Raw genomic sequence first — 57,151 nt, 5'->3', positions numbered from 1 at the left:
ATCACCTCAACGAACGAAGCACGGGTAAAGCGTGCCATGACGGCCGCCACGGCGGCTCCCAGGGTGATGGAGGGTAAAATGTAGTGCTGCCAGCTATCGGCTCCCACCGTCGGCAGCCAGCCCAGTTCAACGGAGAAAATCTGCATCAGCAGAATACCCAGCGCAAATGCCGGGAACGAAATCCCCGATACGGCCAGCGTCATACCCAGCCGGTCGGGCCAGCGGTTACGCCACACGGCAGAGGCAATACCAATCGCCATACCAAAAATAACCGACCACACCATGCTGGTCAGCGTCAGCCACAGGGTGGGCAGAAAACGCTGGGCGATCTCCTCAGCGACCGGTCGTTTTGACACCATGGAGATACCAAAATCGCCGCGCACAACGTGGGTAATGTAGTGCCAGAACTGCTGCGGTAATGGCAGATCCAGGCCCAGTTGCTGGCGGACCATTGCCACTACCTCGGCATCGGCTTCGCGTCCGGCAATCAGCCGTGCCGGATCGCCCGGCAGCAGGTGGACAAAGAGGAAGACCAGCACCGCGACAATCAGCAGCGTGGGGATCAGGCCCAGTAAACGTTTTAAAAAGTAATTAAGCATCTTGCACCCTGCGCCCCCCTTTTCGGGAGGCGCGCCAGTCGGTTACTTCAGGTCGGCATCGTCAAAGCTGAACGAGGTATCCGGCATCACATAAAATCCGGTCAGATTTTTGGTATTGGCTGACACCAGCTTTTCCACCACCAGCGGAGCCCAGGGCTGATCTTTCCAGATACGATCCTGAGCGTCTTTGTACAACGCGGCTTTTTTCTCGCCGTCGGTAGTATTCAGCGCATCAGCCAGGTCTTTATCAACCTGCGGATTACTGTAAAAGGCCGTGTTAAAGATGGTCGGTGGCCAGGACTGCGTGGCAAACAGCGGCGTCAGCGCCCAGTTGGCTTCCCCAGTCGACGCAGACCAGCCGGTGTAAAACATTCTGACACCGCTCTCTTTCTGGCCTTTATCTTCCACCTGCGCCGCGCGCTGGCCGGCATCCATTGCCGTCAGTTCGACTTTAATACCCACCTGCGCCAGCTGTTGCTGGGTGAACTGCAACACTTTTTGTGCGGTGCTGTGGTTGTGAGAAGACCACAACGTCGTGGTAAAGCCGTTGGGATAGCCTGCTTCTTTCAGCAGCTCACGTGCTTTCGCCGGGTTGTATTCCGGGGCCGGGTAACTTTGTGAATACTGGATCGACGGCGGCACGATACCCGTTGCCGGGGTGGCATAACCGGCAAACGCCACTTTCGCCAGAGCCTGTCGGTTAATCGCGTAGTTAATCGCTTCGCGCACTTTCGGATTATCAAACGGCTTTTGCGTCACGTTAAAGCTGATGTAGCGCTGCATAATGGATGGTGAGGTGACCAGATCCAGTTTGCTGTTTTTTTCCAGCAGCCTGGCCTGCTCAAACGGGATCGGGAAAGCAAAGTTCGCCTCGCCGGTTTGCAGCATCGCGGAACGGGTATTGTTATCCACCACCGGACGCCAGGTGATGCTGTCCAGTTTTGGATAACCCGTTTTCCAGTAGCCGGCGAACTTTTTCACCTTCACAAACTCGGTCTGGTTCCAGGTCACAAACTCATAGGGACCGGTGCCCACCGGGTGGAAGCCGATGTCCTTACCGTATTTTTTCAGTGCGGCCGGCGAGATCATCGCCGCTGCCGGGCTGGCCAGGGTGTTAATAAAGGCTGAGAATGGCTGCTTCAGCGTAATTTTTACCGTGCTGTCATCGACCACTTCCGTTGTCGCGATGGTTTTGAACAGGTTATAACGTTTGAGATGATTATCCGGGTTACTGGCGCGGTCGAGGTTAGCCTTGACCGCCGCGGCGTTAAATGGCGTACCGTCCTGGAACTTCACGCCGCCTTTGAGCTTGATGGTGTAAATCAATCCGTCCGGGCTGGCCTGATAGCTATCCGCCAGCACATTTTCCAGCTTCATGGCTTTATCAAAGCCAAACAGCCCCTGATAGAAGGACTTTGCCACCGCCTGCGACAGCGTATCGTTAGCGTCGTACGGATCGAGCGTGGTGAAATTTGAGGCAACGGCGATGGTTACGTCTTTCGCCGCCCAGGCGGGCAGTGCAACGGCGCTACCGAGCAGGCCAGCGGTTAACAGCAGCTTACGTGTGTAGTGATTCATCATCTTACGTCATCCCTTGTTGTCGTTATGCAAAATTCAGGTGCGGTGAATGGTATGGCGCGCCACGTAGTGCCCGGCGCTCACCTCCACCAGAGGGGCCACGTCCGGCTCGTCACCAACAGCACGTATCGGACTGGGTATTTCATCAACTAACAGTGCCCGTTCACGTCGGCGGTGTGCCGGGTTGGCCACGGGCACAGCGGCCATCAGCTTACGGGTATAAGGATGCTGGGGATGTTCGAATACCGCCTGCCGGGGTCCGATCTCCACAATCTGCCCGAGGAACATCACTGCCACGCGATGGCTGATACGCTCCACCACCGCCATATCGTGGGAAATAAACAGAAACGCAATGCCGAACTCGCGCTGCAGATCGAGCATCAGATTGATAATCTGCGCCTGAACAGACACATCCAGCGCTGAGACCGCCTCATCTGCAATCACCACTTTCGGATTGAGCGCCAGCGCCCGGGCAATGCAGATGCGCTGACGCTGACCACCGGAGAACTCATGCGGATAGCGCTGAGCATGTTCCGGCAACAGACCGACGCGCTCCAGCAGAGTGGCCACGCGCTGCGCGGCGTCCTCACCGCGGGCAATCCCATGCACCAGCAGCGGTTCCATAATGGAAAAACCCACCGTCAGGCGCGGGTCGAGCGAGGCATACGGATCCTGAAAGATAAACTGGATATCCCGCCGCAGGTGCGACAATGCGCTGCCGGCCAGCGTCTCAATGCGCTGACCGTCAAAGGTAATACTGCCTCCCTGGCTCTCGACCAGTCTCAGCAAAGAGCGGCCGGTGGTCGACTTACCGCAGCCGGATTCTCCCACCAGCGCCAGCGTTTCGCCGGGCCGGAGATCGAAGCTCACTTTCTCCACGGCATGCACCCGCCGGTGTACACGGTTCAGCAAACCGCTACGGATATCAAACCGGGTGACCAAATCGCGTACCTGCAAAATGGGTTCCGCCTGCGGGTCTACCGTATCCTGGGGCTGTTCATCCACCGGCTCGCCGTCACGCAGCAGCGGGAATTTCGCCGGCCAGTGTCGTCCGGTCATCGCGCCCAGTTTGGGCACCGCGGCCAGCAGTGCACGGGTATAGGGCTGTACGGGGGTGGAAAAAATGGCATCAACGCTGCCCGTCTCCACCACGTCACCGCGATACATAACCTGCACACGATCGGCCATTTCGGCCACGACCCCCATATCGTGAGTGATAAAAATCACCCCCATCTGCATCTCTTTTTGCAGCACGCGGATCAGCTGCAGGATCTGCGCCTGAATAGTGACATCGAGCGCCGTCGTCGGCTCATCGGCAATCAGCAGGGCAGGACGGCAGGAGAGCGCCATGGCAATCATCACCCGCTGACGCATTCCGCCGGACAGCTGATGCGGGTAGCGTCCCAGCACATTTTTAGCCTCCGGTATCCGCACCAGATCGAGCATCCGCTGCGCTTCGGCCAGCGCCCCGGCATGGCTTTTCCCCTGATGCAGACGAATGGATTCGGCAATCTGCTCCCCGACCGGAAACACCGGGTTAAGCGAGGTCATCGGCTCCTGAAAGATCATCGCCATATCGGCACCGCGAATGCGGCGCAGCTGTGACGGTGACAGCGTGGCGAGGTTGACCTGCTGCTGATTACGGCGACGCAGCCACATCTCACCGCTGTCAATAACCCCGCCGCCCTGCTCCACCAGTCGCATCAGCGCCAGCGAGGTAACAGACTTCCCGGAACCGGATTCTCCGACAATCGCCAGGGTTTCCCCCCGGCGGACATCCAGCGACAGCTTGTTCACCGCCTGAATGTGCTGGCCTTCATGCTGAAAACTGACGCTGAGATTGCGAACTGACAGCACCACGTCATCCTGATGGGGCAATACACTCATCAGGGCTCCTCCCGATAGATGGCAACGACCGGCAGCTCACCGGCCACCGCGTAACCGCGATACATCCCTTCGCTGTTAAAGGGCAGAGCCAGATTGCCATCGGTATCAATGGCGATCAGCCCCCCACTGCCGCCGAGTGCAGGAATTTTTTCATGGATCAGCTTATCGCTGGCCTGTTGTAACGACAGCCCACCATATTCCATCATGGCGGCGATGTCATAGGCGGCCAGCGTGCGCATAAAGACCTCTCCGGTGCCCGTGCAGGAGATCGCCACACGTTCGCTGGCATAACAGCCTGCTCCGGGCAGCGGCGAATCGCCCACGCGCCCGACCTGTTTATTGGTCATTCCACCGGTTGACGTGGCAGCGGCGAGGTTGCCTGCGCTATCTAACGCGACGGCCCCCACGGTGCCAAATTTTCGATCAGGGGGCAGGCCCCCATCGTGATCCAGCAGGGTCTGCTGTGTATTCAGCGCATGTTCGAGCTGGGTGCGGCGCTCCGGCGTGGAAAAAAAATCATTGCTGACCATTTCCAGCCCCTGTTTTTCCGCAAACGATTCCGCACCCTGGCCAATAAACAGCACATGAGGGCTATTTTCCAGGACTGAACGGGCAGCCAGCACCGGATGGCGTACACGGCGGACTCCCGCGACAGCCCCGGCTTCGCGCGTGCGGCCATCCATCACGCTGGCATCCAGTTCGTGCGTACCTTCATGGGTGAAAACCGCCCCGACGCCCGCGTTAAACAGCGGACACGCCTCCAGCTGACGCACCGCCTCGGTAACCACATCCAGCGCGCTGCTTCCCGCTGCCAGCAGTGCCTGCGCGCTGGCCACAATCTGCAGCAACGCCTGTCGGTAAAGCAGCTCTTTATCTGCATCCATGCTGGCACGCGCGATAGCTCCTGCACCACCGTGAATTGCAATCGTCGCTCTGGCCATCATTCATTTTTCCTGTGTACCAAATCAGCATGAAAAACACTGAGTTAGGGTATATTTTTCGAAAAATAGCAGTTTTTGACTATAGGCAGGCAATATAGGGATGTAAAGCAGAAAGTTCGCACCCTGATAATAACGAATGATTCTAAGATAGAGCGTTAAGTAAGGTTAGGACGCCGGTACACGGGCAAACGTGACCCTGGGAAGGATTCGCGCCATAATAGGCTCATCAGATTTTGCACGTATCGTGGAGGACATAAGAAAGATGGATGCTTTTAATTCGGGATTAATCTCGCTTGATGACGCACTGCACACCCTGCTGGCGCGCATTACCCCGGTGCAGGAGCAGGAGTCTGTGGCTCTGCCTGATGCCGCCGGGCGGATCACCGCCTGCGCGGTCACCTCCCCAATCGATGTCCCCTCCTTTGATAACTCCGCGATGGATGGCTATGCCCTGCGTCTGGCCGACCTCGCGTCCGGTGAGGCGCTGTCCGTGGCGGGAAAATCCTTCGCCGGAGCCCCTTTCACCGGCAACTGGCCTGCCGGGAGCTGTATCCGGATCATGACCGGTGCCGCACTCCCTGCGGGGTGTGAAGCGGTGGTGATGCAGGAGCAGACCGAACCGGACGGCGACGCCATCCGCGTGACGGCCCGCATCAGCGCCAGGCAGAATATTCGCCGGGTCGGCGAAGATATTCGTCAGGGCAGTCAGGTGCTTGACGCCGGATGCCTGCTGGGCACGGCAGAACTGCCGCTGCTGGCATCACTGGGTATTGCAGAGGTCAGCGTGCTGCGCAGGCTGCGCGTCGCCCTGTTCTCCACCGGCGACGAATTACAGCCGGTCGGTCAGCCGCTGGCCCCGGGCCAGATTTACGACACGAACCGCTTTGCCGTCAGCCTGATGCTGAAGAAACTGGGTTGTGAGGTGATTGACCTCGGCATTATCCGTGATGATCCTGACGCCCTGCGGTCGGCCTTTATTCAGGCCGACCGCCTTGCCGATGTGGTGATCAGCAGCGGCGGGGTGTCGGTCGGTGAAGCCGACTACACACGCACCATGCTGGAAGAACTGGGCGAAGTCGGCTTCTGGAAACTGGCCATCAAGCCCGGCAAACCTTTCGCTTTCGGCCGCCTGCCGGATAGCTGGTTCTGCGGCCTGCCCGGTAACCCGGTGTCGGCGGTCGTGACCTTCTATCAGTTAGTTCAGCCGCTGCTGGCCAGACTGTCCGGAAAGCCGGGCCCCTCCCTGCCGCCCCGCCAGCGGGTGCGCTGTGTCAGCGCGCTGAAAAAATCGCCCGGTCGTCTCGACTTTCAGCGTGGGCGGGTACAACGCAGTGCGCAGGGGGAGCTGGAAGTCAGCACCACCGGCCACCAGGGATCGCACATCTTCAGTTCATTCCATCAGGCTAACTGCTTTATTGTTCTCGAACAGGATCGTGGAAACGTTGCAGCGGGTGAATGGGTAGAGATCGAACCGTTTAATGCGCTGCTGGCAGACTGATATGTTACCGGAACTGAGCGATGAAGAGATGCTGCGTTACAACCGGCAAATTGTACTGCGTGGCTTCGATTTTGAGGGTCAGGAAAGGCTGAAAGCGTCCCGCGTGCTGATCGTTGGCCTTGGTGGTCTGGGTTGTGCCGCCGGCCAGTACCTTGCCTCATCCGGGGTGGGGCATCTGACGCTGCTCGATTTTGACCACGTTTCCACGTCTAACCTCCAACGCCAGGTGCTGCACGGCGAAGCCCAGGTCGGCATGGCCAAAGTCGACTCCGCACGTGCGCGCCTCGCCGCCATCAACTCACTGATCGCCCTTGAGACGATCAACGCCCGGTTGACGGACGCGCAGCTGGATGACGTCATCGCGTCACATCATCTGGTGGTCGACTGCTGTGATAACGTGGAGACACGCGAACAGCTCAACCGCCTGTGTCACGCCCGCAAAGTGCCGCTGGTATCCGGTGCGGCCATCCGCATGGAGGGCCAGATCAGCGTCTTTACCTGGAAAGAGGATGAACCCTGTTATCGCTGCATCAGCCGCCTGTTTGGTGCCGCCACCCTGAGTTGCGTAGAGGCGGGCGTAATGGCGCCACTGGTTGGCGTTATCGGCTCGCTCCAGGCGATGGAAGCCATTCGCGTCCTGGCCCACTACGGTTGCCCGCCGGTGGGTAAGCTCCTGCTGTACGATGCCATGACCTTACAATTCCGGACGATGACATTGCCCAAAGATCCTGGCTGTGAAGTGTGCGGCATTACCAGCTAGCGCTATAGTTAAGCTAATGCGTGGATGCGTAAAGGACTGATAAGCCGATGATTGATGAGCAAAATGCGATAGCCACGAGCGAAAAATCGTCTCTACGACAGCTGATGATCATCTTTCTGTTGGTGATTGTCGCGGCGGTCATTGCTATCAATGGCTGGGTCATCTGGACCTCATGGAACCGCATGATTTCCACCTCTCAGCTTGATGCGCGTAACCTTTCCCAGTCACTCTCCCGGCAGGCGGAGGACACTTTTTTACAGGTAGACCTCACCCTACAGGACCTTCGCGATCGTATCTCTCTGATCGGGCTCAGGGATGAACAGACCGACTACCTGCGCGAAATACTGACCAATCGTAAAGCCAGTCTTCCGCAGCTGCACGGCCTGTTTGTCTATGATGCCGAAGGCAACTGGCTGGTAACCTCTGACGGAAATATGCCGAAACGTGCCAATAATGGCGACCGCGAATATTTTCACTACCATCAGCAAAACAGCAGTAAAGCGATCCATATTGGAAAAGTGATCCGTAGCAGGACGACTGGCGATCTAATTATCCCGGTATCGATGCGTCTCGATAACTACGACGGTTCCTTCCGGGGCGTACTGCTGGCCTCCGTGCGGCTTGATTTTTTCAAGCAAATATACAATTACTACAATCTGAACGAACATGATGTGCTGGCACTGATGCTGAAAGATGGCACGATCCTGTACATCCGTCCTTTCAGCAATGAGGCGATCAACCGCAATATTTCCCAAAGTCCGCTATTTACCAACCTGCTGAAAACGGCCTCCAGCGGCACGGCCATCTATAAATCCGCGTTTGACGGTATCGAACGGGTGTTTGGTTACTCCAGCCTCAAACGCTACCCGCTGGTCGTGGCAGCCGGTTATGATAAAGAGTTACTCCTTGAAGCCTGGTTCTCAGACATCAGTATTTATGCCCTGCTCTGCACCATTCTGTTGCTGGTGATCTTCCTGCTGGGCTTTCTGGTCATGCGCCATATTTCGCTGAACCTCAAAAATCAGCTGGAACTGACACTCGTGCGCGATCGGCTAACGTCAATGAACCGCACCTTACAGACCCTGGCGCTGGTTGATGGCCTGACAGGGCTGGCTAACCGCAGGCAGTTTGACCTCTATCTGCAGCGCAGTGCTGCACGATCGGCAAAACTGCACTCGCCGCTGGCGCTGCTGATGATCGACGTGGATTCGTTCAAGCTGTTTAACGATACCTACGGCCATCTGGCCGGCGATGAGTGCCTTAAGCTAATCGGTGACACGCTGGCACATCTGCCCCGACGCCCGGAAGATTTGGTTGCCCGCTACGGCGGAGAAGAGTTTTCGGTCATAATGCCGGGGGCCGATCGTGAGGCCGCGCTACGTTTTTCCCGCCAGGCCTTGGCGGCAATTGCAGCACTGAGGATCCCTCACGGCCAGACAGGTACCGACAGCAAAGTGGTGACCATCAGTATCGGGATGCATGTAATGAATGCTGAACGTAATGTTGATGCGGGGCAGGCCCTGATTGCAGAGGCCGATAAAGCCCTGTATGCGGCGAAAAAAGCGGGGAAAAACCGGGTAGCGGAAAATTGGTAAGGGAAAGGGGCGACCGGCGAACCGATCACCCTGCGGGATAACTTCCCCCGTGTCGTGACGATCCACAACACGGACAGATATCCCAACCGGCAGAACGTTAAACGATACCCTGGCTGCGCAGGTAATCTTCGTAGTCACCGGTGAAGTCGTTAATTTTGCCCGGCGTCATTTCAATCACGCGGGTCGCCAGTGAGCTGACGAACTCGCGGTCGTGAGAAACGAAGATCAGCGTCCCTTCGTACATTTCCAGCGCCATGTTCAGCGCTTCGATAGATTCCATATCGAGGTGGTTAGTTGGCTCATCCATGATCAGCACGTTAGGCTTTTGCATCATCAGCTTACCGAACAGCATGCGGCCCTTCTCGCCGCCGGACAGTACCTTAGCCGGCTTCTTGATGTCGTCCTGGCTGAACAGCAGACGACCCAGAATACCGCGTACTGCCTGCTCGTCATCGCCTTCCTGCTTCCACTGGCTCATCCAGTCAAACACGGTCAGATCGTCTGCGAAGTCATGCGCGTGATCCTGCGCGTAGTAACCGACCTGCGCATTTTCAGACCATTTTACCGTACCGTTATCCGGCAGCAGTTCACCAATCAGCGTTTTCAGCAGCGTGGTTTTACCAATACCGTTAGGGCCTAAAATTGCCAGTTTCTCGCCCACTTCCAGCAGCATGTTGACGTTTTTAAACAGTGGACCGTTATCGAAACCTTTGGTGACGGCTTCCAGCGTCAGCGCATTACGGAACAGCTTCTTATCCTGCTCAAAACGGATAAACGGGTTCTGGCGGCTGGAGGCTTTCACTTCGTCGAGCTTGATTTTATCAATCTGCTTGGCGCGAGAGGTGGCCTGACGGGATTTCGAGGCGTTGGCGCTGAAGCGGCTGACGAAGGACTGCAGTTCGTTGATCTGCGCTTTTTTCTTCGCGTTATCGGACAGCAGGCGTTCGCGGGCCTGGGTGGCCGCCGTCATATATTCGTCGTAGTTACCCGGATACACGCGCAGTTCGCCGTAATCCAGATCCGCCATGTGCGTGCACACCATGTTCAGGAAGTGACGGTCATGCGAAATAATGATCATGGTGCTGTTACGTTCGTTCAGCACCTGCTCCAGCCAGCGAATCGTATCGATGTCCAGGTTGTTCGTCGGTTCGTCAAGCAGCAGAATTTCCGGGTTAGAGAACAGCGCCTGTGCCAGCAGCACACGCAGTTTCCAGCCGGGCGCGACTTCACTCATCGGGCCGTAATGCTGTTCCAGCGGGATCCCCACGCCCAGCAGCAGCTCTCCGGCACGCGCTTCTGCGGTGTAGCCGTCCATCTCACCATATTTCTCTTCGAGATCGGCCACTTTATAGCCGTCCTCTTCGCTCATTTCAGGCAGCGCATAAATGGCATCACGCTGTTCTTTCACCGCCCACAGCTCGCCGTGGCCCATGATCACCGTATCCAGTACCGAGTACTTTTCAAAGGCGAACTGATCCTGGCGCAGCTTACCGAGACGCTCGTTAGGATCGAGGGCGACGTTGCCGCCAGACGGCACCAGATCGCCACCCAGAATTTTCATAAAGGTGGATTTACCGCTGCCATTGGCACCGATCAGACCGTAGCGGTTGCCGCCGCCAAATTTGACAGAAATGTTTTCGAACAGCGGCTTACTGCCAAACTGCATGGTGACGTTGCTGGAAACTAGCACAGAGATAGCCTTTAATTTGCGATGTGAGTATGTGAGTCAGCGCGCATTATGCCAAAAAAAAGGCGCGCGGCATACAGTGGTCTGGCAGGAGGGAGAGTCAGGAAGCACATTGCGGCCGGGGTGCCCCCCGGCCAGTAGAGTAGTGATCAGATTAGTGACTTGTTGCTTTACGCTTCGATGCGTTCAGCGCTTTACTCTCTTCTTCGTTGCTCAGCCAGTCATGCAGATAATGTTCGATCTGCTCCAGGCTGCGGTTGCGGGTTTCCGGGATGCACTTAATCACGAATATCGCCCCGACAATGCCGATTAAGCCAAAGATAAAGAACGCACCTGACAGCCCCACGCTGGCCAGCAGCATCGGAAACGCCAGGGAGATGAGGAAGTTGGCAATCCACATAGCAAAGACGGCTCCGCCCATAAAGATGCCGCGCAGCCGCGTCGGGAAGATTTCCGACAGCAGCAGCCAGGTCACCGGCGACAGCGCCCCCTGCTGGAAGCTCAGGAACATCAGCATTCCCAGCAGTACCATATAGCTACGTAATACATCCACCTGTCCGTTAATGGTTTCCGGCATGAAGTAGCTGACAGCGCCGATAAAGAACAGGCAGGCAGTACAGCCAAACTGGCCGATTTTCACCATCGTTCGCCGGCCGATTTTGCCCAGTAACCAAATCCCGACAAAGGTCATGATCACGGAGATGGCACCATTGGCGATAGTGGCAAACAGCGCAGCATCGGTACTCATACCCACCGCTTTCAACATCGTCGGGGCGTAATACATGATGGTGTTAACACCGGAGGTTTGCTGGATCACCGCCACACCAATGCCGATCAGAAACAGCTTAAACAGCCAGGGCTTTCTCAGTTCGCGGAGGCTGGTCCTTGTCTGCTGCTTGTCTTCCTCTTCCAGCGTTTCGGTGATCTCTTCAAGCTCCCACTCGACATCCTCTTTGGCGCGGGTACGTTCCAGCACCTGACGCGCTTCAGCCAGACGCCCTTTCATCGCATACCAGCGCGGCGAGTCCGGCATAAACATCATGCCAAACCACAGCAGAACCGCAGGAATGGTGGCGACGGCCAGCATCCAGCGCCAGGTTTCATGCCCGCCCCACGCGGCGTTAAAGCCGGCGTTAGAAATGTAAGCCAGCATCTGCCCGGAGACAATCATCAACTCCTGGATGGTCACCAGCTGACCGCGCTTATTCGCCGGGGCAATTTCAGCAATGTAGATCGGCACGGTAGCCGAAGCGCCGCCGACGGCCACGCCTAATACCAGTCGGAAGAAGATCATCCATTCCACATTCGGTGCCAGGGCGGTACCCATAGCGCCAACAGCGAAGATAATCGCCAAAATGATAATGATCTTTTTACGGCCGGCAGACGCGGCGAAATGCCCGGAGAACAGCGCGCCAAATGCGGCACCAAACAACAGTGAACTGGTTACCAGTCCGGTGGTGAAGGGAGTAAGGTGTAATTCGTCGCCCATAAACAGCAGCGCGCCAGAAATAACGCCGGTGTCGTAACCGAAAAGTAATCCGCCGAGGGTAGCAACCAACGCAATGACCTTAACAAAGGGTTCTGTTTTGGTATCGCTGTTGGGCCCTGATGCCCGGTTCGGGGTGATATATTGTTCTTTTGCCATGGTGACTACAGTGACCTCTCATCGACCTGGTTAGTGGGGTACAGAGTGGTGAATCATTATGTGGTGGATCGTTCACCGCCTCTGCGAACCAATTTAGATCATTTTTTTCATTTTAATTAACAATGAAAATTAAATTTTGAGGCTTACATCCCACTATTTCATTATATTTGCGATACAAGTCACAGATACGCGCCATTTACGTTGTAATGGTGTGATCCAAATGCAGCAAATATAATTTGAGAACATTTCATCTCATCATAAATAATCCTCTCTCGTTTCATTTTTAAGTCTGTCAGGATAGAAACACATCAACTTCATGACAGTAAAACATCATCAATAAACAAAATAAGCTATTTATATCAATGAATTAAATCCATGATAGAGAGTTTTCATATAAACGACTTTATCTATCACCCTGCAATCTATCGCTCTCATGTCGGCTGGCAGAGCATGGGATAAGAGGTTTACGTGGACAGGCACTGATAAAAAAGCCTCAAAGGCATGAAAGCAGGGCAACTAATGTGGGTATGTTTGTCAGGAGGTGGTGGAGGAAAAAAAGCGTGGCTGTCAGGCGACAGCCACGCGGGATGAACAACAGAACCGGATTACTGCGGATTTTCTGCCGGGCCGAATACCGAATAATTCGGCAACGCCACATTTTGATACGCTTCCCAGCCACCGCCGAGCGCTTTATACAGCGCCACCAGATCGAGCGTGCTTTGCACCCGCGCCTGTTCGGCCTGCTGCTGCGCCTGTGCCAGCTGGCGCTGTGCGTCCAGCGCCTCAATAAAGGTGGAGATCCCCTGACGATAACTGTCGCTGGCGAGGTTGAAGGTACTCTGCAACGCTGCCACGGTATCGTCCAGCCCGTCCACCTGCTGCTGATCGCTGCGGTAGCTAACCAGCGCATTCTCCACATCCTGCAGTGCGGTCAGCACCGTCTGACGGTAGCCCAGCGCCGCGCTGGCCTGCTGCGCGCGGGCCAGTTTCACGCCGGAGACCAGCCTGCCGCCCTGGAAGATGGGAATGGTCACCGAGGGGCCATAACTGTAAAAATTACTGCTCCAGTTATCCAGGTAGCTGGCATCGCTGTTGCGCATGCCAAACTGCCCGGTCAGGGAGAAACTGGGAAAGAGCTGTGCGACGGAAACGCCGATATTCGCCGTGGCAGCATGAAGCCTGGCTTCAGCCTGCCGCACATCGGGGCGGCGACGCGCCAGTTCCGACGGCACGCCGACCGGGATTGCTTTGGGCAGAACGGGCAGCGGTTTCACCGTCATCAGTTCGGCATCCAGCGCCCCCGGGATTTTGCCCGTTAATACAGCCAGGCCATTCATCGCCTGATGGATCTGCGCCTGATACTGCGGCATCTGGGCCCGCAGCGAGTTAACCTGTGCGCGGGCATTTTCCACATTCGTCTGCGGAGCCAGCCCGTTACGCTGCTGGCTCTGCGTCAGCTCCAGCGTCTGCTGCGCCACATCGAGCTGAGTCTGCAGAGTTTGCGTGATGGCCTGTGCCCCGCGCAGTTGCAGATAGGCCCGGGCCACTTCCGCTTCTAATGACACCAGTGCGTCATTACGCTCTTCCACCGACTGCTGCTGCTGCGCGTCAGCCATCTCCACCTGACGGCGAACTTTACCCCACAGATCCAGCTCCCACGAGGCGTCAAAGCTCCCCTGATACAGGCCAACGGGCTTCGACAGGCTGTCGAGCGCCGGGCGAAGCTCCGTCTCACTGTTCGCCTGATCTATCTGGTCATAGACACCTTCAGACTCCAGCTCGCCTTTAATCCCTAACTGCTGACGGGTAAAGCGAGCGTTACCGTTCACCGAGGGTGCCCAGGCACCGCGCGCCTGATTAAGCTGCTGTCGCGCGCCGGCAATGCGCAATACCGCTTGCTGCAGGGATAAGTTCCCTTTCACCGCCCGTTCAATCAGACTGTCCAGCTGCGGATCGTTGAACGTTTTCCACCAGTTTGGGTTCGCCGACGCCGCCAGCGGCGCAGACCCCCCGTCAGACTGCATACTGTTAAAACGTGACGGCGTAGTGGGCTTCGGTGACTGATAGTCGGGGCCCACAGCGCAGCCACTCAGCGTCAGCGCCACGGCCACCAGTACACAACTGCGCGAACGCAAATAAGAAGAAGGAACGTTCATGTCAGTGTGCTCCCGCACTGCCCTGGCTTTTAATCGGGGCCAGCAGCAGACAAAATGGAATAAGGACAAGGGCAACAATACTCAGGCCCATAAAGACATCAATGTAGGCGAGGAAACGCGCCTGGACGATCATCTGCTTGTAGAGTTGCCCGGTGGCAATCGTGACCGGATCGCCCGCCATATGCACAAAATCTCTCACTCCCTGAGCCCAGCGCTCCACCGCCAGATTAAAGGGCTCATTGAGTGGGGTCATATTATCCACCAGTTGCGCGCTACGCGCCTGTGAACGCTCGGTAATCATCGCCGTAGAGAGCGAGATGCCAATCGAACCAGCTACGTTACGGAACATGGTAAACAGCGCTGAAGCGTCCGCATTCAGCCGCTGCGGGATGGTGACAAAGGCAATGGTCGTCAGCGGCACAAACAGGAAGCCCAGACCGATGGTCTGGAAGCTGCGCATAATCACCAGCGAAGTAAAATCGATATCCGGGGTCAGCGTTGACGAGTAGATAAACGACACGCCGAGCAGCAAAAAGCCGAAGGCGATCAGTATTCGCGTCTGGATGATCGGCATCAGCTTCAGCACCAGCGGGATAGACAGTACGATCAGCACGGCTCCGGGCGACAGCACAAGCCCGGACAGGGTGGCGGTATAGCCCAGATCCTGCTGCGCCAGCTGCGGGATGACCACCGAGCTGCCATACAGAATGGCGGCCATGCCGGCCATCAGCAGACAGGCCACCGCAAAGTTGCGATCCTTCAGCACATGCAGGTCAACCACCGGCCTTTTAGCGTACATCAGCCAGTAAATTGCCCCGACAATGCCGGTCAGCGCCAGCAGCGCGAAAGTAACAATAAAGCTGGACTGGAACCAGTCTTCATCTTCCCCGCGATCCATCATCACCTGCAGGCAACCCAGGCCCAGGGTGATCAGGCTGATACCGATATAGTCGACGCGCAGCTTGCCCTTCGCCCATTTACGCTCCCACGGCGGATCTTCCAGCAACTGGTAAATGGCCAGCACGCTGAGAATACCCACCGGAATATTGATGAAGAAGACCCACCGCCAGCTGTAGTTATCGGTGATCCAGCCCCCCAGCGTCGGGCCCAGCACCGGGGCCACGATAATGGCAATCGAAGACAAACCAAAGGCCTTGCCGCGATCCTCAGGCTTAAAATAGTCCAGCAGTACCGACTGCTGCACCGGCTGCAGTCCACCGCCAAAAAAGCCCTGTAAAATGCGGAACAGGATAATCTGCCACAGCTCGGTGGCGATACCGCAGAGAAAAGAACAGACCGTAAACATCACAATGCAGATCAGGAAAAACTGTTTTCTCCCCAGCAGGCGGCTGAGGAAAGCAGAAATGGGCAGGACGATGCCGTTGGCGACCAGATAAGAGGTCAGTACCCAGGTGGATTCGTCGTAGCTGGCAGACAGTGACCCCGCCACGTGCGGCAGGGCAACATTGACGATGGTGGTGTCCAGGATCTCCATAAACACCGCCAGCGTCACCGTCATCGCCACCAGCCACGGGTTACTGGCGGGCTTCCAGCTCTGCGCGGAATTCATTCCAGCGTGACCTTCGGTTCAACCGACAGACCAATCGGCAGCGGACGGTTCGGGTCAAGCCCTTTATCAATGACGATTTTCACCGGTACGCGCTGAACGATTTTCACGTAGTTGCCGGTGGCATTCTCAGACGGGAAAGCCGAGAAACGCGAGCCACTACCCATCTGCACACTGTCGACGTGCCCTTCCAGCTTCATGTCCGGCCAGGCGTCGACGCCAATTTCAACTTTGTCGCCCGGCTTCATTCGGGCCAGCTGTGACTCTTTAAAGTTAGCCACAATCCACACGTCCGGAGACACCAGAGAAAATAAGGACGAGCCTGCCTGTGCCAGCGTCCCGACCTGCACATTACGCTTAGTCACAAAACCATCGTAAGGGGCACGAACCTCGGTGTAGGAAAGATTGAGGTTGGCGGTATTAAGCTGTGCCTGGGCCTGTTCAACCTGGCTCTGACGTGCCTCAACATTGGTTTCCTGCTGACGGATTTGCAGTGCGACCTGAGAAGCTACCTCAACCTGAGCCTGGGCATTCGCCAGTTCCGCTCTGGCACTGCGTAACTGGGCGTTCGCCGTATCAATATTCCGCTGTGACGTCGCCCGGGGGTCGACGCCGCGCTGACGTTTATCATCCGCCTGGGCGTTCATATAATTTGCCTGGGCGCGCGCTAACTGTGCCAGCGCCTGGTCTTTCTGTGCCGGATACTGCACTTTAGCCAGCGCCAGCTGTGCCTGCGCCTGATGCAGTTGTGCCTGAGCCAGCCCCAGCTGTGCCTGCGCCTGTTCGCGCTGGGCAGTGGTATCCCTGGGGTCAATCACCACCAGCAGATCGCCCTTCTTCACCCGCTGGTTGTCCTTTACCCTCAGCTCGGTGACATAGCCGGACGCTTTAGGCGCAATAGTGACAGCATCGGCTTCGGTAAAGGCATCGTCAGTAGTTTCAATATTACGGGTGGTCAACCAGAACCACAGCGCCACCACCAGCATCAGGAGGATCACTATCGCCAGAATAATCAGCGGCTTTTTGCCGGGACGTTTGCGCTGAACCTCTTCATCTTCATGTGAAGAGCCATTTTGATGCTGGTTTTCATCATCGGGTACGGAAGGTGTTTGATTAGCCATAGTATCCATCAGTAAAAAGTCCCCTGTTCAGGGGACGCAATTTTTTCAGTCTGGTATAACCATAGGGCTAAAATTGACAAATGCCAGGGTTTCCTGACAAAAGCAGAATTGCCTGACGTCAGGAAGCATGAATAAACAAAAACAATCCCCACCCGGTGAGCAGCGCCCAAAGCAACATAGGCACCGAATAGAGATGAAAGTGCCACCAGATGGCGCGATCTTTCGCCATCCGCAACGCGATCAGATTCGCCAGCGATCCCGGCAGCAGGCCAAAGCCACCAATGTTCACCGCCCAGGCCAGCAGCACAGACGGAGGGAGGCTGCTCAACAGAAGGATCGTTGCCGGGACATTACTGATCACCTGCGACAGCCCCGCCGCCATCAGAAACTGCCCACCCTGTGATAATTGCCCCGTCGTCTGTAACAACGACTGGATGGCTGGCAGCCGGGTAAGTAAAAAGACATCGATAAACATCACGATAAACACCACCAGCAGACTCCAGTCGATCCCCAGCAGGATACGACGGGCCATCACCAGGAAAATCGCAAATACCAGCAGCAGCCCCCAGACAGCGAAATCAAGCTCCAGCGCGACGATAAACAGCAGATACAGTACCGCACTGGTATACAACAGAGAGCGCTGCCACGTTGCCGCGTCCTGTTCCTGATGGCGCTCAATTTTCTTTGCACGAAAACAGAAGACCGTCAGCAACAGCAGGCTGGCGACCAGCCATCCGGCCAGCGGCAGCATCTGAACAATAAATCCGGCAAACCCGGCATCACCATGACGCCACAGCAGGATATTTTGCGGGTTACCGATCGGCGTCAGTAGCGAACCGGCATTCACCGCCAGCGCTTCGAAGATAATCAGCCGGGCAACCGGCAGCGCAGAGTATTTACGCAGAGACAGGGTGAGCGGCACCAGAATAAACAGCGCCACATCGTTCGTCAGGAAGGTTGAAAGCAGCGCCGCTGCCGCGACCAGGAACAATGCCAGCTGGCGCTGATGGCTGAACCCCTGCACCAGGCGTCGACCCAGCACATCAAAATAGCCGCTGGCTTCGATGCCCTTGGTCAGCATCAGCAGGCCGGAAAGCGTGATAATGGTCGGCCAGTCAACAGCAGCCGGCAGTTCAGCCAGCTGGAAGGGAACAAAACAGGCCAGTATCAGCCCCAGGACTACCAACAGATGCAGAAAATGATCGTGCAAAAAAGGTCTTAGCAATGAGGTCATGCTGGCGCGCCATGTTATGTCCCGACATTCTGACGCTGTATTACAGGGAATCCGGCCTGCGGGTGCGCTCCTCAGGCGGTTGCAGACAGCGTCAGTGATCGGGGATAAATAAAGGGGGGTTAACGACTTTCGCTAAATTTTTTGAAGATTGCCAGTGTTTCATCACTGACATGATGTTCAATACCTTCGGCATCACGGCGGGCGGTGTCGGGGCTGATCCCCAGCGCCAGCAGAAAGGTTTCAACAATATGATGGCGTTCGCGACTCTCTTCTGCCAGTTTTTCTCCTTCCGGCGTCAGGAACACGCCCCGGTAAGGCACCTGCTCAACCAGTCCCCCGGTCGCCAGGCGTTTCAGCATTTTGGCCACCGTCGGCTGCGACACGCCCAGACGGGCGGCCATATCGACCTGGCGGGCCTCTCCAAATTCTCGGATCAGATCGGAGATCAACTCGACATAGTCATCGATCAATTCACGGCGGTGCGCTTCCCGCACCTGGCGGAAGCCTTCGACATGCTCTTCAATATCTTTCAGTGGCGCGGGCACTGCAATTTTTGCGCGACGACTCATTAAGCTTCCTCTTCTTATCAACCGACGCATTATATACCGAAAAGCCGCACCAGTCTGTTGTGGCACACAGTGTAAACGAACCGCGGGCCAGCACAAAATTTAGCATCTTAGCTATGGCTATAGGGTATAGCCTGTGCTATACCTGATGATAATTCGTTCATATCCTGACTGCCCGGAGGGACATCAGATGAAAGTACCGCTGTTATTAAGATTATTTTGCCGTTCGCCGTTTACACTGCGACTGATGCTGCTGGAAATGCTGGTCAATTCGAAGCCTGCCGGTCAGGCTTCTTAACCCGCCAGCGCCGTAACTGACTATTTTGTCAGCGACTTCACAGAACTTATTGATATTGCTGGTTGCCTTTCAGTAAAACAGCGATTATCGTGCCAGCCTTTCGTTAAGAGTGCAGGCCGATTGGGCACCACCCCACCCCATCCCCCCTTATCTGACGAGTAGTATCAGGCAGTCAGCCACTTCAGCGTCGAACTGAGCGGCCGCTATAGATCTCCCTAATAAGAACCAATAATGAATCTGACATTAATTAAAACTGCGTCCGCAGGCCGTTATCGTGCCTGGATTAGCCCGTATGTTGGGCTGTATTTGCTGTTGTCCGCCCTGATTAACCTGGCCTTTGGCTACCCGATAAGCGGTTTATACACGCTGGCGTTTACCGCGCTACTGGTATTGCTGGCGGCCGTCGCGCTAACGTCACAGAAAATATTGATCGCCGCCTGTGCGACCATTGCCGGCTTTTACTATCCCTTTGGTCAGGTCTATGGCCCACCTAATTTTAATACCCTGCTGGCACTGCACGCGACAAACGTGGAGGAAGCCAGTGAAATCCTGCTGATCTTCCCACTGCACGACTATGTTATCGGGCTGGCCATCCTTATCGTGGGCGCGGTAGCCCTGATGCGTAAACCCCGGGTAAAACAGCCCTGGGGACACCCGGAAAGCGCCTGTCTTGCCTTCGTGCTGGTTGCCTTGATAACCCAGCCCGTGATCAATCAGCTGACAGGGGGGGTATTTAACCTGAAAGATACCGGCTTCCCGATGGCACGCTTTGTAAAAGATACGATTGAAAGCAAGCTTTCAGTCGATAAAGAGATTGACCGCATGAACCAGCTGGCCACGCTGAAAGATGACTGGCATGTGACCAGCGTTAAGCCACAGCAGCAAATTTATGTGGTGGTCATTGGTGAAAGTGCCAGGCGGGATGCGCTTGGGGCATTTGGCGGGCGCTGGGATAACACCCCCTTTGCCAGCCAGCTGAACGGACAATTTTTTACCCACTACACTTCAGCGGCCTCCTCAACGCAAAAATCCCTGGGCCTGACCCTGACCCAGGTGGTGGACGGTAAACCTGAATATCAGAACAATATTATTACGCTGGCCAACCGTGCTGGTTTTGATACCTGGTGGTTGTCCAATCAGGGGCAGATTGGTCAGTTTGATACACCGATAGCCAGCATTGCCCGCCGGGCGAAAAACGTGCATTTTCTTAAAAACGGCGACTTTGAAGCCGATAAAGCGACTCGCGATGAAGACCTGCTGAATTTTACTCCGGCGGCGCTGACCCATCCGGTCGATCGCCCTCGTCTGCTGGTGTATCACCTGGTCGGTTCTCACCCGAAAGCCTGCGACCGGACGCGGGGGCGCTACGTGGAGCGCCTGCACTCACTGGAGACTTCCTGTTACCTCTACAGCGTGACCCAGACCGACGGTTTCCTGCAGCAGCTCTGGCAGCAGTTGCACAGCAGCGGACTGACTTTTTCGATGATCTATTTTTCCGATCACGGGCTGGCTTTTAAAGAAAAAGGCACCCGCAACGAATACCTGACCCACGATGATAAATACCGGCAGAATTTTGAGGTGCCTATGTTTATCAGCTCAGGCAATGATCGTCGCCATCAGAAAATTGCCACACCCCGTTCGGCCAATGATTTTATGATGCTGTTTTCACAGTGGACCGGGATCCAGAGTCAGGAAATCGTGCCGCGCTATCGCTTTATTTCAGAAGATAAAGGCCCGGCTATTGAGGTGACCAACTTTGCTCTCAAGCGTCTGCCGTTTAGCCAGCTACAGCAGGATCCCTTTGCGAAATAAGCAGTAAAAGGCTGGCCTTCAGACAAAAAAAATCCGCCCCGGGGGGCGGATTCTTCAACGTCAGTCCGGATAACGGACTTGCGGTTAGCAACTTAGAAGCTGTAACCTACGCCAGCAGTCCAGGTGCCAACGTCAACGTTGCGGATACGGCTCTGCTCGTAACCCACGTCCAGAGCGATGTCCTGGATTGGGTTGAACTGCAGGCCAGCACCGTAGGAGAAACCTACGTCGCTTGAATTATAACGCTCACGGTTTGGTTCGTTGTACTGGTATTTGCCATAGCCGATACCAACAACACCGTAGATGCTTGCCCAGTCATTCAGACGGTAAGCTGGACCACCAGTGATGCCATAGTACTGGCCCTTGATGTAGTCGCCTGCATCAGTACGATCTTTCTCAGTGTAAGTGAAAGAACCGATCCAACCCAGTGCATCGCTGCCGTTTTCGTAGCGGTACTTCAGGTTGAAACCGTTAGCTTTGTTTGCCACGCCCTGGTAATCGCTCTGAGCGTAACCACCGGTAACGGTGCTCTGTGCCATTGCTGAACCAGCAGATACTGCCAGAACGCAAGCTAATGCTGAAAGACATGCAATTTTTTTCATAACCACCTCAAATGTGAAAGTACTTCTCTCCTGACAACGCTGAAAATATAACAAAAATCAGCAAGAAACTCTGCCCTGATTTTGTTGTCTAAGAGAATGTTTGGTGTAACAGAAAGTTAATGATCGCATCTATGTCATTCTTTTTTCTTATAATTCCCGCATTTTAACGCCTGATCATTTCGTGTGTAAAAAAACCGTCATTGAGATAAATCCTAATCATTTCTGACAATTCTTTACTGAACTGGTACTGAATTTTAAGAAAACCGAACTTTTCGCACGGAATATTCTTCGCCAATACTGAGATTACCCGAGCCTTTCAGTACACTGTCAACGCAAACTCTCCTCATAAACGGAACATTAAGGCGGGAACACCGGATGTCCTCTTCACGCGTTATCAATTCAGTCTGGCTACCTGTCATGGTGCTTGTGATTGCCATGATCTCTATTCAGGGCGGTGCCGCGCTGGCTAAAACCCTCTTCCCAACCGTTGGTGCGCCAGGTATTACCGCCCTGAGGCTGGGGCTGGGCACGCTGATACTATGTGCCATCTTTAAGCCATGGCGGCTGCGTTTTGCGCGGCAGCAAATTGTCCCGCTGGTGATATATGGTCTGGCTCTGGGGGGCATGAACTACACCTTCTATTTATCGATACAAACCGTCCCCCTGGGTATTGCTGTGGCGCTGGAATTTACGGGTCCACTGGTGCTGGCACTTGCCGGCTCGCGCCGCCCGCTCGATTTTCTCTGGGTGGCACTGGCCGTCACCGGGCTGATTTTCCTGCTTCCGATCGGACACAATATCAACAGTATTGATCCCATCGGCGCGCTGTACGCGCTGACCGCCGGTGCCCTGTGGGCAGTTTATATCCTGTCGGGCAAACGGGCAGGCAGCCAGCACGGCCCGGCTACCGTCGCGGCCGGTTCACTGATCGGTGCGCTGGTCTTCGTCCCGCTGGGGCTGGTATATGCCAACCCCGGAATATGGACGCTGTCACTGATCCCGATTGGCCTGGCGATCGCCGTCCTGTCCAGCGCCCTGCCCTACTCGCTGGAGATGGTAGCCCTGACCCGTCTGCCTGCACGTACTTTCGGGACGCTGATGAGTCTGGAGCCCGCGATGGCCGCGATGTCCGGCATGCTGTTTCTTGGCGAACAGCTGACGCTGGTACAGTGGCTGGCCCTGCTGGCGATTATTACCGCCTCTGCAGGTTCGACCCTGACCATGCGCCCGCCCAAGCGTGACATTGACCCGGTAGGGGAAATCAGGGAATAAAATTAACAGCAGCAGCGAAAATACATTCACGGTGGGTGACTGCCCGCCATCGTTATTTTTTAGCAAATTTCGCCATTCATTGGTTAATTTAAGCGCAATGAAACACTTTGTTATTAATATAATCAACCTGAATTAAAAAATTTTAAAAAAATCAAATAAAACAAGGTGATAAATAAAAATAACAAATGAAAATCATTCGCATTTTTATTCTGTATACCGATTAACGGCCTCTGTTTACTCAACCGGGGCCTGCTATTCCAGCAATAGGCAGTATCTTTCCTGCAAGGTTAAAAATGAGTGCTATACTTATTCCCGTATTCAATTAGGACAACCTGACTTCAAGAGGATATTAATGATGAGTACCGCTAAACTGGTTAAAGCAAAATCTTCTGATCTGATTTACACCCGTAACGACGTGGCCGAAGACGACAAAAAAGCCACCATTGAGGTGCTTAATCGTCTGGTTATTGAATTTATCGATCTGTCCCTGATCACCAAGCAGGCCCACTGGAATATGCGTGGCGCTAACTTCATCGGCGTGCATGAGATGCTGGACGGCTTCCGCACGGCGATCACGGAACATCAGGACACCATCGCGGAACGCGTTGTGCAACTGGGCGGTGTGGCGCTGGGGACTACGCAGATTGTGGCGGACAGAACCCCTCTGAAAAGCTACCCGCTGAACATCCACAGCGTGCAGGATCATCTTAAAGCACTGGCTGACCGCTACGGCATCGTGGCTAATGATGTCCGTAAAGCGATTGGTGAAGTCGCTGATGAAGACACTGCGGACATCTTTACCGCCGCTTCCCGCGATCTGGATAAGTTCCTGTGGTTTATCGAATCTAACATCGAATAACGTCACTCCTGTCCGTGACATTATGGGGTGATATTGCTCACCCTTTTAGAAACAGAGGAATATATCCTCTGTTTTTTTTTGCTTTTCTTGTTCAAAAGTAAGACGTCAGCGACATTTAATTGCTACCCCCCGCCACTATCTGTTGTTTTTATCCCGCAATTTGCTAAAACTGCTGCTGCACCACAATAAACATAACGCACCATAACGGGGCACCAAAAAAGTGCACCACAGTGAACCCTGCCAACAGCATGAAGAAAAACTGCATCCAACACCCTGTTTTTCAACAAATTTTACAAGTTGGCACGAATATTTCATAGGGCTGCGGGCATTTAATCGGAAAAGACCTTTCCCGAGAAGCGATAAGGATAAAATGATGAAGTCAATTTTTAAGGTTTCTCTTGCTGCGCTGACATTAGCGTTTGCCATGTCTTCCACGGCTGCTGACAAAAAACTGGTTGTTGCTACCGATACCGCTTTCGTGCCTTTCGAATTCAAACAGGGCGATAAATATGTCGGTTTCGACATTGACCTGTGGGACGCGATCGCGAAACAGCTGAACATGGAATATACCCTGAAACCTATGGATTTCAGCGGCATCATCCCCGCACTGCAAACCCGTAACGTTGACCTGGCTCTGGCCGGGATCACCATTACCCCAGAGCGCCAGAAAGCCATTGATTTCTCAGACGGCTACTACAAAAGCGGCCTGTTAGTGATGGTGAAAGCCGGCAATGATGCCATTAAAAGCATCAATGATCTGAACGGCAAAGTCGTGGCAGTCAAGAGCGGCACCGGGTCGGTTGACTACGCTAAACAACACATCAAATTTAAAGATCTGCGTCAGTTCCCGAACATCGATAATGCCTACATGGAATTAGGTACAAACCGTGCCGATGCGGTTCTGCACGATACGCCAAATATTCTTTACTTCATCCATACCGCAGGCAAAGGCCAGTTCAAAGCCGTCGGTGACTCTATTGAAGCCCAGCAGTACGGCATTGCCTTCCCGAAAGGCAGCGATGAATTGCGCGAAAAAGTTAACGGCGCACTGAAAACGCTGCGCGATAACGGCACCTATAACACTCTCTACAAAAAATGGTTCGGCAGCGAACCTAAATAATAAGAATAATACCGCCGTACTTAAACGCAGGAGTGTGATGCCCCTGCGTTTTTTCCACATCAACAAAATGGTTTAGATCCGGAGAATAAACATGCAGTTTGACTGGAGCGCCATCTGGCCTGCAATTCCAATCCTGCTTGAAGGCGCCAAAATGACCCTGTGGATTTCGGTCCTCGGTCTGCTTGGTGGTGTCATCATCGGTCTGGCTGCGGGCTTTGCCCGTGCCTACGGTGGCTGGCTTTCACGCAACATCGCGCTGGTTTTCATTGAACTGATCCGTGGCACGCCGATTGTGGTGCAGGTGATGTTTATCTATTTCGCCCTGCCTATGGCCCTGCCGGACTTCAGGATTGACCCGTTCACCGCTGCTGTGGTGACCATCATGATCAACTCCGGTGCTTATATCGCTGAAATCACCCGTGGCGCAGTTCTGTCCATTAACCGTGGCTTTCGTGAAGCCGGTCTGGCACTGGGCCTCTCCAGCCGTGAGACGCTGCGCTACGTGATTATGCCGCTGGCGCTGCGCCGCATGCTGCCCCCGCTGGGTAACCAGTGGATCGTCAGCATTAAGGACACTTCGCTGTTTATCGTCATTGGCGTGGCAGAACTGACCCGTCAGGGGCAGGAAATTATTGCCGGTAACTTCCGCGCGCTGGAAATCTGGAGCGCCGTCGCTGTTATCTATCTGATTATCACGCTGGTGCTGAGTTTTGTTCTGCGTCGCCTTGAGAGAAGGATGAAAATCCTGTGATTGAATTTAAAAATGTATCCAAGCACTTTGGTGCTACCCAGGTTCTGCATGATATCGACCTGAAAATTAATCAGGGTGAAGTGGTGGTGATTATCGGCCCTTCCGGCTCAGGTAAGTCAACGCTGCTGCGCTGTATCAATAAGCTGGAAGAGATCACCAGCGGTGAGCTGATTGTCGATGGCAAGAAAGTGAATGATCCGAAAGTGGACGATCGGCTAATCCGCCAGGAAGCCGGCATGGTGTTTCAGCAGTTCCATCTGTTCCCACAGATGAGTGCGCTGGACAACGTGGCTTTCGGGCCGATCCGCGTGCGCGGCGCGAAGAAAGAAGAAGCGCAGCGTCTGGCACGTGAACTGCTGGGCAAAGTCGGCCTGGCTGAACGGGCTAACCACTTCCCTTCCGAGCTGTCCGGTGGCCAGCAGCAGCGCGTGGCGATTGCCCGTGCACTGGCAGTGAAGCCCAAGATGATGCTGTTTGATGAGCCGACCTCTGCCCTTGACCCGGAACTGCGCCACGAAGTACTGAAAGTGATGCAGGATCTGGCCGAAGAGGGGATGACGATGGTGATCGTGACCCATGAAGTCGGCTTCGCGAAGAAAGTGGCCTCACGCCTGATCTTCATCGATAAAGGCCGTATTGCCGAAGATGGTAACCCTGACGAGTTGATCTCCAACCCGCCAAGTGCTCGTCTGCGAGAGTTCCTGCAGCACGTGTCGTAATCCCTTCAGGGGCGAACCCGCGTTCGCCCCTGCTTTCGCCTTTGTCTTAAAAAATTTGCTTTTCTCCCTGCCCCGCCTGAGGGACTATACTTTTCTGCTGCGCGCCACCACAGGAGAAGAGGATGTCTGGGTTCGCCACGCCATTGCGTATCTTTTTATTTATGCTGTTGCTCACCGGTTTTACTCCCCCTGGTCACACCGTTACGTTGCCCGCCGCCGCTGTGGCCGCCTCACAGTCTCAGCCAGCGCCTGACAGCCAGGCAGAGCCGGATATCGCAGAGAAAAAAGCCGCCTACGCCGCGCTGGCTAACATCCTGGAAAACGATCGGTCGCGCCAGGCGCTGATCGATCAGCTCCGTTCCGCATCCTCCACGCCGGACAGCGTGAAAGAGCCCGTGCTGACGCCCCCCACGGAAGAGGAAGACAAAACCGTGCTGCAGGGCGTTACTGATGTCAGCCGTCATTTTGGCGGGGAATTTGCTTCGCGCCTGCAACAGCTCCACCACAATATTGCTAATGCCCCGCACAAGCCGTTTAATCAGCAGACTTTTTTTAACGCTCTGCAGCATTTCGCCATGCTGGCGGCGGGTCTTTTTGCGTTTTACTGGTTAATTCGCTGGGCGGTGACACCGCTTTATCGCCGTATGGGGGCCTGGGGCCGTCAGAAAAATGCCGACCGCCGCAGCTGGCTGCATTTGCCAGCGATGATCGCTGCAGCCTTTGTCATCGATCTGCTGCTGCTGGTACTGGCGCTGTTTGTCGGGCAGATCCTCAGCGATAATATGAATGCAGGGAGCCGCACCATTGCCTACCAGCAGGGTCTGTTCCTCAATGCCTTTGCCCTGATCGAATTCTTTAAAGCCATCCTTCGTCTGTTGTTCTGCCCGCGTTATCCGCAGCTGCGCTTCTTCCACCTCAGCGACGCGCGAGCGCACTACTGGAACACGCGCCTGAGCTGGTTAAGCGGGCTGATTGGCTACGGCCTGCTGGTTATCGTGCCAATTGTGTCTAATCAGGTGAACGTGCAGGTGGCCGCGCTGGTCAATGTCGCGGTGATGGGGGTGATGACCGTCTGGGCGCTGTATCTGATATTCCATAATAAACGCAATATCCAGCTTGAGCTGACGCGCCTTGCCGACCGTTCACTGGCCTTCTTCGCGCTGTTTATTCGTGCCTTTTCACTGGTCTGGCACTGGCTGGCCAGTGCCTATTTTATCGCGCTGTTTCTGTTTTCAATGTTCAACCCCGGCGACAGCCTGAAATTTATGATGGCAGCGACCGTGCGTTCACTGGCGATCGTCAGTGTGGGCGCGCTGGTATCCGGGATGCTGACGCGCTGGATCAGTAAAACGATCGTGCTGTCACCGGAACTGCGACGCAGTTATCCGGAACTGCAAAGTCGGGTGAACGGCTGGGTCTCTGCGATGCTCAAGCTGGCACGCATTATCACTGTCTTTGCCGTCACCCTGCTGCTGCTCAACGCCTGGGAACTGTTTGACCTGTGGCACTGGCTGACGGTGGGGGCGGGAGAGAAACTGGTGGATATTATCATTCGCATTGTCATGATCCTGTTCTTCTCTGCGGTGGGCTGGACGCTGCTGGCAAGCCTGATTGAGAGCCGTCTGGCCTCCGATTCTCACGGCCGCCCGATGCCCAGCGCGCGTACCCGCACGCTGCTGACGCTGTTCCGCAATGCGCTGGCGGTGATCATCAGTACCATTACGATTATGATTCTGCTGTCAGAGATTGGGGTCAATATCGCACCGCTGCTGGCAGGGGCCGGGGCACTGGGTCTGGCGATCTCCTTCGGCTCACAAACGCTGGTCAAAGACATTATTACCGGGGTGTTTATACAGTTCGAAAATGGTATGAACACCGGTGATCTGGTGACCATCGGGCCGATCACCGGCACGGTGGAACGGATGTCGATCCGATCCGTTGGCGTCCGTCAGGATACCGGGGCTTATCATATTATTCCCTGGTCTTCGATCACCACCTTCGCCAACTTTGTTCGCGGCATCGGATCGTTTGTCGCCAATTATGATGTTGACCGGCGGGAAGACGCGGAGCGCGTTAACGCCACGCTTCAGGCCGCGGTACAGGATCTGCTGGAAGATGAGAACATTCGAGGCATGGTGATCGGTGAGCCGTCATTCTCGGGCCTGGTGGGGTTAACCGATCGGTCATTTACCGTCCGCGTGTCGTTTACCACCCAGCCGCTGAAACAGTGGACGGTACGTTTTGCACTGGACGCCAGGGTGAAAAAACACTTTGATGCGGCAGGGATACAAGCCCCACACCAGACGGTGCAGGTGATGCAAAGCGGGCCTCTGGCTGACGGCGCTGCCGGTATGGCAGCTCTCGAGGCCCCGCAGTAAAAGGGTTATTTACTCAGTAAGCGGGTACGCTGTGGTTGCTCCATAAAGCTCCAGGCAAGGAAGCGGCTCTGTTTCTGCCCTTGTGCCATTTCCACGGTACGCATGGCGGCAACCTCTGCCTCTTCCAGTGCCCGCCACAGGTCCGGCAGGTGCTCCTTACGCGATACCAGCGTGGTGAACCACACGCACTGGCGGCCGAAGCGGGCGCTCTCATCGATCATCCGGTTGATGAACGCGACTTCGCCGCCTTCACACCACAGTTCATCCTGCTGCCCGCCGAAGTTAAGCGGCGAATGGCGATCGAGTCCCAGATTGCGCAGTTTGCGCTGGCTTCCCTGGTGCGCATCGGCGGCAGAGGCATGGAACGGCGGGTTACACAGCACGGCCTGATACAGCTCGTTTTTGTGAATTACACCGTTAAAAATCGCGTTAGTCTCTTTCTGACGTCGCAGACGAATGGCGCGGTTGAGCCCCGGGTTTGCTGCGATAATGGCATTCGCAGAAGTCATTGCCTGCTCATTCACTTCGCTGCCGGTAAAGCGCCACTGGTATTCACTGTGGCCGATCAGCGGATAGATCAGGTTAGCGCCACAGCCAATATCCAGAACGTTAATATCACGAGGTACGACGCGGCGGTTATCTTCCGCCAGCAGGTCAGCCAGATGATGAATATAGTCAGCACGCCCTGGCACAGGCGGGCAGAGGAAACCTTCCGGGATATCCCAGTGGGCAATCTGATAAAAATGGCGCAGTAACGCCTGGTTCAGCGCTTTCACCGCGTCCGGGTTGGCAAAGTCGACGGACTCGCTGCCCCAGTTATTGACCGCCACGAACGGTGCCAGTGGCGGGTGGCTGGCAATCAGCGCAGCAAAATCATAACGGCCGCGATGGCGGTTGCGTGGGTGAAGCACATTTTTTTCAGCAGGGGTTTTCATTGGCAATTCTCTTATCAGCAGGCGCGTAAGATACCTGCTGTGATAATAATGGTAAACCACCGGTGACGTTTTTCCGTCTTAACCTGTTTATTTTTGGAGCCCGTATGTCCCGCACTCGTTATTCCTATCAGCCCAAACAGGGCCACGGCCTGCCGCACGATCCGCTGAATGCGATTATTGGCCCGCGTCCGATTGGCTGGATCAGTTCGCAGAATGCAGCCGGGCAGCGCAACCTTGCCCCTTACAGCTTTTTTAACTGCTTTAACTACCGGCCGCCGGTGATTGGCTTTGCCAGCAGCGGCTGGAAAGACAGCGTTGCAAATATTGTGGAAACCGGTGAGTTTGTCTGGAACCTGGCGACGCGCTCGCTGGCGGTTCCGATGAACGAGAGTTCAGCATCGCTGGCCCACGGCGAAGATGAATTTGCTTATTCCGGTCTCACCGCCCTGCCCGCCAGCCTGGTTAACGTCAGTATGGTGGCGGAAAGCCCGGTTAACTTCGAATGCCGGCTGTCTCAGTGTATTCAGTTAACCACCGCTGACGGCGAACAAATTCCCAGCTGGCTGGTTCTGGGTGAAGTGGTGGCGGTGCATATTGATGATGCGCTGCTGGTCGAGGGTATCTACCAGACAGCGCAGGCCGAACCGATCCTGCGTGCTGGCGGCCCTTCTGCCTATTACGCCATCAGTGAAGCGCTGCGCTTTGATATGGTCAGGCCGGACGCACGCAACAGCTGAGAGCTTAACCTGCGCGCTGACCTCACAGGCGGGCTTTTTTTGCTATGATGGCGGCTCTGAAAACCGTTTGTCATGGAGTGATTATGAAACGCATCGCCATCGATATGGATGAAGTTATCGCTGATTTTCATCCTAAGATGTTAACCACATGGAACGCGCATTTTTCACAGCAGCTGACGCTGGATGAGCTCAACCTGTTTAATCTTCATCAGGAAGATCCGGCAAAACTGGTCGAGATTTTTGAGCTGGTCGGCGATCCGGCATTCTTTGCCGATCTCGGCGTCATTGCCGACAGCCAGCGGGTGATCGCCAGCCTGAGTGAACATTATGAGATCTTTATCACCACCGCGGCGATGGAAGTCCCGACCTCTTTTAATGCCAAGTTTCAGTGGCTGAAGACCCATTTCCCGGCGATTAAGCCCAGCAACATCGTGTTCTGTGGCAATAAAAGCATTATCAATGCCGACTATATGATCGATGACAATGTGATTAACTTCGCCCACTTCTGCGGGGAAGGCATTCTCTATTCGGCCCCGCATAACCGTCATGTGACGGGTTACCGGCGTGTAGAGAACTGGCGGGAAATTGAAACCCTGCTGCTCTAGGGCAAAAATAAGGGCGCAACCATGTTGCGCCCGACGCGGCGACCGCTTAATGAGGGCCCTTTAGCAGGGTGCCGATCAGTTGCCTGAGCAACGGCTGCAGCCTGGCCGCTTTATCCTCACGCCAGCCGAAAGGCGGCTGTTCATCCATGTAGTTACACTGTGCCAGCTCCAGCTGTATGGCGTGCTGACCCGCTTCTGGCCTGCCATACGCACGGGTAATATACCCCCCTTTAAATCGCCCGTTCAGCACCCAGCTAAACGCAGACTGTGCCTGGCAGCATTCCGTCAGCCGCCGGGTGATCGCCGTGCTGCAGCTGACGCCGTCGTTAGTTCCCAGGTTCATATCCGGCAGCTGGCCGTCAAATAATCGCGGGATAACGGAGGCAATCGAATGGGCATCAAACAACAGCGCATAGCCATGCTGCTGTTTGAGACGTGCCAGCTCTTGCTGAATGTTGTTATGGTACGGCTGCCAGATGTTGTGCAAATAGCCTTCACGCTGCGCTGGCGTTGGGGTTTTCCCCGGGATAAAGGTGGGCGTACCGTCAAACAGCGTTTCCGGATACAAACCCGTGGTGGCCGTGGTGTAGAGCGCCTGATTATCCGGTGGTCGATTGAGATCAATCACAAAGCGGGAGTAGTTACCCACCAGCACGCTGATGCCCATTTCACGAGCAAAATCGTACAGCTGAGGAATATGCCAGTCGGTATCCGGCAGGCCCCTGGCGGCTTCGCTTAATCCCGCCTCGACTTCCGGTGTCAGTTGCGTCCCCGCATGGGGAATACTGAGCAGCAGCGGCAGCGTGCCGGCGCTGAACTGAAAGGCATTCATCGCTCTTCTCCCTTGTAGATGACCCGGCAGGGCAACTGCCCGCCAAGCCAGTAAACCAGTTCAGCTGGACGGGCAAGCGGCCAGTGAACGAAATCGGCCCGCTTGCCGCTTTCCAGCGATCCCAGACGGTCATCGAGTCCCAGCGCCCGCGCACCGTGGAGCGTCACCCCGGCCAGCGCCTCTTCCGGGGTCAGACCAAACAGCGTACAGCCCATATTAAGCATTAGGCGCAGGGAGAGCGCGGGAGAGGTGCCCGGGTTAGCGTCACTGGCCAGCGCCATCGGCACCTGGTAGCGGCGAAACAGCTCAACGGGTGGCCGCTGCGTCTCACGCAGCAGATAGAAAGCCCCCGGCAGCAGGACGGCTACCGTGCCATGTTGTGCCATCGCCGCCACATCGCTTTCTGTGGCGTATTCCACATGGTCAGCAGACAGGGCGTTGAATTCAGCGGCAAGGGTACTCCCTCCCAGCGGCGAGAGCTGCTCCGCGTGCAGCTTCACCGGCAGCCCCAGTGCCTGAGCGGCTGTAAACACCCGCCGCACCTGTTCGGGCGAAAACGCCAGATGTTCGCAGAACGCATCAACCGCGTCGGCCAGGCCTGCGGCGGCAACCTGGGGCAGAAGCTGGTCGCAAATGACGTCAACCCAGGCGTCAGGCTGATGCTGATACTCCGGTGGCACCGCATGCGCGGCCAGACAGGTGGCCTGAATCTGCACGGGCATCTGCTGCGCCAGCTGTCGGATGGCCTGCAACATGCGCAGTTCACTGGCGACTTCAAGTCCGTAGCCGGACTTGATCTCGACGGTGGTTACCCCTTCGGCCAGCAGGTGCACCAGGCGCTGGCGGGCGCTGGCCACCAGCCCGGCCTGGGAAGCCGCCCGCGTTTCGCGAACGGTGGAAAGGATCCCACCGCCTGCGGCGGCAATGTCGCTGTAGCTGACACCGTTCAGACGTTGTTCAAATTCATGGCTGCGATCGCCGCCGAAAACCAGATGCGTATGGCAGTCTACCAGGCCTGGCGTCACAATCCCGCCGCCCAGATCGGTGCGCTGGTCAGCCTGAATATGAGCGCTGTGCGATTCAGGGCCGACCCAGACAATCTCTTCGCCGCTGACGGCAATCGCGCCCTGTTCAATGATGCTGTAACGCCCCCCCTGCATGGTAACCATATCAGCCCCATACCAGAGATGGTCACAGTTGAGTTGCTGGTTCATCCGCTCTCCCACGTTGCGCACTTTACTGTTAATGCATAAGTATGTATATGTATATACAACCACAATGCACAGGAAGCAACCATGACTCGCTTTTTTGCGCCCCGCGCCCTGCTGGCTGCCGGCTGGCAACACAATGTTGTGATCGAGGTCGACCCACAGGGGATGATCCTCGCCACTACCGCCAACAGTACGCCAGAGGGCGCACAGCGTCTTAATGGCATTGTGCTCCCGGCGATGGCTAACCTGCACTCACATGCGTTTCAACGCGCCATGGCCGGGCTGGCTGAAGTCGCCGGCGATCCGCAGGACAGCTTCTGGACCTGGCGTGACCTGATGTACAGGATGGTGCAGCGCCTGTCGCCGCAACAGGTCGGTGCGATTGCCACCCATCTCTATATTGATATGTTGAAAGGCGGCTATACCCAGGTTGCCGAATTCCACTATCTGCACCATCAGCCCGACGGGCATCCCTTTTGCGATGATGCCATGTTGCAGCAACTGATCCTCGCCGCTGAGCAGAGCGGCATCGGCCAGACGCTGTTGCCGGTACTCTACAGCTATGCCGGATTTGGCAGCCAGCCTGCGCAACCGGGGCAAAAGCGTTTTATCCAGGATACTCAACAATATCTTGCCCAGCAGCAGCGCCTGCAAACGCTGATTGCCGGGCGACCGCTGCATAATCAGGGGGTCTGTTTCCACTCCCTGCGCGCCGTCAGTGAACGGCAGATGCGGGAGGTACTGGACAACAGCCCCGGCGACTGGCCCGTGCATCTCCATATTGCCGAACAGGAAAAAGAGGTTAACGACTCACTGGCCTGGAGCGGCGAACGGCCGGTCAGCTGGCTGCTGGATCGCTTTGACGTCAACCCTCGCTGGTGTCTGGTTCACGCCACTCACCTGGATGAGGATGAAATCCGCCGGCTTGCCGCCAGTCAGGCCGTCGCGGGTCTGTGCCCCACCACCGAAGCGAATCTGGGTGACGGTATCTTCCCGGCGACGGAGTATGTGGCACAGGGTGGACGCTGGGGCATTGGCTCAGACAGTCATGTGTCGCTGGACATCGTGGAAGAGCTGCGCTGGCTGGAATACGCCCAGCGCCTGCGGGATCGCCGCCGCAACCGGATTGTCACGGCACAGCAGGCTTCGGTGGGCGACGTCCTCTTTCAGCAGGCGCTGGCCGGCGGCGCACAGGCCTGTGGGGTGAAAACAGGTAGCCTGCAGCCCGGTTTCCGCGCGGACTGGCTGGTGCTGGGCGGGGATGCGCTGCTGGACAATACACCGGACGTATCGCTGCTCAATCGCTGGCTGTTTGCCGGGCAGCGCACGCAAATTCAGGATGTCTTCGTGGCCGGTCAGCAGCGTATCACCGCTGGTCAGCATGCCCGCCAGGCAGAGACGGATGCCGGACTGCGTGACGCGCTGGAGGCGCTGCGATGATCCATCTTTATGACAGCAACAGGCTCAGGGTAACGCCATGGCGTAACGGCGGCGGGGAAACACGGGAGATCATCAGTTACCCTCCCGGTTCGCCAGATTTTGACTGGCGTATCAGCATCGCCACTATTGCTGCAGACGGCGAATTTTCATCGTTTCCCGGTATCGACCGTATCATTACGCTGCTGAGTGGCGACGTCCTGCTCTACCGACATGGCACACTGTACCAGCGGCTGGCACTGCATCAGCCGTTTGCTTTTGCCGGAGAAGAACCGATTGCGGCCCGCCTGTGCGGTCAGACCAGCACTGATTTTAACCTGATGGCACGACGCAGCGCTTATCACCCGGCGGCTGGCATAACGACCGCACGTTTTGCTCCGGCCAGCGCCGTGGCGGGCGTGGTCTATGTGCTTGCCGGGCAGTGGCAGCATCAGCAAACGCTGCTGTCAGCCGGTCAGGGGGCCTGGTGGGAGAACCACGGCGGGGCTTTTATTCCGCTCTCTGCCGACGCCCGGCTGCTGTGGGGCACGCTGGAAACCCGGGAGCAGGCAATGCCTCTGCGGCTCGAAGTATAACGGCTGTCAGCCGTGACCTTTAAAGCGTCCCAACAGCTTATAGCGCGAACCGGGATAGAGCAGGCGCGCATAGGTAACAATTTTCCCGTCACTCCAGGTCTGGCGACGGATCAGCAGGCAGGGCTCCTGCGCCTCAATCGCCAGATGGTGGCACTGCTGAACATCGGGCAGAACCGCTTCGACAATATGCTCCCCCGCCGTCAGCGGTGCCACGCGCATCAGATAGGTATAGGGCGTCTGATTAGCGTAATCCTGCTGCAGATAATCCGGGGCCATCTGCGGATTGACCAGACGATCTTCCAACTGCACCGGCTGCTCATTTTCATAGTGCACCATCAGCGAATGAAACAGCGGCTGACCGGGGGTTAACCCCAGCACGGCGGCCTGTTCCGGGTCGGCTTTCGTTTCACACAGCGTCAGAATTTTGCAGCTGTGACGGTGGCCGCGCTGGGCAATCTCTTCCGCGATGTTATGCACTTCCAGCATAGCGGTGTAGCCCTTCACCTCCGCGACAAACGTCCCGACCCCCTGCATACGGATCAGATAGCCTTCGCTGGTGAGCTCACGCAGCGCACGGTTAATGGTCATCCGGCTTACGCCGAGCTCATTGACCAGCTCGCTCTCTGACGGTACCCGCTGATTGGCTTTCCACACCCCTTCGCTGATCTGGCTGATGATAGCCTGTTTAACACGCAGGTAAATCGGGGCAGGCTGATCGCTCATGGCTGCGGAAAGTTGAGAAATGGCAGTCTGACCGACCATGGAGATTTCCTTAATGTTCTGATTACGGCAGTTTACTGGCTAAATTCTGATATGTATAGACATCCTCCCTGCCCTGTTATCCGGCGCTCTGCCCTCAGGTGGTGCAGCGGAGAAACGTTTCAGCCAGTGGCCTTTCCCTTCCAGGGCGTATCCATCGTCACCCTGTCGCGGTCACCCGTTTTGTGACACAGCTGGCACAATGCTTGCAGGTTGTATAGACAAGACTATACGTATGTGATTCACTCATTAGCATCTTGTTAACAAAATTCAATACAACCCTAGTTGTCTATACAGGAGTATACCATGTCACTGACTACGCATCATTGCCTGCTGACGCCGGGCAAGGTGGATCTGGCCACGTTAAAAGCTATTTATCGCGGAGGAGTCACACTGGCGCTGGACGACACATCGCGCAGCCGTATTCAGCAGGCGAGTGCCACGGTGGCTGCCATTGTCAAAGAAGGCAAAGTGACCTACGGCATCAATACCGGCTTTGGCAAACTGGCGCAGACGACCATTCCCACAGAGCGCCTGGCGGAACTGCAGCGTAATCTCGTGCTGTCGCACAGCGTCGGGCTGGGCGATCTGCTGCCGGATGATGTGGTGCGGGTGATTATGGCGACCAAGGTCATCAGTCTGGCACGCGGTCATTCGGGCATCCGCATTGAGCTGGTCGATGCCCTGATTGCCCTGTTTAATGCCGGAGTGATGCCCTGTATTCCGGAAAAAGGATCGGTCGGTGCTTCCGGCGATCTGGCGCCGCTGGCGCACCTGTCGCTGATGCTGCTGGGCGAAGGTGACGTCCGCGTGAACGGCAAACTGATACCGGCGACAGAAGGGCTGGCCCTCGCCGGTCTGCAACCGATTGTACTGGGGCCGAAAGAGGGCCTGGCCCTGTTGAACGGTACTCAGGTGTCGACTGCGCTGGCGCTGCGCGGCCTGTTTGAGGGCGAAAACGTGTTTGCTGCCGGGCTGGTGGCCGGAGCCCTGTCGCTGGAAGCCATCAAAGGCTCGATTAAACCTTACGACCGTCGTATTCATGAGGCACGCGGCCAGCAGGGGCAGATTGATGTCGCTGCGGCCGTCTCTGCGCTGCTGGAAGGCAGTCATATCCTGACATCACACGCTAACTGCGGGCGGGTGCAGGATCCTTACTCTATTCGCTGCGTGCCGCAGGTGATGGGTGCCTGCCTGGACAACCTCAACCATGCGGCAAAAGTGTTGCAGATCGAGGCGAACGCCGCCTCCGATAACCCGCTGGTGTTTACCGATACCGGGGAAGTGATCTCCGGTGGGAACTTCCATGCCGAGCCGGTTGCCTTTGCCGCCGATATTATCGCCCTGGCCGTGGCGGAAATCGGGGCGATTTCCGAGCGCCGGCTTGCCCTGCTGCTGGATACCGGCCTTTCCGGCCTGCCGCCCTTCCTGGTCAACGATGGCGGGGTGAACTCCGGTTTTATGATAGCCCAGGTGACCGCCGCGGCGCTGGCCTCTGAAAACAAATCCCTCGCCCACCCGGGGAGCGTGGACAGCCTGCCTACCTCCGCCAATCAGGAAGATCACGTTTCGATGGCCACCTATGCGGCCCGTCGCCTGGGGGCCATGTGCTTTAACACGGCTGCCGTGGTGGGGATTGAGGCGATGGCCGCCGCACAGGGTATTGATTTTATCCGTCCGCTGAAAAGCTCTCCACAGCTGGAGCAGGTGCTGGCCGGCGTCCGCGAACGTGTGGCTTATCTGGAAAAAGATCGCCTGATGGCCCCGGATATTGAGCAGATGCGCCTGTGGGCGACATCAGACCACTGGCCAGAAACGATCGCCGCCCTGCAGCCTGCACGCGCGCGCTAAGCCTGTTTGAAAAGGAAAAAATAATGACTGATTCCGTAAGCAAAGCCGTCGCCCGCACGATCCGTGCCCCGCACGGCAGTGAACTGCACTGTGCCAACTGGCTGATCGAAGCCGCTTACCGCATGATCCAGAACAATCTCGACCCGGATGTGGCCGAACGCCCGGAGGATTTGGTGGTATACGGTGGCATTGGTAAAGCAGCCCGTAACTGGGCGTGCTTCGAGCAGATCCTGCGTTCACTGCAGGCGCTGCAGCCGGAAGAGACGCTGCTGGTCCAGTCCGGTAAGCCGGTGGGCGTATTCCGTACCCATGCCGATGCACCACGCGTACTGATTGCCAACTCTAACCTGGTGCCGCACTGGGCCACCTGGGACCACTTCCACGAGCTGGATAAAGCCGGTCTGATGATGTACGGCCAGATGACGGCCGGATCCTGGATTTATATAGGCGCACAGGGCATTGTGCAGGGTACGTTCGAAACCTTCGTAGAAGCTGGCCGTCAGCACTACAACGGCGACCTGACGGGGAAATGGATCCTCACCGCCGGGCTGGGGGGGATGGGCGGTGCACAGCCGCTGGCAGGAGTGCTGGCCGGAGCCTGCGTGCTGGCCGTTGAGTGCCAGGAGTCCCGCATTGATTTCCGTCTGCGCACCCGTTATCTCGATCACAAAGCATTTTCCGTGGATGAGGCGCTGGCGATTATCGATAAGGCCTGCAAAGAAAAACGTGCCATTTCCGTCGGTCTGCTCGGCAATGCCGCGGAGATCCTGCCTGAGCTGGTGCAACGTGCCAAAGCCGGGGGTATGAAGCCGGATATCGTGACCGACCAGACCTCCGCACACGACCCGATTAACGGTTACCTCCCTGCGGGGTGGGATCTGGCACGCTGGGAGTCCAGCCGCCAGTCCGATCCGAAAGCCGTCGAAAAAGCCGCCCGTGCGTCAATGGCTGTCCATGTTCAGGCGATGCTCGATTTCTGCCATATGGGCATTCCAACCGTGGATTACGGTAATAATATCCGCCAGGTGGCGCTGGACGAAGGGGTCAAAAATGCCTTCGATTTTCCGGGTTTTGTTCCGGCCTACATTCGCCCGCTGTTCTGCGAAGGTAAAGGCCCCTTCCGCTGGGTGGCGCTCTCCGGCGACCCGGAGGACATCTATAAGACCGATGCAAAACTGAAAGCGCTGTTCCCTGAGCATACCAACCTGCACCGCTGGCTGGATATGGCCCAGGAGCGCATCGCCTTCCAGGGTCTGCCTGCCCGTATCTGCTGGCTGGGCCTGGGAGAGCGGCATCTTGCCGGTCTGGCCTTTAATGAAATGGTGCGTAACGGTGAGCTGAAAGCGCCCGTGGTGATTGGTCGTGACCACCTTGACTGCGGATCGGTGGCGTCGCCAAACCGGGAAACGGAAGCAATGATGGACGGGTCGGATGCGGTGTCCGACTGGCCGCTGCTGAATGCCCTGTTGAATACCGCAGGCGGGGCGACCTGGGTCAGCCTGCATCACGGTGGCGGCGTGGGAATGGGCTTCTCCCAGCACGCCGGGGTGGTCATTGTCGCGGACGGCACCGCTGAAGCTGATGCACGGCTGAGCCGCGTGCTGTGGAACGATCCGGCCACAGGTGTAATGCGCCATGCCGATGCCGGATATGAGGTTGCCAGAGACTGTGCCCGCAGGCATGAGCTGACTCTGCCGATGGCCAAATAACGCCCCTGACGGGCCTGGCTCTCAGGCCCGTTTTTCTGACTCCCTGCCCTATCCTTCCCCGTTTTATGCTAACTTATTTTCTGCCCGCTACTGGATAGCAGAGTCCCTGAACAGGAGAAGTAACCTATGGTCGTTCCCGTTTCGCTGATTGATGAGGCCACCGGCTGGCGCAGGGCCTTTCATGCCCATCCGGAGCTGGGCTATCAGGAGCATCAAACCTCACAGGCGGTAGCGGACCAGCTAACGGCGATGGGCCTGCAGGTTCACCGGGGTCTGGCCGGAACAGGCGTGGTCGGCACGCTGGAAAACGGCCCCGGCCCGACCATCGGCCTGCGGGCCGATATGGATGCGCTGCCCATGACCGAACTCGGCAATCCTCCGCACCGCTCCACCCGGGCGGGGGTGATGCACGCCTGCGGCCATGATGGCCATACGGCGATCCTGCTGGCGACCGCGCGGCATCTCACTGCCACCCGATGTTTTAGCGGTACCGTTCACTTTATCTTTCAGCCTGCCGAAGAGAACCTCGGCGGGGCCCGTCGTATGGTCGAAGAAGGCTTATTTACGCTGTTCCCGATGGATGCGGTCTATGGGATGCACAACTGGCCGGGTCTGCCTGCGGGGCACGTGGCGGTCAACGAAGGGGCAATGATGGCCTCGCTCGATTCGTTTGAAATTACCCTGCACGGGCGCAGTTGCCATGCGGCGATGCCGGAAAATGGCGCAGATCCCATTGTCGCCGCTGCCCAGCTGATCCTGGCCCTGCAAACCATTCCCGCGCGCCGTCTGTCACCACTGGCATCAGCGGTAGTGAGCATTACGCAGATTAACGGCGGTGAAGCGATCAACGTGATACCGGAAACGGTGGTGCTGCGCGGGACGTTACGCTGCCTGCAGGCCGACGTGCGCCTGCGGGTTCGTCAGATGATTGATGAGTTTGTGACCACTTTCACGGCTCCGCTGGGGATTGAAGGCAGTATTGTTTATCAGACTGACTATCCGGTGACCGCGAATCATGCCACGGAGGCGGCGCAGGTGCGCGATGCAGCACTGACGATACTGCCGGCAGAGCAGGTTCACTTCAACGTTAACCCGTCAATGGCATCGGAGGATTTCGCCTGCATGTTGGAGGCCTGCCCGGGCGCCTATTTCTGGCTGGGGGCCGACGGCAGTACCCCATCAGCTCCGCTGCACAACGCCCGTTATGACTTTAACGATGCATTAATCGGCCCCGGCATTGCGCTGTGGACCGCGCTGGTCACAAAGCTGTTACCGGCATCCGTTTAAGGCCGCCCACAAAACAGGGTTTGAACGGGACGGCCTTTTTTCCGCTCGTCCCGGGCCCACTTAATACCCTGCTGAAGCGATCTGCGCTAAAGCTTCGTCCAGATCGCTGGCCCGTCCGGTGGCCAGATAACAGCAGGCAATTTGCAGACGCAGCGACGCGGGCAGCGGCACCTCACGATCCAGACAGCGGCGGATCCAGGCGGCCGTCGTGGCGGCATCTTTGGCCTGTGGCAGAAGGTCGCCATTCAGCACGGTCTCCTCCTGGCGTGCCAGCAGCACCTGCGGCTCTTGTCCGGCAATCAGCGTGATCGACGGACAGCGCTGCGGATTAGCGTAGACCTCCCCTTCCGTCCCGTTCAGTAATAAACCTCGCCCACCGATAGCACTGAAAAAAGCCGCCACGCGCGGGATGTATTCCGGGTGCGAAACGCTGGCAATGCGCAGCGCCGCCTCTTCTGCAAATGGCGTCGCCAGTTTCGCCAGCGTGTGCGCACTGTTGCGCACCCCCATACGCCAGCGCAGTGACAGCTGCTGCTCCATCGGCTGACACAGTGTGCCAATGGTGAAAAATGCCAGCTCCCCCGCATCCAGCCTTGACTGCGCGTCGTCTGCCCCCGTCACCGGGGCAACGTCCAGCGCGGCAAACACCGCTTCACTGGTCACCCGCGTCGGGTCATCGCTGACGCCGTGTACCACCACCGGGAAGCCAAGGTGCGACAGCAGCAGCGCCAGTAATGGCGTCAGATTGCCCTGACGGCGCGCCCCGTTATAGCTGGGGATCACCACCGGCATCGGCCGGTCTGCAGGTGGGGTCAGGCGCGGCATCTGCTCCTGCATTGCGCGGTAAAATCCCTGCATTTCATCTTCGCCTTCACCCTTTATGCGCAGGGCAATCAGTATCGCACCCAGTTCCAGATCGGGTACCTCACCGGCCAGCATGCAGCGATAAAGTTGATGTGCGGTGTCAGCATCAAGATGACGGGCGTGATTCTTACCGCGTCCGACTTCTTTAATAATCTTGTTATATTCCATGCTTATGCTCAGTCAGAGTTAAGGGGGTTAACGACGCCGGCGCGCTGCGGGCTTCTTTTTCACCGCAGGTGCGACGGCCCTGGGCAGTTCACCCTCCGGCATCGGTGGCTGCGCAATCGGGAACACCGGTAGCGCCCCCAGCAGACGTGCGCCATAGCTTTTGCTGATCAGCCGGCGGTCATAAATCACAATCTCGCCGAAACAGTCATGGCTGCGGATCAGCCTGCCCACCTGTTGGATCAGGTTAAACGAGGCACTGGGCAGACTTTGCACTTCAAACGGATAGCGCTTCAGGCTTTTCAGCCACTCGCCCTCCGTCAAAATAACCGGACTGTCTATCGGGGGGAAAGCAATTTTATGAATATGCACCTGGGAAAGCAGATCCCCCTTCAGATCCAGCCCTTCTGCGAAGGACTGTAGCCCCACCAGCACGCTGGTCTCCCCCTGCTCCACGCGTTTGCGGTGCAGCGCCACCAGCGCAGGCCGGGGTTTATCCCCCTGCACCAGCATCATCAGCCTCAGCTCGGGCAGGTAGGCGAGAAACTGATGCATGGCGCGACCACTGGCGAACAGCACCAGAATACCTTTATGGGCGGCCAGCTTAATCTGATGACGGAAAAAGTGCGCCATTTCAGCAAGATGCATCACTTCATTGGCCAGCATCGGCTCATATTTCATCTGCGGGATAATCAGCGTCCCCTGCGTCACGTGATTAAACGGGGAGTCGAGTGCGACAAAGCGGTCACCCTGTTTTTCACTCAGCCCGGACATCTCCTGCAGGCGCTGAAAACTGTTGAGGGAACGCAGCGTGGCCGACGTCACCACCACGTGAGGGATCTTACGCCACAGTAATTTTTCCAGCTGTTCACTGACGCGGATGCCGGCACAGTGAAAAAGCAGATGTGCCGAACCGTCACGTACTTCCCGCGTCACCCATTTGGATACCGGCGCACCGGAGGCCTGCTCCATCGCTGCCAGCCGCCACAGCTTGCTGGTCGCTTCAAACCAGCCCAGAGCACGGCTCATCTGAATCAGTGTGCGGTGCAGACGCACCACGTCAAACTGCCCGCTCTTCTCGCTGAGGTCATTCATCATCCCTTCCGCCAGCCCGCGCAGCGCATCGCTGAGTTTAAACAGCCGGGCGCAGATCGTCAGGATCTCGTCGGGAAGTCGCCCCATCTCAAAGCGATACTCCCCTTCCTGGCTGTCCGGCGGCAGATACAGCCCCAGGATCTGCGACAGCATCTGCAACTGTTCGCGCACCTCTTCGCAGTGCGCTTTCAGTTTATCGGGGTGGCTGAGAGACGGCGGCCGCTTGGGGCGGAACTGCGCCAGGCACTGCTCCACCAGACGGCAAAACAGATCGAGCTGCAGCTGGGTCCAGCCCGGCGTAATATCGCCGCTCATCTCCAGGGCATCGCGCGCCACATCCGGCAGGTGATGGCCTTCATCCAGTACCAGCAGCAGATTTTTCGGCGGGGGCAGTACGGATTCGGTCTCCAGCGCGGCCATCACGAGGGCATGGTTGGCCACCACCACATCAGCATCTTCAATTTCGCGGCGGGCCACATAGAACGGGCATTCACGGAACCAGTTGCAGTTGCTGCCGAGGCAGTTGGCTTTATCGGTGCTGAGGCGCTGCCAGAGGGAGTCTTCGATATTTTCCGCACAGTGATCGCGCAGCCCATCCCACTGGTAGCGTTTCAGGGATTTTTCCAGTTCGGTGCAGATCGCCCGCTCATCCTTGCTGGCGGTCATATCGTCATCAAGGAACAGCAGCAGATCGCCCTGATTTTCTTCATCCGTGGCCAGGGCGGAGAGATTGCGCGGGCAGACGTAGCGTCCACGGCCAAAAGCAGCCGTAAATTTCAGATCGGGAATAATTTTCTTCAGCAGCGGCAAATCTTTGCTGAAAATCTGATCCTGCAGCGCCACGTTAGCGGTGCTGACCACCAGTGGTTTTTCTTCGGCGCGGCTGACGGCAATGCCGGGGATCAGGTAGGAGAGCGTTTTCCCCACGCCAGTGGGGGCTTCAATGGCCAGATGACGTCCGTCATCTCCCGACAGCGTTTTAGCCACCTCAGCAATCATCTGACGCTGAGGTGCGCGCGGAATAAAATCGGGGACCTGCTGCTGCAGGGCTTTATACCACCCGGCAATTTGCGTTTTTAACGCGACAGTTAACGCCATGACAACCACTTCCAGCTAAACAAGCCTGTATTTTTACACAGTATGGCGGCGGCGTCAGCCTGCAAACGTTAATCTTGCAGGAGCGCCTGCTGTTTCAGCAGGCCATCCCGTGCAGGACAGGGCTTCCCCCCGCGCACTTTAAATCCCCTTCCCCGGGATCTTAAACATCACCGTGGTTGCCTCCATCACCCCGGCGGTGGATCGGGCATAGTCGGGGATCTGCCCCGCCACCCGCCACCCCAGCGAGCCGTACAGCGTTTCAGCCACGTCACCGCTGCGGGTATCCAACACCAGCAGGCTGCGGCCGAGTTCAGCAGCGCGTGCCTCCGCCTGTTGCATCAGCGCGCGGGCAATGCCGCTGCGACGCGCCTCAGGGTGAACCAGCAGTTTGCACACCTCGGCGCGGTGGGCGCCGTTGGCGGGCATGGCCAGCGTCAGCATCACCGTACCGACAATCCGCCCTTCCCGCCGGGCGACCAGCAGCTGTTTATCCCCGCAGGCCAGGCTCAGAACCGCATCAAGCCAGAAACGGTTAAACTGCTGCGAGTCGCGATCGACAAAACCGATACTCGCGCCTTCGGCCACGCAGCCATCCAGCACATCACACAGCGCCGCGATCTCCTGTCGGGCCTGTGCCGCGTCCAGCCACTGATAACTGATAGTTTTCATGGGCGAGCCACCACCAGCGCGTAATGCGCCCCGGCAGGCTCAGGCGCATGAAAAGTGCTACGCCCAAACAGATGAAAGCGCAGGCAGTCGCCCTGTTCCAGTCGCCACAATTGCCCCTCCATATGAAATTCCAGCACCCCTTCCAGTATCCAGATATGTTGTTCCAGCCCGGACAGCGGGGGAATGTCGTAATCAATGCGCGCACCGCCCTGCAGTCTGGCATCTATCAGCTCGGCATGAAACGTCTGAGCGGGGGGAGAGATCGACCGGCGCTCATAACCATTTTCCACATCGCGCCAGACGTTTTGTTGATGTGGCCGCAAAAGCTGTACAGCGTCCTGTTCCACTTCACTCAGCAGCCGTGACATGGTCAGCCCGTAAGCATGACACAGACGGTTAAGCAATGACGCGGTGGGACTGGTCTCAGAACGTTCGATGCGGGATAGCGAAGCGCGGCTGATCCCGGTAAGCTCGGCCAGTGTTTCCAGCGACCAACCTTTTTCCAGGCGCAGGTCTGCAAGGCGTTGTGCCAGACGTTGTTCCGTTGGAGTATGTTCCACTTTATTTTCTCATATATGGGAATTAATCTCTTAAATGAGATATAACAGGCCATTTCCACTATTTCAACTTGTACAATAAATAATACTTTGTACAACCTGATAATATTGGTTAGGCTGATAACAGGTCTGACAGTCAGTAAGAGGTAATTCATGGCACTGTACAGTATCGGAGACGTCGCAGAGCGCTGCGGCATCAATCCGGTAACGCTGCGCGCATGGCAGCGTCGCTATGGTCTGCTTAAGCCACAGCGTACAGAAGGAGGTCATCGTCTGTTCGATGAAGACGATGTGGCGCGCATTGAAGAAATTAAACGCTGGATTGAGAGCGGCGTGCCGGTCGGCAAGGTGAAAGCCCTGATCGAAGGCGAAAACATTAATACGGATGATGGATGGGCGGCCATTCAGGAAGAGATGCTGATCGTTGTCCGCCAGGTACGCCCGTCTAAATTACGGGTAAAAATTGCCGCCATAGGAAAAGATAATCCGGCCGAAATGCTGATCGACAACGTATTCGTACCGATTCGTCAGCGACTGGGGTTAGATCAAAACACTGCCAGAGCGATGTGTAGTTTATTAGATGGCGCGTTAATTGATTACATTGCCTTCTGTTTAACCGGCTCACGTAAAAAAGCGGGTAAAGATGCCCTGCTGATCGGCTGGGGGATCGCTGACCGCACGCGGCTGTGGATGGAGGCCTGGCGGCTTTCTCAGCAAGGCTGGCGTATCGACGTACTGGCAGAACCGCTGGAGTCGCCGCGTCCCGAGCTGTTCCCCGGACAGCATATTTTTGTCTTCACCGAGAAAGCCCTGACCAAACGCCAGCAGGAGCAGTTAACCCAGTGGCAGGCTCAGGGATTCTCGATTACCGCACACGGCCAGTGAGGGATCCGGTATGACGCAGCAGATCGCACTTCAGCAGTTAGTGACGTTTTATCAGACCCTGGACAGCACGCGTCTGACGATGCTGGCAGAGATATACCATCCGGATGTCCGTCTGAGCGATCCGGTCGGTGAGCACCAGGGCCTGGCCGTCGTTGAGCAGTACTTTGCCAGCCTGCTGAAGAATATGCGTTACTGCCGTTTTGTCGTCACGCTGACCCGCGAGTTTGACAGCGATGCGCTGCTACTGTGGCGTATGGAGTACGCGCATCCCTCGTTACAGGGCGGTGCAGATCAGACGCTGGAAGGCAGCAGTTATCTGCAGTTTCGCGAAGGCAAAGTCGTCTTCCAGCGGGATTATTACGATATGGGCGCCATGCTCTACGAGAAGCTGCCGCTGCTCGGCAGCGTCATTGGACTGGTCAAAAAGAGGCTGCAACCATGAATCGTGTTCTGATCACCGGAGCCAGCTCCGGCATTGGCCTGCAGCTAGCCCGCGACTATGCCGCCGACGGCTGGCATGTCACCGCCTGCGGCCGCAACGAAGAACGACTGGAGACGCTGCGTCAGGCCTTTCCGCAGATTGAAACCTGCGTCTTTGACATCACCGACCTGGCGGAAACCCGAACGGCACTGAGCGGCAAGCTGGTCGATCTGGCTATTCTCTGTGCCGGTACCTGTGAGTATCTCGATCACGGCGTGGTGGAAGCAGAGAAAGTCCACCGGGTGATGCTGACAAACTTCAGCGGGCCCGTGAACTGCCTCGACAGCCTGCTGCCTCAGATGCAGCCCGGCAGCCGCGTGGCGCTGGTCGGTTCCACCGCCAGTATGGTTCCCCTGCCCCGTGCTGAGGCTTACGGTGCCTCCAAGGCGGCCCTGGCCTATTTTGCCCGCAGCCTGGCCCAGGACGTGAAGCGCCAGCAGGTCGGCATTACCCTGGTGCTGCCCGGGTTTGTTGACACGCCGCTGACGCAGCGCAACGATTTTGCCATGCCGATGATCGTCGATGTGGTTCAGGCTTCGCGCATTATTCGCCGCGGCCTGGCAAAAGGAAAAGCTGAGATTGCTTTCCCCGCACTGTTTGCTTTTATCCTGCGGGTGACCTCCCGGTTACCCCTGGCCCTTCAGCGTCTGTTAACGCAGAAAATAGCGAGGTAAATCGTGCGCGTTGCGATTATTGGCAGTGGTATTGCTGGCCTGAGCTGTGCGTGGAAATTAGCCCCGCGCACGGAAGTCCACCTTTATGAGTCAGGCTCCACACTCGGCGGTCACACGGCGACGGTGGACGTTGAGCTGGACGGTAAAAACTGGGCGATTGATACCGGGTTTATTGTTTTTAATGACCGCACCTACCCGCGTTTTCTGGCCCTGCTGGCTGAACTGGGGCTGGAAAGCCAGCCCACTGAGATGAGTTTTTCCGTGCGCAACACCCGTACCGGACTCGAATATAACGGCCATTCGCTCAGCAGCCTGTTCGCCCAGCGCAGTAACCTGCTGAAACCCTCCTTTTACCGTTTCCTGGCTGAAATTGTGCGCTTCAACCGCTGCGGTAAGCAGTGGCTGACGCACCAGCAGGAACAGGGCACACTGGATGAATTCCTCACCGCACAGGGGTTCAGTGACTTCTTTGCCCGGCACTATATTCTGCCCATGGGGGCCGCTATCTGGTCCGTCTCGCTGAGTGAAATGCGCCGGATGCCGCTGACGCAGTTCCTCAATTTCTTTAACCATCACGGCCTGCTGGATTTAACTCACCGCCCGCAGTGGTACGTCGTGCCCGGTGGATCGCGTGAATATATTCGCCGCCTGATGCAGTTGACAGGTCAGCAGATGCAGGTCTATCTGGATACCCCGGTCACCCGTGTGACGCGCGATGCACAGGGCGTTACGCTGGAAAGCGCGCGCGGTGTCGAACGTTATGACCAGGTGATCTTTGCCTGCCACAGCGACCAGGCGCTGCACCTGCTGCACGATGCCTCTCAGCAGGAAAGTGAGATGCTGGCTGGGGTGCCTTATCGTGCCAATGAAGTGGTCCTGCACACCGACACCAGCCTGCTGCCGAAGAGCCGTGCGGCCTGGGCCAGCTGGAACTATCGCCTGAATGACAGCGACGATAACAGCGAACAGCAGGGTGCCAGCGTAACCTACAATATGAATATTTTGCAGGGCATTGCCTCTGCACACACCTTCTGCGTCAGCCTGAACCCCACTCAGACCATCGACCCGGCAAAAGTGTTACGCCGCTTCGAATATCACCACCCTCAGTTTGGTCCTGACTGCCTGCGAACCCAGCAGCAGCGGCTGTTGCTGAACGGAACGAACCGCACGTGGTTCTGCGGGGCCTGGAGCTATAACGGCTTCCATGAGGATGGTATTCGCAGTGCCCTCGACGTGGTCGTGGCGATGGATCAGGCAGGCCTGCTGTGAACAGCGTCCTGTACAGCGGCCACGTGCGCCACCGCCGCTTTACGCCGGTGGATCACCAGTTCAGTTATCGTATTTTTATGCCGCTGATTGATCTGGATGAGCTTCCGCTGCTGAAAAATGTGGGCATTGGCAGCAGCCGTCTGTGCGCTGCCAGCTTCAGCGAGGATGATTTTCTCGGCGGCGGCGGCAACATCAAACAGCGTGCACAGGCTCGCATTGCTGCCCTGACGGGTGAGCATCTCTCCGGACGCGTGATGCTCCTGACCCAGCTGCGCTACTTCGGCTGCTCGTTTAATCCGGTCAACCTTTACTATCTTTACGACGCCGCCGACACCCTGCGCTGGATGCTGGCCGAAGTGCGGAATACGCCATGGAACGAGCGCCACACCTACGCGGTGAAACCGGACGGCAGCGAAACCACGCAAAAAGCGTTTCATGTCTCACCCTTTAACCCTATGGATATGGTTTATCACTGGCGGCTGTCGCCACCGGGTAAATCTCTGGCCGTACATATTGAAAACCACCGCGAAGGCCGTGAGTTTGACGCCACGCTACATTTACGCCGTCAGCCGCTCACCCGGCAGACGCTGCGCCATTTCCTCTGGCGCTTCCCGATGATGACCGTTCGAACCGCGCTGGCGATTTACTGGCAGGCGTGGAAACTTTGGCGCAAAGGTGCGCCTGTCTATGACCACAGCAAGTCGGAGAAATAAACCATGACTGGCACCGACCTCAGTCTGACACGCCGTGCAAAAAGGGGTAAACGCTTCTCCGCTTCCCGCCGGGTGATTTTTTCCCTGCTGCAGGCGATTAAAGGCGCAGGTCTGACCCTGCACGATCCCCATCTCGGCACACAGTTCTTCGGCGATGCCCAGGCACCGCTGCAGGCCGAAGTGATGGTTCATCATTCTCGCGCCTATCGCCGCATTCTGCTGGGAGGCAGCATCGCGGCGGCAGAAACCTATATGGATGGCGAGTGGGAAACCCCGGATTTAACCGCAGTGATCCTCACGCTGGCACAAAATATCCGCGTGGCCGATAAGCTGGAAGCCCGTCTCAGCTGGCTCACTGCCCCGTTTAACCAGCTGGTCCATGCGCTGCGGCGGAATAATGTGCGGCAGGCAAAACGGAATATTGCGGCCCATTACGACCTTGGTAACGATTTCTATACCACCTTTCTGGATGAAGCCATGCTCTATTCCAGCGCCTGGTTCCAGCAACCGGAGATGACGCTGGAGCAGGCGCAGCAGGCGAAAATGAAACGCCTGTGCGTCAAACTGGCGCTGACCCCTCACGATCACCTGCTGGAAATTGGCAGCGGCTGGGGGGCGATGGCCGAATTTGCCGCCCGCGAATACGGCTGCAGGGTGACCACCACCACCATTTCCCGCGAGCAGTATGAATACTGCTGTCAGCGTATCGCCGCGGCTGGCCTCAGCGATCGCGTCACCGTACTGTGTGAGGATTATCGTAATCTCAGCGGCCAGTACGACAAAATCGTATCGATTGAAATGATCGAGGCGGTAGGTAAACGCTATATCCCCCTGTTTATCGAACGCTGCCAGCAGTTGCTGAAGCCGGGTGGCCGCCTCGCCCTGCAGGCGATTACCATCAGTGAAGAACGCTTTGATGGCTATGCGCGCGGTGTGGACTTTATCCAGCGCTACATCTTCCCCGGCGGCTTTTTACCGTCGGTCAGCCTGCTGCAGAACACCCTGCGGGAGGTCAGCGATTTTAGCGAGATCGACCAGCTTGAGATTGGCCCCGACTACGCAAAAACCTTACAGCTGTGGCGGCGACGTTTCGACCACGCATGGCCGCAGCTGGCGCAGGGACGCTTTGACGAACGCTTCCGCCGCATGTGGCTATTTTATCTCTGCTACTGCGAAGCCGGTTTCCGTGCCCAGACCATTGGCACCGTCCAGCTGACGCTGCAACGCGCATGAGCCGCCTGCGCTTCTGGCTGTTGACCCTCGGATTCGATGTCTACTGGGGACTGGCGGTTGCGCTGCGCGCGCGTATCTGGCCGCTGCTGTGCGGGGTGGCGCTGTTCGCCTGGTTCCTCTGCCCCAGCCGGATCAAACCCCGGCTGCTGCTGGTGGCGTTACTGGGGATAGCACTGGACAGCCTGTGGCTGCGGCTCGGGCTGTTCCGCTTTACTCAAAGCGAAACAGTACCGCTCTGGATGATGGCTCTGTGGCTGGCGTTTGCCTGCTGGTGGTGGCTGATCCTCACCCGCTTTGCGCCCGGTCGCCTCTGGCAGGTGCTGGCCGGCGCGCTGGGTGGCCCGTTTTCCTATTTTATCGGTGAGCGGCTGGGCGGCCTGCAGTGGCATCAGCCCCTGCTCGTCGTTATGGCAGCCCTGGCCCTGGGCTGGGCGCTGTATTTACCCTTAGCCAGCCATCTTCTGCGGAGCAAATGATGAAAAAATGGCTGTTGTTATTACTGTTGTGCTCACCGCTGACCCAGGCCGCTGACTGGCTGCGCTGGCAGACAGTCGGTCAGGCCACGCTCACCTGGGGACCGTTTACCGTCTACGACTCGCAGCTGCTGACCCCCGGAGGGCGCTGGCAGGCGCAGCAGTGGCCACTGGCGCTGGTCATTACCTACCGCCGGGATATCAGCCGCCAGGATTTGCTGGACGCCACGCTGGAACAGTGGCAGGCACAAAAAACAGGGACGCCGGATCAGCGCCAGCAGTGGCTGAAAACACTGGCCACCGTCTGGCCAGACGTGAGCCCGGGTGACCGACTGGCCTTTCAGGGCGATGCCGGCGGCGGGCAGTTTTACTGGCAGGATGCCGGAACGCAGGCGGTTATCCGTCCTGTCGGGCCGCGCTTTGATACCGCCTTTCGCGATGCCTTCCTCAATATCTGGCTTTCGCCACAATCGACTTACCCCGATATCCGTCGGGAACTGACCGGAGGTGAATGATGTGGAAATCCCTGTTACTGACCTGCACCCTGCTGCTGTCAGGCTGTGGTACAACGATTGACGAATATCAGCAGGCCCAGCCAAAGATTGATATTTTTAGCTGGTTCAACGGTGAGTCCCGCGCCTGGGGCATGGTGCAGGATTACAGCGGCAAGCAGATCCGCCGTTTCGAGGTGGCCATCCAGGGTCAGGTGGTCGGTGACACACTGACGCTGAACGAAAAGTTCGTTTATGATGACGGCGAGAAGCAGACCCGCGTCTGGCATATTCGCCGCCTGGCTGACGGCAGCTATGTGGGTACCGCAGGCGATATTATTGGTACCGCGAAGGGTCATGCCAGCGGCAACGCCTTCAACTGGCGCTATACCATGACGGTGAAAACCGATGACAGCAGTTATAAACTGAACTTCGACGACTGGATTTATCAGCAGGATGCCCTGCACCTGATGAACGTTACCTCGATGAAAAAGTTTGGTGTTGAAGTGGCGCGCGTCACGTTATTTTTCTCAAAACAGCCCGCAGCGGCACAATAAAACCCCTGTTCGGCTTAATTACGCAGGGCGAAAGCGCTATACTTCGCCCTCCGTAAGAAAAACAGGTTTCGTGATGAACTTACAAAAGATTGGTGTGGTATTTATTTTTCTGCTGATGGCGCTGGGCGGTATTGGCGGCGTTATGCTGGCCGGTTATACCTTCATCGTTCGCTCCTGACGGGAGGGCAGGTCGCACTCCTCCTGCCGCCCCGCTAAGTGTCATTCGTTTTAACTTATAACCAGCTGGAATTTCTCTCTCCAGGTCATGTCGTTATGCTCTGAGTTTACTTCTTAAAATAAAACTCAAACATCATGACTGAAATCACTTCATCCGCGCACGTCGCGCTGGCGGGGAATGCACCGACTGGTGAAGTCTTGCCGATCCGTAAGGCGTCTGACGTCTCTCAGCTGGTCAATAACAGCACTCACTCCGGTCACAACGCCCGTATCGTCATCGCTATCGCCCTGGGCGGTGTGTTTCTTGATGCCTACGATCTGGGTGCACTGGCCTTTGGCATGAAGGACGTCACGCGTGAATTTGGCCTGTCCCCCGCCGGGGCCGGCATGATCGCTTCGTCCATTACGCTGGGTGCCATCGTTGGCGCGCTGTTGGGGGGGTATCTCACCGATAAAATCGGGCGTTACCGCGTGTTTATGGCGGATATGTTCTTCTTTGTCTTCGCCGCCCTCGCCTGCGCATTTGCGCCGAATGAATACGTGCTGGCGGCAGCGCGTTTTGTCATGGGTATGGGTATTGGCATCGATTTGCCCGTGGCCATGGCCTTCCTGGCAGAGTTCTCAAAACTGCGCGGACGGGGCAATAAAGCGGCCAGTATCGCCATGTGGTGCCCGACCTGGTACGCCGCCATCTCGATCTCATATCTGCTGGTTCTGTTTTTCTGGTCAGTGCTTCCGGAAAGCCACAGCGATCTGATGTGGCGCATCATCCTCGGCTTCGGGGCCGTGCCTGCGCTGATCATTATCGCCATTCGCAGCCGCTATATGAGCGAATCCCCGGTCTGGGCCGCCAATCAGGGCGATCTGCAGGGTGCGGCGGCGATCCTGCGTAACGCATGGGGCATTAATGCGCATGTCGCCCCAGATGCCGATCTCAGCCCGGCCAGCACCGTGCGGCGCGCCAGCTGGCGTAATTACGGATCCTTATTCAAAGGGATTTACCTGAAGCGCACCCTACTGGCGACAATCACCTCGATTGTCTCCCCTTTTGCTTATAATGCCGTGGCATTTGGTCTTCCGGTCATTATCTCCAGCTTCCTGGCACAGTCGATGCTGAACACCATCCTGCTGTCGCTGGCGCTGAATCTGCTGTTTGCCTTTGTCGGCGGCACGCTCGCCGTACGACTGGTGCCGCGTTTTGGCGCGTGGAAAATGATGACGCTGGGCTATGCATTCCAGATCGTGGCCCTGGTTGGTCTCGCTCTGGTCGGCCGGCCGCAGGACGGGCATCAGGCGGCTATTTCCATTGGGATGCTGGCTCTGTTTCTGCTGGGTCAGGGCTTCGGTCCGGGTGCGCACACGATGACCTACGCGTCACTCAGCTACCCGACCTCCCTGCGCGGCGTCGGCGTCGGATTTAACCAGACGATGGTCCGTGCCAGCTCCACCGCGTCACTGTTCCTGTTCCCGGTGCTGGCCGCCCTGCTGGGTACCAATGTGTTCTGGGTGATTGGCATGGCACCGGTGATTGGTCTGCTTGCACTGCTGATGATTCGCTGGGAACCCTCTGGCTACGATGTGGACGCCGAGGACTTCGCCCCCGCCCGGTGATGGAATTTTAGACACCCCGTTAAATATGCGATATATTCAATCTATGCAATATATTCAGACAGGGGTGTTTTATGTCCACTAAAATGACAGCCGTCACACCGGAAACCGTCGGTCTCCTCAACGGTCATCAGTTGCGCAATATGGTCGCGGAGGAGAGCGCCGAATATCTGGTAATTAATGTTAACCAGTTAAAAGAGCACGCGTCACCGCCCGCAGACAGTCGCGATGCCCTGCGCAAAAAGCTGGATACGCTGGTCAATAATCCTCTGCTCGATCCCGCCCTTGCTCTGGCACTCTTTGAGGTTGCGCAGACGCTGCTGATGCCGGCGCGGCGTAAAGCAAAGGTCGTCCCGGCGGCAAAAAAAACCGCCAGTATCTTTGACGGCTATGAGCACCTCAGGGCCAGTAATCAGCAGCGCGCGCAGGATATCCGCGCCTTTGTGCTGCGTGAAGATGAATGGATTGCCTCCGGAGAACTGTCCGACAGGGCACACTTTACCAACCGCAACCGCAGCGCCGGGCCGAACGCCTGGAAGCGTCGCGGGAAAACGTTTGCGGTCAGCATCGATGGTCAGGATCGTTACCCTGATTATGCCTTTGATGAGGCCTGGCAACCGCTGCCAGTGATCAAACGGGTACTGGAGATCTTCGATGGTACCCGCACCTCCTGGGCGCTGGCGGCCTGGTTTGCCAGTAACAATAGCTGGCTGGGCGGACGTAAACCGAAAGACCTGCTCAACAGCGATCCGCAGGCGGTGGCTGAAGCCGCTCTTCAGGCAAGGTCAGGAGCACAGCATGGCTAAGGAGAGCCACAACGAAAAAGGACTTTTGCCGCCAGCGGGCGCGGTCGTGATTAACGATCTGTGCCTGCTGCCTGGCCACATATTGTTTCGTGTTCACCGCCAGCAGTTCGCGGGCGACGGCTTTAACACCACGACACAGGGTAACGCTCGCTTCAGCCCGATATTCGATCGGCTGGGCGCCGTGATCCCCACCCTCTATGCCGGCGATGCCACACGCGTGGCGCTCTGCGAGGTGATTTTCCACGATGTTGATATTTCTCAGCCCGCTATCGTCTACCCGGTAAATCAGCTGACTCCCTTTCGTCACAGCCAGCTGGTGACCAAGGTGCCTGTTCAACTGGCCAGCCTGGATTTACCTTCTCTGGTAAAAATGCGGGTGGGGAAAAAACTGATTCACTCCGATGCCAGCGGCTACGGGATCACCCGACAATGGGCAGAAGCCATCCACCAGCAGCACCCGCAGGTTCAGGGGCTGACCTGGCCCTCACGTCAACATGAGGGCAATGCGTACCTGTTTTTTGGCGATCGTATGGCCGGCAAACTGCAGATATCCGGACGTGGAACAGAGCCACTGACCTCCCCTCCCGTGGTGGGTGAACTGCTGGCGCTGGCAGACCGTATGGGAATTTATCTGGAGGAATCGTGACAGGGTGGCAAGGCGATGTAGCGGGCAAACTCGGCCGGGATGCGCGCAAAGGTCAGCAGAAACCAGGGGGTAAAGCGTTCCGGGTGGGTATGCATTTCACGCTGAATATCCGTTAGCGAACTGTAGCGCCACGCCTCCGCTTCTTCCGGGTTAATGCGCGGCGGGTCATCGCTGACCGCGAAATAGACATGACCATATTCATGTTCGGTCAGGCCGTTACTGAGCGGCAGGTTGTAGCTGAGTTCAAACACCGGCTGGAGCGGCAGACGCAGTCCCATCTCTTCTTCAAGACGCCGCTCGGCCGCACTCTGTGTGGACTCGTGCGGGTAGGGGTGACCACAGGTGGTGTTGCTCCACAGTCCGCCGCAGTGGTATTTATCCCTGGCACGACGCTGTAGCAGCAGCTGATGGTCAGAATTAAACACGTAAACGGTGACCGCACGATGCAGCAGCCCCTTTTCGTGAACTTCCATTTTTTCCATCTTACCGGTAGGACGGTCCAGACTATCGACCAGTATTACTTCAATTGCAGACATGCCGACTCCTCAGAACTGATACTGACTATTCTGGCATAAGAGGCGGCAGTGGATCTGCACTAAATCGTGCTTTCGTTAACGTTCCCGGTAATTGCCCACGTCCCTGGCGGGCGGAAGGCGGCATTACTCTTCTGCGTTGACCACCTGCTGACGGGCACGGAAAATATGTCCGCTGCCATACTGCAACAGCCGGGCAACCAGCTCCATACCGCCATTCTCTCCGGCCTGCGCAAACTCGCGCTCTGGCGTGGTAATCGGCGCCGCCCAGAGCAGATTGACCTTCTCACCGTCGCGTTTTGGCAAAGGAAACTGACCGCTTTCACGGCCAAGGGCAGAGGAGAGAATAAACCCTTCGAAGCCCATCGGGGCCGTGGCAGAAACCAGTGTATGCCCCTCGCCCAGCCAGCTGAGGCGCGCCCACGGCATATGAGCAAACCCGGCCAGCGCACTGGCCATCTGTACCGCATTCTCTTCCGTCATCACCTCAGCATCTACCGCCATTGCCAGTTCAGTACGCCGGTACTCCGGTGCCAGATCTTCATAGAGGAAGTCGACCCAGGGCATCGGGCGAATGCACATACCCAGCGTCAGGAAATACCAGCTACCCTCATGGTAATGCTGCGAGATCGCCATCGGTGGCCAGTTACCCTGGTCGATAGAGTAATATTTAAGTGACTCACCGTACTGAGCTTCATAGCACTGCAGCATTTCCTGCTGAAACGGTTCCCACAGCTGGCCGTCGTGCCACTCTCGCCAGAACTGACGGTGCTGCTGCGCGGCGGCGTAATTTTTATTGGTGGAGGCAGAGCCCAGCGGTGAGGTCAGGCGGTTAGCTTTAATGCAACCCGCAGAAAAACTCACCTGCTGATCCTGATACAGGCTCCAGCCCGGGATCACCGCCAGTAGCTGCCCCTGATACCAGACCGCAGCGCCATCATCGCTGGGTTCCCAGATAATCTGCAGTCCGGCCGGGTCGAGCATCGGCTCGGCAGCAAGCGTCCGGCAATATTCCGCACTCAGCAGCGGTGGCGTACCCTGCTGCATCGCGGCAACATCGTCCTGCTGCGGAGCAGGCAGCAGGTTACGCAGCCAGCAGCCTCGCACGGCAAACTGCTGGCGAAACGCTTCGGCCGGCCAGATATAAAAATAAGCGGTGCGTTCATCCTGCTCAACAATTGCAATCAGCGTCTGTTGCTGATTGGCCACCTCAGCAATCTGATAGGGCTGTGTCATAAGGCCTCGACGGTTGTAGGGTTCCATTCCCCTGAGAACAGGTCAGGATAAGAGGAGAGAATGGCGCGTTGCACCCTGTCAGGGCAAGGGTAAAAGTCTCAAAATGGTGCAGCCGGAAGACGGCGTGGTTTTCCGCTGCCCCCTCACGGGGTCAGTCGCCCATCCGGGTGCTGTTACGCAGCCGATATAGATCCCGCGCTTTGTCTCTGACAACATTCAGTTTCGATTCGGCCGCCACCGGTCCCCAGACCGTGCCCTGCTGCTGCTGATAAAAGTGATTTATGCCCTGAAAGTAGCTGTCGCGATAGCCTATCCACGCGCGCTGCGCCTTTTTCAGC

54 protein-coding genes (2 of these 54 only partly in view) are annotated in these 57,151 nt (G+C 56.9%); 31 read left to right on the top strand and 23 right to left on the bottom strand.

The genetic code is table 11. The features are described 5' to 3' along the window. The 4 genes in view from gsiC to EPE01S_RS15090 are tightly spaced (at most 42 nt apart) and all read right to left on the bottom strand, a layout consistent with a single transcriptional unit that may run on beyond the window. Window positions 1–599: the 5' portion of a glutathione ABC transporter permease GsiC gene (gene gsiC / locus EPE01S_RS15105; RefSeq protein WP_062746646.1), read on the bottom strand. 322 nt of this gene lie to the left of the window's left edge; only the first 599 of its 921 coding nucleotides appear in the window; its start codon is at window positions 597–599; its stop codon lies off the left edge, out of view. A gap of 42 nt (window positions 600–641) precedes the next feature. Further along, window positions 642–2,180 carry a glutathione ABC transporter substrate-binding protein GsiB gene (gsiB, locus tag EPE01S_RS15100; RefSeq protein WP_174522431.1) on the bottom strand — a complete coding sequence of 513 codons (1,539 nt, stop codon included), beginning with the start codon at window positions 2,178–2,180 and terminating at the stop codon, window positions 642–644. A 33-nt stretch (window positions 2,181–2,213) separates the two neighbouring features. After that, complete coding sequence (gene gsiA, locus EPE01S_RS15095; protein WP_062746643.1) at window positions 2,214–4,064, bottom strand: glutathione ABC transporter ATP-binding protein GsiA; 1,851 nt, start codon at window positions 4,062–4,064, stop codon at window positions 2,214–2,216. After that, window positions 4,064–5,005: an isoaspartyl peptidase/L-asparaginase family protein gene (locus tag EPE01S_RS15090; protein WP_062746743.1), complete on the bottom strand. Its 942-nt coding sequence runs from the start codon at window positions 5,003–5,005 to the stop codon at window positions 4,064–4,066. The genes gsiA and EPE01S_RS15090 overlap by 1 nt, the downstream gene beginning before the upstream one ends. Before the next feature lie 262 nt (window positions 5,006–5,267). Between EPE01S_RS15090 and moeA the strand changes: the two genes are divergently transcribed. The 3 genes from moeA to EPE01S_RS15075 are packed head-to-tail and all read left to right on the top strand — an operon-like array spanning window position 5,268 to window position 8,858. Further along, entirely contained in the window at window positions 5,268–6,503 is a 1,236-nt protein-coding gene (gene moeA, locus EPE01S_RS15085; protein WP_062746641.1) for a molybdopterin molybdotransferase MoeA, read from the top strand. A gap of 1 nt (window position 6,504) precedes the next feature. Next, the gene (moeB, locus tag EPE01S_RS15080) at window positions 6,505–7,263 is read left to right on the top strand and encodes a molybdopterin-synthase adenylyltransferase MoeB (RefSeq protein ID WP_062746639.1); all 759 of its coding nucleotides are present in this window, start codon (window positions 6,505–6,507) and stop codon (window positions 7,261–7,263) included. A gap of 47 nt (window positions 7,264–7,310) precedes the next feature. Further along, window positions 7,311–8,858 (top strand): GGDEF domain-containing protein, encoded by a 1,548-nt coding sequence (locus EPE01S_RS15075; RefSeq protein WP_062746637.1) that lies wholly within the window; start codon window positions 7,311–7,313, stop codon window positions 8,856–8,858. Window positions 8,859–8,955: 97 nt separating this feature from the next. Here EPE01S_RS15075 and EPE01S_RS15070 read toward each other — a convergent pair whose 3' ends face one another. The 7 genes from EPE01S_RS15070 to mntR all read right to left on the bottom strand — a co-directional run bounded on the left by EPE01S_RS15070 (window position 8,956) and on the right by mntR (window position 18,837). Further along, a complete protein-coding gene (locus EPE01S_RS15070; protein WP_062746635.1) occupies window positions 8,956–10,548 on the bottom strand; it encodes an ABC-F family ATPase in 1,593 nt (530 codons plus the stop codon). A 151-nt stretch (window positions 10,549–10,699) separates the two neighbouring features. Continuing rightward, a complete protein-coding gene (locus EPE01S_RS15065) occupies window positions 10,700–12,190 on the bottom strand; it encodes a sugar porter family MFS transporter (RefSeq protein WP_062746633.1) in 1,491 nt (496 codons plus the stop codon). A gap of 605 nt (window positions 12,191–12,795) precedes the next feature. Next, window positions 12,796–14,346 (bottom strand): efflux transporter outer membrane subunit, encoded by a 1,551-nt coding sequence (locus tag EPE01S_RS15060; RefSeq protein ID WP_062746631.1) that lies wholly within the window; start codon window positions 14,344–14,346, stop codon window positions 12,796–12,798. Between the two features lies 1 nt (window position 14,347). Next, complete coding sequence (locus EPE01S_RS15055; RefSeq protein ID WP_062746629.1) at window positions 14,348–15,916, bottom strand: DHA2 family efflux MFS transporter permease subunit; 1,569 nt, start codon at window positions 15,914–15,916, stop codon at window positions 14,348–14,350. After that, window positions 15,913–17,043 carry an HlyD family secretion protein gene (locus EPE01S_RS15050; protein WP_062746628.1) on the bottom strand — a complete coding sequence of 377 codons (1,131 nt, stop codon included), beginning with the start codon at window positions 17,041–17,043 and terminating at the stop codon, window positions 15,913–15,915. The genes EPE01S_RS15055 and EPE01S_RS15050 overlap by 4 nt, the downstream gene beginning before the upstream one ends. A 109-nt stretch (window positions 17,044–17,152) precedes the next feature. Continuing rightward, window positions 17,153–18,268, bottom strand: a complete 1,116-nt coding sequence (locus EPE01S_RS15045) for an SLC13 family permease (RefSeq protein WP_062746625.1) — start codon at window positions 18,266–18,268, stop codon at window positions 17,153–17,155. 119 nt (window positions 18,269–18,387) lie between these two features. Beyond that, window positions 18,388–18,837, bottom strand: coding sequence for a manganese-binding transcriptional regulator MntR (mntR, locus tag EPE01S_RS15040; RefSeq protein WP_062746622.1), 450 nt, complete (start codon window positions 18,835–18,837; stop codon window positions 18,388–18,390). Between the two features lie 145 nt (window positions 18,838–18,982). Here mntR and EPE01S_RS24225 point away from each other — a divergent pair, with 145 nt between their 5' ends. Then, complete coding sequence (locus EPE01S_RS24225) at window positions 18,983–19,132, top strand: hypothetical protein (RefSeq protein WP_478279991.1); 150 nt, start codon at window positions 18,983–18,985, stop codon at window positions 19,130–19,132. Window positions 19,133–19,363: 231 nt separating this feature from the next. Next, complete coding sequence (locus EPE01S_RS15035; protein WP_062746620.1) at window positions 19,364–20,944, top strand: phosphoethanolamine transferase; 1,581 nt, start codon at window positions 19,364–19,366, stop codon at window positions 20,942–20,944. Between the two features lie 92 nt (window positions 20,945–21,036). Here the strand turns inward: EPE01S_RS15035 and ompX are convergent, their stop codons facing one another. Next, on the bottom strand, window positions 21,037–21,546 hold the full coding sequence (gene ompX, locus EPE01S_RS15030) for an outer membrane protein OmpX (protein ID WP_062746618.1): 510 nt from the start codon (window positions 21,544–21,546) through the stop codon (window positions 21,037–21,039). Between the two features lie 375 nt (window positions 21,547–21,921). On the opposite strand from ompX, the gene rhtA reads away from it, so the two are divergent. The 6 genes from rhtA (at window position 21,922) to ybiO (ending at window position 28,645) form a co-directional block, all read left to right on the top strand. Next, window positions 21,922–22,818: a threonine/homoserine exporter RhtA gene (gene rhtA, locus EPE01S_RS15025; RefSeq protein WP_062746615.1), complete on the top strand. Its 897-nt coding sequence runs from the start codon at window positions 21,922–21,924 to the stop codon at window positions 22,816–22,818. Window positions 22,819–23,173: 355 nt separating this feature from the next. Next, the gene (gene dps, locus EPE01S_RS15020) at window positions 23,174–23,677 is read left to right on the top strand and encodes a DNA starvation/stationary phase protection protein Dps (protein ID WP_062746613.1); all 504 of its coding nucleotides are present in this window, start codon (window positions 23,174–23,176) and stop codon (window positions 23,675–23,677) included. Window positions 23,678–24,050: 373 nt separating this feature from the next. After that, the gene (gene glnH / locus EPE01S_RS15015) at window positions 24,051–24,797 is read left to right on the top strand and encodes a glutamine ABC transporter substrate-binding protein GlnH (protein ID WP_062746611.1); all 747 of its coding nucleotides are present in this window, start codon (window positions 24,051–24,053) and stop codon (window positions 24,795–24,797) included. A 91-nt stretch (window positions 24,798–24,888) separates the two neighbouring features. Next, entirely contained in the window at window positions 24,889–25,548 is a 660-nt protein-coding gene (glnP, locus tag EPE01S_RS15010) for a glutamine ABC transporter permease GlnP (protein WP_062746608.1), read from the top strand. Continuing rightward, window positions 25,545–26,267, top strand: coding sequence for a glutamine ABC transporter ATP-binding protein GlnQ (glnQ, locus tag EPE01S_RS15005; RefSeq protein WP_062746606.1), 723 nt, complete (start codon window positions 25,545–25,547; stop codon window positions 26,265–26,267). The genes glnP and glnQ overlap by 4 nt, the downstream gene beginning before the upstream one ends. 122 nt (window positions 26,268–26,389) lie before the next feature. Beyond that, window positions 26,390–28,645 carry a mechanosensitive channel protein gene (ybiO, locus tag EPE01S_RS15000; protein ID WP_084344211.1) on the top strand — a complete coding sequence of 752 codons (2,256 nt, stop codon included), beginning with the start codon at window positions 26,390–26,392 and terminating at the stop codon, window positions 28,643–28,645. A 5-nt stretch (window positions 28,646–28,650) separates the two neighbouring features. Here the strand turns inward: ybiO and rlmF are convergent, their stop codons facing one another. Then, window positions 28,651–29,580 carry a 23S rRNA (adenine(1618)-N(6))-methyltransferase RlmF gene (gene rlmF, locus EPE01S_RS14995; protein WP_062746604.1) on the bottom strand — a complete coding sequence of 310 codons (930 nt, stop codon included), beginning with the start codon at window positions 29,578–29,580 and terminating at the stop codon, window positions 28,651–28,653. Window positions 29,581–29,684: 104 nt separating this feature from the next. Between rlmF and EPE01S_RS14990 the strand changes: the two genes are divergently transcribed. Then, a complete protein-coding gene (locus tag EPE01S_RS14990; RefSeq protein WP_062746736.1) occupies window positions 29,685–30,317 on the top strand; it encodes a flavin reductase family protein in 633 nt (210 codons plus the stop codon). An 83-nt stretch (window positions 30,318–30,400) separates the two neighbouring features. Beyond that, on the top strand, window positions 30,401–30,922 hold the full coding sequence (locus tag EPE01S_RS14985) for a 5' nucleotidase, NT5C type (RefSeq protein WP_062746602.1): 522 nt from the start codon (window positions 30,401–30,403) through the stop codon (window positions 30,920–30,922). Window positions 30,923–30,968: 46 nt separating this feature from the next. Here EPE01S_RS14985 and hutG read toward each other — a convergent pair whose 3' ends face one another. Next, a complete protein-coding gene (gene hutG / locus EPE01S_RS14980) occupies window positions 30,969–31,754 on the bottom strand; it encodes an N-formylglutamate deformylase (protein ID WP_062746600.1) in 786 nt (261 codons plus the stop codon). Further along, window positions 31,751–32,968 carry an imidazolonepropionase gene (gene hutI / locus EPE01S_RS14975; RefSeq protein ID WP_062746598.1) on the bottom strand — a complete coding sequence of 406 codons (1,218 nt, stop codon included), beginning with the start codon at window positions 32,966–32,968 and terminating at the stop codon, window positions 31,751–31,753. The genes hutG and hutI overlap by 4 nt, the downstream gene beginning before the upstream one ends. Before the next feature lie 81 nt (window positions 32,969–33,049). Here hutI and EPE01S_RS14970 point away from each other — a divergent pair, with 81 nt between their 5' ends. Both EPE01S_RS14970 and EPE01S_RS14965 read left to right on the top strand, forming a co-directional pair. Further along, on the top strand, window positions 33,050–34,405 hold the full coding sequence (locus tag EPE01S_RS14970; protein WP_062746596.1) for a formimidoylglutamate deiminase: 1,356 nt from the start codon (window positions 33,050–33,052) through the stop codon (window positions 34,403–34,405). Continuing rightward, window positions 34,402–34,977 (top strand): HutD/Ves family protein, encoded by a 576-nt coding sequence (locus EPE01S_RS14965; protein ID WP_062746594.1) that lies wholly within the window; start codon window positions 34,402–34,404, stop codon window positions 34,975–34,977. The genes EPE01S_RS14970 and EPE01S_RS14965 overlap by 4 nt, the downstream gene beginning before the upstream one ends. A 6-nt stretch (window positions 34,978–34,983) precedes the next feature. On the opposite strand, the gene hutC is transcribed toward EPE01S_RS14965, so the two are convergent. Next, window positions 34,984–35,739 (bottom strand): histidine utilization transcriptional repressor HutC, encoded by a 756-nt coding sequence (gene hutC, locus EPE01S_RS14960; protein ID WP_062746592.1) that lies wholly within the window; start codon window positions 35,737–35,739, stop codon window positions 34,984–34,986. Between the two features lie 303 nt (window positions 35,740–36,042). On the opposite strand from hutC, the gene hutH reads away from it, so the two are divergent. From hutH to EPE01S_RS14945, 3 genes are all read left to right on the top strand, one after another. Continuing rightward, a complete protein-coding gene (gene hutH, locus EPE01S_RS14955; RefSeq protein ID WP_062746590.1) occupies window positions 36,043–37,587 on the top strand; it encodes a histidine ammonia-lyase in 1,545 nt (514 codons plus the stop codon). 23 nt (window positions 37,588–37,610) lie between these two features. Further along, entirely contained in the window at window positions 37,611–39,296 is a 1,686-nt protein-coding gene (hutU, locus tag EPE01S_RS14950; protein ID WP_062746588.1) for a urocanate hydratase, read from the top strand. 126 nt (window positions 39,297–39,422) lie between these two features. Then, a complete protein-coding gene (locus tag EPE01S_RS14945; RefSeq protein ID WP_062746587.1) occupies window positions 39,423–40,583 on the top strand; it encodes a M20 aminoacylase family protein in 1,161 nt (386 codons plus the stop codon). Between the two features lie 60 nt (window positions 40,584–40,643). Here EPE01S_RS14945 and ybiB read toward each other — a convergent pair whose 3' ends face one another. The 4 genes from ybiB to EPE01S_RS14925 form a co-directional block, all read right to left on the bottom strand. Next, the gene (gene ybiB / locus EPE01S_RS14940; RefSeq protein WP_062746585.1) at window positions 40,644–41,615 is read right to left on the bottom strand and encodes a DNA-binding protein YbiB; all 972 of its coding nucleotides are present in this window, start codon (window positions 41,613–41,615) and stop codon (window positions 40,644–40,646) included. Window positions 41,616–41,642: 27 nt separating this feature from the next. Continuing rightward, entirely contained in the window at window positions 41,643–43,805 is a 2,163-nt protein-coding gene (gene dinG, locus EPE01S_RS14935; RefSeq protein ID WP_062746583.1) for an ATP-dependent DNA helicase DinG, read from the bottom strand. Window positions 43,806–43,943: 138 nt separating this feature from the next. Beyond that, entirely contained in the window at window positions 43,944–44,474 is a 531-nt protein-coding gene (locus tag EPE01S_RS14930; protein ID WP_062746581.1) for a GNAT family N-acetyltransferase, read from the bottom strand. Then, on the bottom strand, window positions 44,471–45,034 hold the full coding sequence (locus tag EPE01S_RS14925; protein ID WP_062746579.1) for a helix-turn-helix domain-containing protein: 564 nt from the start codon (window positions 45,032–45,034) through the stop codon (window positions 44,471–44,473). The genes EPE01S_RS14930 and EPE01S_RS14925 overlap by 4 nt, the downstream gene beginning before the upstream one ends. A gap of 150 nt (window positions 45,035–45,184) precedes the next feature. Here EPE01S_RS14925 and EPE01S_RS14920 point away from each other — a divergent pair, with 150 nt between their 5' ends. The 13 genes from EPE01S_RS14920 (at window position 45,185) to EPE01S_RS14865 (ending at window position 55,044) form a co-directional block, all read left to right on the top strand. Next, window positions 45,185–45,916: a MerR family transcriptional regulator gene (locus EPE01S_RS14920; RefSeq protein WP_062746577.1), complete on the top strand. Its 732-nt coding sequence runs from the start codon at window positions 45,185–45,187 to the stop codon at window positions 45,914–45,916. Between the two features lie 10 nt (window positions 45,917–45,926). Further along, window positions 45,927–46,358 carry a nuclear transport factor 2 family protein gene (locus tag EPE01S_RS14915; RefSeq protein ID WP_062746575.1) on the top strand — a complete coding sequence of 144 codons (432 nt, stop codon included), beginning with the start codon at window positions 45,927–45,929 and terminating at the stop codon, window positions 46,356–46,358. After that, window positions 46,355–47,071: an SDR family NAD(P)-dependent oxidoreductase gene (locus tag EPE01S_RS14910; protein WP_062746573.1), complete on the top strand. Its 717-nt coding sequence runs from the start codon at window positions 46,355–46,357 to the stop codon at window positions 47,069–47,071. Before EPE01S_RS14915 ends, EPE01S_RS14910 begins: the two co-directional genes overlap by 4 nt. Before the next feature lie 3 nt (window positions 47,072–47,074). Beyond that, complete coding sequence (locus EPE01S_RS14905) at window positions 47,075–48,340, top strand: NAD(P)/FAD-dependent oxidoreductase (RefSeq protein ID WP_062746571.1); 1,266 nt, start codon at window positions 47,075–47,077, stop codon at window positions 48,338–48,340. Continuing rightward, the gene (locus EPE01S_RS14900; RefSeq protein WP_062746569.1) at window positions 48,337–49,053 is read left to right on the top strand and encodes a DUF1365 domain-containing protein; all 717 of its coding nucleotides are present in this window, start codon (window positions 48,337–48,339) and stop codon (window positions 49,051–49,053) included. The genes EPE01S_RS14905 and EPE01S_RS14900 overlap by 4 nt, the downstream gene beginning before the upstream one ends. Window positions 49,054–49,056: 3 nt before the next feature. After that, a complete protein-coding gene (locus EPE01S_RS14895) occupies window positions 49,057–50,286 on the top strand; it encodes an SAM-dependent methyltransferase (RefSeq protein WP_062746567.1) in 1,230 nt (409 codons plus the stop codon). After that, on the top strand, window positions 50,283–50,762 hold the full coding sequence (locus tag EPE01S_RS14890) for a DUF2878 domain-containing protein (protein WP_062746565.1): 480 nt from the start codon (window positions 50,283–50,285) through the stop codon (window positions 50,760–50,762). Before EPE01S_RS14895 ends, EPE01S_RS14890 begins: the two co-directional genes overlap by 4 nt. Continuing rightward, entirely contained in the window at window positions 50,762–51,274 is a 513-nt protein-coding gene (locus EPE01S_RS14885; protein ID WP_062746563.1) for a chalcone isomerase family protein, read from the top strand. Before EPE01S_RS14890 ends, EPE01S_RS14885 begins: the two co-directional genes overlap by 1 nt. Then, window positions 51,274–51,807 (top strand): DUF3833 domain-containing protein, encoded by a 534-nt coding sequence (locus EPE01S_RS14880; protein ID WP_062746561.1) that lies wholly within the window; start codon window positions 51,274–51,276, stop codon window positions 51,805–51,807. Before EPE01S_RS14885 ends, EPE01S_RS14880 begins: the two co-directional genes overlap by 1 nt. A gap of 73 nt (window positions 51,808–51,880) precedes the next feature. Next, window positions 51,881–51,985: a protein YohO gene (locus EPE01S_RS22950; protein WP_072277467.1), complete on the top strand. Its 105-nt coding sequence runs from the start codon at window positions 51,881–51,883 to the stop codon at window positions 51,983–51,985. Between the two features lie 134 nt (window positions 51,986–52,119). Beyond that, entirely contained in the window at window positions 52,120–53,595 is a 1,476-nt protein-coding gene (locus tag EPE01S_RS14875; protein ID WP_062746558.1) for an MFS transporter, read from the top strand. 71 nt (window positions 53,596–53,666) lie between these two features. Beyond that, the gene (locus tag EPE01S_RS14870) at window positions 53,667–54,398 is read left to right on the top strand and encodes a hypothetical protein (RefSeq protein ID WP_062746555.1); all 732 of its coding nucleotides are present in this window, start codon (window positions 53,667–53,669) and stop codon (window positions 54,396–54,398) included. Then, complete coding sequence (locus tag EPE01S_RS14865) at window positions 54,391–55,044, top strand: RES family NAD+ phosphorylase (RefSeq protein WP_062746553.1); 654 nt, start codon at window positions 54,391–54,393, stop codon at window positions 55,042–55,044. The genes EPE01S_RS14870 and EPE01S_RS14865 overlap by 8 nt, the downstream gene beginning before the upstream one ends. Here EPE01S_RS14865 and idi read toward each other — a convergent pair. From idi to EPE01S_RS14850, 3 genes are all read right to left on the bottom strand, one after another. Then, window positions 55,026–55,580: an isopentenyl-diphosphate Delta-isomerase gene (gene idi / locus EPE01S_RS14860; protein WP_062746551.1), complete on the bottom strand. Its 555-nt coding sequence runs from the start codon at window positions 55,578–55,580 to the stop codon at window positions 55,026–55,028. The genes EPE01S_RS14865 and idi overlap by 19 nt on opposite strands. Before the next feature lie 123 nt (window positions 55,581–55,703). Further along, window positions 55,704–56,813, bottom strand: a complete 1,110-nt coding sequence (locus EPE01S_RS14855) for a suppressor of fused domain protein (protein ID WP_062746549.1) — start codon at window positions 56,811–56,813, stop codon at window positions 55,704–55,706. A gap of 151 nt (window positions 56,814–56,964) precedes the next feature. Further along, window positions 56,965–57,151: the final stretch of a lysozyme inhibitor LprI family protein gene (locus EPE01S_RS14850; protein ID WP_245006688.1), read on the bottom strand. The gene runs 227 nt beyond the window's last position; only the last 187 of its 414 coding nucleotides appear in the window; the start codon falls outside the window, past its right edge; it ends in the stop codon at window positions 56,965–56,967.

The sequence above is a fragment of the Erwinia persicina NBRC 102418 genome (genome assembly GCF_001571305.1).
Lineage (GTDB): Bacteria > Pseudomonadota > Gammaproteobacteria > Enterobacterales > Enterobacteriaceae > Erwinia > Erwinia persicina.
This window is presented reverse-complemented; position numbering and strand designations above follow the sequence as displayed.

Excerpts from the sequence above, each read along its gene's own strand:
- gsiB (WP_174522431.1), bottom strand. The coding sequence starts at position 2,180 with ATGATGAATCACTACACACGTAAGCTGCTGTTAACCGCTGGCCTGCTC.
- gsiA (WP_062746643.1), bottom strand. The coding sequence starts at position 4,064 with ATGAGTGTATTGCCCCATCAGGATGACGTGGTGCTGTCAGTTCGCAAT.
- EPE01S_RS15090 (WP_062746743.1), bottom strand. The coding sequence starts at position 5,005 with ATGGCCAGAGCGACGATTGCAATTCACGGTGGTGCAGGAGCTATCGCG.
- moeA (WP_062746641.1), top strand. The coding sequence starts at position 5,268 with ATGGATGCTTTTAATTCGGGATTAATCTCGCTTGATGACGCACTGCAC.
- moeB (WP_062746639.1), top strand. The coding sequence starts at position 6,505 with ATGTTACCGGAACTGAGCGATGAAGAGATGCTGCGTTACAACCGGCAA.
- EPE01S_RS15075 (WP_062746637.1), top strand. The coding sequence starts at position 7,311 with ATGATTGATGAGCAAAATGCGATAGCCACGAGCGAAAAATCGTCTCTA.
- EPE01S_RS15065 (WP_062746633.1), bottom strand. The coding sequence starts at position 12,190 with ATGGCAAAAGAACAATATATCACCCCGAACCGGGCATCAGGGCCCAAC.
- EPE01S_RS15060 (WP_062746631.1), bottom strand. The coding sequence starts at position 14,346 with ATGAACGTTCCTTCTTCTTATTTGCGTTCGCGCAGTTGTGTACTGGTG.
- EPE01S_RS15055 (WP_062746629.1), bottom strand. The coding sequence starts at position 15,916 with ATGAATTCCGCGCAGAGCTGGAAGCCCGCCAGTAACCCGTGGCTGGTG.
- EPE01S_RS15050 (WP_062746628.1), bottom strand. The coding sequence starts at position 17,043 with ATGGATACTATGGCTAATCAAACACCTTCCGTACCCGATGATGAAAAC.
- EPE01S_RS15045 (WP_062746625.1), bottom strand. The coding sequence starts at position 18,268 with ATGACCTCATTGCTAAGACCTTTTTTGCACGATCATTTTCTGCATCTG.
- mntR (WP_062746622.1), bottom strand. The coding sequence starts at position 18,837 with ATGAGTCGTCGCGCAAAAATTGCAGTGCCCGCGCCACTGAAAGATATT.
- EPE01S_RS24225 (WP_478279991.1), top strand. The coding sequence starts at position 18,983 with ATGATAATTCGTTCATATCCTGACTGCCCGGAGGGACATCAGATGAAA.
- EPE01S_RS15035 (WP_062746620.1), top strand. The coding sequence starts at position 19,364 with ATGAATCTGACATTAATTAAAACTGCGTCCGCAGGCCGTTATCGTGCC.
- ompX (WP_062746618.1), bottom strand. The coding sequence starts at position 21,546 with ATGAAAAAAATTGCATGTCTTTCAGCATTAGCTTGCGTTCTGGCAGTA.
- rhtA (WP_062746615.1), top strand. The coding sequence starts at position 21,922 with ATGTCCTCTTCACGCGTTATCAATTCAGTCTGGCTACCTGTCATGGTG.
- dps (WP_062746613.1), top strand. The coding sequence starts at position 23,174 with ATGAGTACCGCTAAACTGGTTAAAGCAAAATCTTCTGATCTGATTTAC.
- glnH (WP_062746611.1), top strand. The coding sequence starts at position 24,051 with ATGAAGTCAATTTTTAAGGTTTCTCTTGCTGCGCTGACATTAGCGTTT.
- glnP (WP_062746608.1), top strand. The coding sequence starts at position 24,889 with ATGCAGTTTGACTGGAGCGCCATCTGGCCTGCAATTCCAATCCTGCTT.
- ybiO (WP_084344211.1), top strand. The coding sequence starts at position 26,390 with ATGTCTGGGTTCGCCACGCCATTGCGTATCTTTTTATTTATGCTGTTG.
- rlmF (WP_062746604.1), bottom strand. The coding sequence starts at position 29,580 with ATGAAAACCCCTGCTGAAAAAAATGTGCTTCACCCACGCAACCGCCAT.
- EPE01S_RS14990 (WP_062746736.1), top strand. The coding sequence starts at position 29,685 with ATGTCCCGCACTCGTTATTCCTATCAGCCCAAACAGGGCCACGGCCTG.
- EPE01S_RS14985 (WP_062746602.1), top strand. The coding sequence starts at position 30,401 with ATGAAACGCATCGCCATCGATATGGATGAAGTTATCGCTGATTTTCAT.
- hutG (WP_062746600.1), bottom strand. The coding sequence starts at position 31,754 with ATGAATGCCTTTCAGTTCAGCGCCGGCACGCTGCCGCTGCTGCTCAGT.
- hutI (WP_062746598.1), bottom strand. The coding sequence starts at position 32,968 with ATGAACCAGCAACTCAACTGTGACCATCTCTGGTATGGGGCTGATATG.
- EPE01S_RS14970 (WP_062746596.1), top strand. The coding sequence starts at position 33,050 with ATGACTCGCTTTTTTGCGCCCCGCGCCCTGCTGGCTGCCGGCTGGCAA.
- EPE01S_RS14965 (WP_062746594.1), top strand. The coding sequence starts at position 34,402 with ATGATCCATCTTTATGACAGCAACAGGCTCAGGGTAACGCCATGGCGT.
- hutC (WP_062746592.1), bottom strand. The coding sequence starts at position 35,739 with ATGGTCGGTCAGACTGCCATTTCTCAACTTTCCGCAGCCATGAGCGAT.
- hutH (WP_062746590.1), top strand. The coding sequence starts at position 36,043 with ATGTCACTGACTACGCATCATTGCCTGCTGACGCCGGGCAAGGTGGAT.
- hutU (WP_062746588.1), top strand. The coding sequence starts at position 37,611 with ATGACTGATTCCGTAAGCAAAGCCGTCGCCCGCACGATCCGTGCCCCG.
- EPE01S_RS14945 (WP_062746587.1), top strand. The coding sequence starts at position 39,423 with ATGGTCGTTCCCGTTTCGCTGATTGATGAGGCCACCGGCTGGCGCAGG.
- ybiB (WP_062746585.1), bottom strand. The coding sequence starts at position 41,615 with ATGGAATATAACAAGATTATTAAAGAAGTCGGACGCGGTAAGAATCAC.
- dinG (WP_062746583.1), bottom strand. The coding sequence starts at position 43,805 with ATGGCGTTAACTGTCGCGTTAAAAACGCAAATTGCCGGGTGGTATAAA.
- EPE01S_RS14930 (WP_062746581.1), bottom strand. The coding sequence starts at position 44,474 with ATGAAAACTATCAGTTATCAGTGGCTGGACGCGGCACAGGCCCGACAG.
- EPE01S_RS14920 (WP_062746577.1), top strand. The coding sequence starts at position 45,185 with ATGGCACTGTACAGTATCGGAGACGTCGCAGAGCGCTGCGGCATCAAT.
- EPE01S_RS14915 (WP_062746575.1), top strand. The coding sequence starts at position 45,927 with ATGACGCAGCAGATCGCACTTCAGCAGTTAGTGACGTTTTATCAGACC.
- EPE01S_RS14910 (WP_062746573.1), top strand. The coding sequence starts at position 46,355 with ATGAATCGTGTTCTGATCACCGGAGCCAGCTCCGGCATTGGCCTGCAG.
- EPE01S_RS14895 (WP_062746567.1), top strand. The coding sequence starts at position 49,057 with ATGACTGGCACCGACCTCAGTCTGACACGCCGTGCAAAAAGGGGTAAA.
- EPE01S_RS14890 (WP_062746565.1), top strand. The coding sequence starts at position 50,283 with ATGAGCCGCCTGCGCTTCTGGCTGTTGACCCTCGGATTCGATGTCTAC.
- EPE01S_RS14885 (WP_062746563.1), top strand. The coding sequence starts at position 50,762 with ATGAAAAAATGGCTGTTGTTATTACTGTTGTGCTCACCGCTGACCCAG.
- EPE01S_RS14880 (WP_062746561.1), top strand. The coding sequence starts at position 51,274 with ATGTGGAAATCCCTGTTACTGACCTGCACCCTGCTGCTGTCAGGCTGT.
- EPE01S_RS22950 (WP_072277467.1), top strand. The coding sequence starts at position 51,881 with ATGAACTTACAAAAGATTGGTGTGGTATTTATTTTTCTGCTGATGGCG.
- EPE01S_RS14875 (WP_062746558.1), top strand. The coding sequence starts at position 52,120 with ATGACTGAAATCACTTCATCCGCGCACGTCGCGCTGGCGGGGAATGCA.
- EPE01S_RS14870 (WP_062746555.1), top strand. The coding sequence starts at position 53,667 with ATGTCCACTAAAATGACAGCCGTCACACCGGAAACCGTCGGTCTCCTC.
- EPE01S_RS14865 (WP_062746553.1), top strand. The coding sequence starts at position 54,391 with ATGGCTAAGGAGAGCCACAACGAAAAAGGACTTTTGCCGCCAGCGGGC.
- idi (WP_062746551.1), bottom strand. The coding sequence starts at position 55,580 with ATGTCTGCAATTGAAGTAATACTGGTCGATAGTCTGGACCGTCCTACC.
- EPE01S_RS14855 (WP_062746549.1), bottom strand. The coding sequence starts at position 56,813 with ATGACACAGCCCTATCAGATTGCTGAGGTGGCCAATCAGCAACAGACG.